The 49408-nt window shown below is 69.0% G+C and carries 50 protein-coding genes and 1 tRNA gene (1 of these 51 running past the window's edge); 27 read left to right on the top strand and 24 right to left on the bottom strand.

The features are described from left to right. Together AQJ54_RS04505 and AQJ54_RS04500 are read right to left on the bottom strand one after the other, a co-directional pair. Window positions 1-1095, bottom strand: a 1095-nt coding sequence (locus tag AQJ54_RS04505) for a hypothetical protein (RefSeq protein WP_248845298.1), incomplete at its 3' end; no start/stop codon positions are given. A 183-nt stretch (window positions 1096-1278) separates the two neighbouring features. Beyond that, window positions 1279-1719 (bottom strand): response regulator, encoded by a 441-nt coding sequence (locus tag AQJ54_RS04500; protein WP_062027106.1) that lies wholly within the window; start codon window positions 1717-1719, stop codon window positions 1279-1281. 184 nt (window positions 1720-1903) lie between these two features. Here AQJ54_RS04500 and AQJ54_RS04495 point away from each other — a divergent pair. Beyond that, a tRNA-Arg gene (locus tag AQJ54_RS04495) sits at window positions 1904-1975 on the top strand. 262 nt (window positions 1976-2237) lie between these two features. On the opposite strand, the gene AQJ54_RS04490 is transcribed toward AQJ54_RS04495, so the two are convergent. The 8 genes from AQJ54_RS04490 to AQJ54_RS04455 all read right to left on the bottom strand — a co-directional run bounded on the left by AQJ54_RS04490 (window position 2238) and on the right by AQJ54_RS04455 (window position 7759). Continuing rightward, on the bottom strand, window positions 2238-3626 hold the full coding sequence (locus AQJ54_RS04490) for a tyrosine-type recombinase/integrase (protein WP_062234077.1): 1389 nt from the start codon (window positions 3624-3626) through the stop codon (window positions 2238-2240). Beyond that, entirely contained in the window at window positions 3623-3835 is a 213-nt protein-coding gene (locus tag AQJ54_RS04485) for a helix-turn-helix transcriptional regulator (protein WP_062234074.1), read from the bottom strand. Before AQJ54_RS04485 ends, AQJ54_RS04490 begins: the two co-directional genes overlap by 4 nt. After that, window positions 3825-5198, bottom strand: a complete 1374-nt coding sequence (locus AQJ54_RS04480) for a replication initiator (protein WP_062234071.1) — start codon at window positions 5196-5198, stop codon at window positions 3825-3827. Before AQJ54_RS04480 ends, AQJ54_RS04485 begins: the two co-directional genes overlap by 11 nt. After that, window positions 5195-5455 carry a hypothetical protein gene (locus AQJ54_RS04475; protein ID WP_062234068.1) on the bottom strand — a complete coding sequence of 87 codons (261 nt, stop codon included), beginning with the start codon at window positions 5453-5455 and terminating at the stop codon, window positions 5195-5197. Before AQJ54_RS04475 ends, AQJ54_RS04480 begins: the two co-directional genes overlap by 4 nt. Window positions 5456-5559: 104 nt before the next feature. Continuing rightward, on the bottom strand, window positions 5560-5850 hold the full coding sequence (locus tag AQJ54_RS04470; RefSeq protein ID WP_062234065.1) for a hypothetical protein: 291 nt from the start codon (window positions 5848-5850) through the stop codon (window positions 5560-5562). 32 nt (window positions 5851-5882) lie between these two features. Then, on the bottom strand, window positions 5883-6077 hold the full coding sequence (locus tag AQJ54_RS04465) for a hypothetical protein (RefSeq protein ID WP_062234062.1): 195 nt from the start codon (window positions 6075-6077) through the stop codon (window positions 5883-5885). Between the two features lie 12 nt (window positions 6078-6089). Beyond that, on the bottom strand, window positions 6090-7412 hold the full coding sequence (locus AQJ54_RS04460; RefSeq protein ID WP_062234916.1) for an FtsK/SpoIIIE domain-containing protein: 1323 nt from the start codon (window positions 7410-7412) through the stop codon (window positions 6090-6092). Further along, complete coding sequence (locus AQJ54_RS04455; RefSeq protein WP_062234060.1) at window positions 7412-7759, bottom strand: SCO3933 family regulatory protein; 348 nt, start codon at window positions 7757-7759, stop codon at window positions 7412-7414. The genes AQJ54_RS04460 and AQJ54_RS04455 overlap by 1 nt, the downstream gene beginning before the upstream one ends. A 203-nt stretch (window positions 7760-7962) precedes the next feature. Between AQJ54_RS04455 and AQJ54_RS04450 the strand changes: the two genes are divergently transcribed. From AQJ54_RS04450 to AQJ54_RS04430, 5 genes are all read left to right on the top strand, one after another. Further along, a complete protein-coding gene (locus AQJ54_RS04450; protein ID WP_062234057.1) occupies window positions 7963-8703 on the top strand; it encodes a GntR family transcriptional regulator in 741 nt (246 codons plus the stop codon). Between the two features lie 655 nt (window positions 8704-9358). Further along, window positions 9359-11803: a type I restriction-modification system subunit M gene (locus AQJ54_RS04445; protein WP_062234053.1), complete on the top strand. Its 2445-nt coding sequence runs from the start codon at window positions 9359-9361 to the stop codon at window positions 11801-11803. Next, window positions 11800-13032 (top strand): restriction endonuclease subunit S, encoded by a 1233-nt coding sequence (locus AQJ54_RS46330; protein ID WP_079069734.1) that lies wholly within the window; start codon window positions 11800-11802, stop codon window positions 13030-13032. Before AQJ54_RS04445 ends, AQJ54_RS46330 begins: the two co-directional genes overlap by 4 nt. Then, window positions 13029-16148: a type I restriction endonuclease subunit R gene (locus AQJ54_RS04435; protein WP_062234049.1), complete on the top strand. Its 3120-nt coding sequence runs from the start codon at window positions 13029-13031 to the stop codon at window positions 16146-16148. Before AQJ54_RS46330 ends, AQJ54_RS04435 begins: the two co-directional genes overlap by 4 nt. After that, window positions 16135-16857, top strand: a complete 723-nt coding sequence (locus AQJ54_RS04430; protein WP_062234046.1) for a M48 family metallopeptidase — start codon at window positions 16135-16137, stop codon at window positions 16855-16857. Before AQJ54_RS04435 ends, AQJ54_RS04430 begins: the two co-directional genes overlap by 14 nt. 461 nt (window positions 16858-17318) lie before the next feature. On the opposite strand, the gene AQJ54_RS04425 is transcribed toward AQJ54_RS04430, so the two are convergent. The 3 genes from AQJ54_RS04425 to AQJ54_RS04415 are packed head-to-tail and all read right to left on the bottom strand — an operon-like array spanning window position 17319 to window position 18514. Continuing rightward, window positions 17319-17639 carry a hypothetical protein gene (locus AQJ54_RS04425; RefSeq protein ID WP_062234044.1) on the bottom strand — a complete coding sequence of 107 codons (321 nt, stop codon included), beginning with the start codon at window positions 17637-17639 and terminating at the stop codon, window positions 17319-17321. A 4-nt stretch (window positions 17640-17643) separates the two neighbouring features. Then, window positions 17644-17964, bottom strand: a complete 321-nt coding sequence (locus AQJ54_RS04420) for a hypothetical protein (protein WP_062234041.1) — start codon at window positions 17962-17964, stop codon at window positions 17644-17646. Continuing rightward, entirely contained in the window at window positions 17954-18514 is a 561-nt protein-coding gene (locus AQJ54_RS04415) for a bifunctional DNA primase/polymerase (RefSeq protein ID WP_248845297.1), read from the bottom strand. The genes AQJ54_RS04420 and AQJ54_RS04415 overlap by 11 nt, the downstream gene beginning before the upstream one ends. Before the next feature lie 279 nt (window positions 18515-18793). On the opposite strand from AQJ54_RS04415, the gene AQJ54_RS04410 reads away from it, so the two are divergent. Further along, complete coding sequence (locus AQJ54_RS04410; protein ID WP_062234039.1) at window positions 18794-20167, top strand: transcriptional regulator; 1374 nt, start codon at window positions 18794-18796, stop codon at window positions 20165-20167. Window positions 20168-20183: 16 nt separating this feature from the next. Here AQJ54_RS04410 and AQJ54_RS04405 read toward each other — a convergent pair whose 3' ends face one another. Both AQJ54_RS04405 and AQJ54_RS04400 read right to left on the bottom strand, forming a co-directional pair. Further along, window positions 20184-21110 (bottom strand): phosphotransferase family protein, encoded by a 927-nt coding sequence (locus AQJ54_RS04405; protein WP_062234036.1) that lies wholly within the window; start codon window positions 21108-21110, stop codon window positions 20184-20186. A 307-nt stretch (window positions 21111-21417) separates the two neighbouring features. Then, window positions 21418-22134, bottom strand: coding sequence for an SDR family oxidoreductase (locus tag AQJ54_RS04400; RefSeq protein WP_062234033.1), 717 nt, complete (start codon window positions 22132-22134; stop codon window positions 21418-21420). Between the two features lie 71 nt (window positions 22135-22205). On the opposite strand from AQJ54_RS04400, the gene AQJ54_RS04395 reads away from it, so the two are divergent. Then, window positions 22206-23021, top strand: a complete 816-nt coding sequence (locus AQJ54_RS04395) for a helix-turn-helix transcriptional regulator (protein WP_062234031.1) — start codon at window positions 22206-22208, stop codon at window positions 23019-23021. A 234-nt stretch (window positions 23022-23255) separates the two neighbouring features. On the opposite strand, the gene AQJ54_RS04390 is transcribed toward AQJ54_RS04395, so the two are convergent. The 4 genes from AQJ54_RS04390 to AQJ54_RS04375 form a co-directional block, all read right to left on the bottom strand. Further along, window positions 23256-26849: a S8 family peptidase gene (locus tag AQJ54_RS04390; RefSeq protein WP_062234028.1), complete on the bottom strand. Its 3594-nt coding sequence runs from the start codon at window positions 26847-26849 to the stop codon at window positions 23256-23258. Then, on the bottom strand, window positions 26850-27977 hold the full coding sequence (locus AQJ54_RS04385) for a CU044_5270 family protein (protein ID WP_062234026.1): 1128 nt from the start codon (window positions 27975-27977) through the stop codon (window positions 26850-26852). Next, window positions 27974-28609, bottom strand: coding sequence for an RNA polymerase sigma factor (locus AQJ54_RS04380; RefSeq protein WP_062234024.1), 636 nt, complete (start codon window positions 28607-28609; stop codon window positions 27974-27976). The genes AQJ54_RS04385 and AQJ54_RS04380 overlap by 4 nt, the downstream gene beginning before the upstream one ends. Window positions 28610-28770: 161 nt before the next feature. Then, window positions 28771-29247 (bottom strand): hypothetical protein, encoded by a 477-nt coding sequence (locus AQJ54_RS04375; protein WP_062234021.1) that lies wholly within the window; start codon window positions 29245-29247, stop codon window positions 28771-28773. Between the two features lie 269 nt (window positions 29248-29516). Here AQJ54_RS04375 and AQJ54_RS04370 point away from each other — a divergent pair, with 269 nt between their 5' ends. The 7 genes from AQJ54_RS04370 (at window position 29517) to AQJ54_RS04340 (ending at window position 34464) form a co-directional block, all read left to right on the top strand. Next, window positions 29517-30323 (top strand): leucine-rich repeat domain-containing protein, encoded by an 807-nt coding sequence (locus tag AQJ54_RS04370; protein ID WP_248845296.1) that lies wholly within the window; start codon window positions 29517-29519, stop codon window positions 30321-30323. A 51-nt stretch (window positions 30324-30374) separates the two neighbouring features. After that, window positions 30375-31037, top strand: a complete 663-nt coding sequence (locus AQJ54_RS04365) for a hypothetical protein (protein ID WP_062234018.1) — start codon at window positions 30375-30377, stop codon at window positions 31035-31037. A 67-nt stretch (window positions 31038-31104) separates the two neighbouring features. Further along, on the top strand, window positions 31105-32202 hold the full coding sequence (locus tag AQJ54_RS04360; protein ID WP_062234017.1) for an acyltransferase family protein: 1098 nt from the start codon (window positions 31105-31107) through the stop codon (window positions 32200-32202). Then, the gene (locus AQJ54_RS04355; RefSeq protein WP_159055501.1) at window positions 32195-32743 is read left to right on the top strand and encodes a hypothetical protein; all 549 of its coding nucleotides are present in this window, start codon (window positions 32195-32197) and stop codon (window positions 32741-32743) included. The genes AQJ54_RS04360 and AQJ54_RS04355 overlap by 8 nt, the downstream gene beginning before the upstream one ends. Before the next feature lie 186 nt (window positions 32744-32929). After that, complete coding sequence (locus AQJ54_RS04350; protein ID WP_062234013.1) at window positions 32930-33439, top strand: SigE family RNA polymerase sigma factor; 510 nt, start codon at window positions 32930-32932, stop codon at window positions 33437-33439. Between the two features lie 8 nt (window positions 33440-33447). Then, the gene (locus AQJ54_RS04345) at window positions 33448-33894 is read left to right on the top strand and encodes a hypothetical protein (protein WP_062027122.1); all 447 of its coding nucleotides are present in this window, start codon (window positions 33448-33450) and stop codon (window positions 33892-33894) included. Window positions 33895-33963: 69 nt separating this feature from the next. Beyond that, window positions 33964-34464 carry a peptidylprolyl isomerase gene (locus AQJ54_RS04340; protein ID WP_062234011.1) on the top strand — a complete coding sequence of 167 codons (501 nt, stop codon included), beginning with the start codon at window positions 33964-33966 and terminating at the stop codon, window positions 34462-34464. Window positions 34465-34578: 114 nt separating this feature from the next. Here AQJ54_RS04340 and ku read toward each other — a convergent pair whose 3' ends face one another. Further along, window positions 34579-35634, bottom strand: a complete 1056-nt coding sequence (gene ku, locus AQJ54_RS04335) for a non-homologous end joining protein Ku (RefSeq protein WP_062027230.1) — start codon at window positions 35632-35634, stop codon at window positions 34579-34581. Between the two features lie 62 nt (window positions 35635-35696). Here ku and ligD point away from each other — a divergent pair, with 62 nt between their 5' ends. Beyond that, complete coding sequence (gene ligD / locus AQJ54_RS04330; RefSeq protein WP_062234009.1) at window positions 35697-36578, top strand: non-homologous end-joining DNA ligase; 882 nt, start codon at window positions 35697-35699, stop codon at window positions 36576-36578. A 326-nt stretch (window positions 36579-36904) separates the two neighbouring features. On the opposite strand, the gene AQJ54_RS04325 is transcribed toward ligD, so the two are convergent. Further along, entirely contained in the window at window positions 36905-37708 is an 804-nt protein-coding gene (locus AQJ54_RS04325) for a nuclease-related domain-containing protein (protein ID WP_062234008.1), read from the bottom strand. Between the two features lie 140 nt (window positions 37709-37848). Between AQJ54_RS04325 and AQJ54_RS04320 the strand changes: the two genes are divergently transcribed. The 7 genes from AQJ54_RS04320 to AQJ54_RS04290 all read left to right on the top strand — a co-directional run bounded on the left by AQJ54_RS04320 (window position 37849) and on the right by AQJ54_RS04290 (window position 44495). Next, complete coding sequence (locus AQJ54_RS04320) at window positions 37849-38355, top strand: protein-tyrosine phosphatase family protein (protein WP_062234005.1); 507 nt, start codon at window positions 37849-37851, stop codon at window positions 38353-38355. Window positions 38356-38446: 91 nt separating this feature from the next. Then, window positions 38447-39202, top strand: a complete 756-nt coding sequence (locus tag AQJ54_RS04315) for a hypothetical protein (protein ID WP_062234003.1) — start codon at window positions 38447-38449, stop codon at window positions 39200-39202. Next, entirely contained in the window at window positions 39199-40428 is a 1230-nt protein-coding gene (locus tag AQJ54_RS04310) for a sensor histidine kinase (protein ID WP_062234001.1), read from the top strand. The genes AQJ54_RS04315 and AQJ54_RS04310 overlap by 4 nt, the downstream gene beginning before the upstream one ends. Window positions 40429-40533: 105 nt before the next feature. Then, entirely contained in the window at window positions 40534-40932 is a 399-nt protein-coding gene (locus AQJ54_RS04305) for an SH3 domain-containing protein (protein ID WP_062233998.1), read from the top strand. A 52-nt stretch (window positions 40933-40984) separates the two neighbouring features. Beyond that, window positions 40985-42349, top strand: coding sequence for an FtsW/RodA/SpoVE family cell cycle protein (locus tag AQJ54_RS04300; RefSeq protein ID WP_062027138.1), 1365 nt, complete (start codon window positions 40985-40987; stop codon window positions 42347-42349). A 17-nt stretch (window positions 42350-42366) separates the two neighbouring features. Further along, entirely contained in the window at window positions 42367-43830 is a 1464-nt protein-coding gene (locus AQJ54_RS04295; RefSeq protein WP_062234907.1) for a peptidoglycan D,D-transpeptidase FtsI family protein, read from the top strand. 158 nt (window positions 43831-43988) lie between these two features. After that, complete coding sequence (locus AQJ54_RS04290; protein WP_062233995.1) at window positions 43989-44495, top strand: DUF3291 domain-containing protein; 507 nt, start codon at window positions 43989-43991, stop codon at window positions 44493-44495. 11 nt (window positions 44496-44506) lie between these two features. Here the strand turns inward: AQJ54_RS04290 and AQJ54_RS04285 are convergent, their stop codons facing one another. Together AQJ54_RS04285 and AQJ54_RS04280 are read right to left on the bottom strand one after the other, a co-directional pair. Continuing rightward, window positions 44507-45268, bottom strand: a complete 762-nt coding sequence (locus AQJ54_RS04285; RefSeq protein WP_248845295.1) for a hypothetical protein — start codon at window positions 45266-45268, stop codon at window positions 44507-44509. Between the two features lie 9 nt (window positions 45269-45277). Beyond that, window positions 45278-46390 (bottom strand): ferritin-like domain-containing protein, encoded by a 1113-nt coding sequence (locus AQJ54_RS04280; protein ID WP_062233988.1) that lies wholly within the window; start codon window positions 46388-46390, stop codon window positions 45278-45280. Window positions 46391-46480: 90 nt separating this feature from the next. Here AQJ54_RS04280 and AQJ54_RS04275 point away from each other — a divergent pair, with 90 nt between their 5' ends. Continuing rightward, window positions 46481-47419 carry an AurF N-oxygenase family protein gene (locus tag AQJ54_RS04275; protein ID WP_062233985.1) on the top strand — a complete coding sequence of 313 codons (939 nt, stop codon included), beginning with the start codon at window positions 46481-46483 and terminating at the stop codon, window positions 47417-47419. Window positions 47420-47465: 46 nt separating this feature from the next. Here AQJ54_RS04275 and AQJ54_RS04270 read toward each other — a convergent pair whose 3' ends face one another. Then, window positions 47466-47993: a GNAT family N-acetyltransferase gene (locus tag AQJ54_RS04270; protein WP_062233983.1), complete on the bottom strand. Its 528-nt coding sequence runs from the start codon at window positions 47991-47993 to the stop codon at window positions 47466-47468. Window positions 47994-48286: 293 nt separating this feature from the next. Here AQJ54_RS04270 and AQJ54_RS04265 point away from each other — a divergent pair, with 293 nt between their 5' ends. The 3 genes from AQJ54_RS04265 to AQJ54_RS04255 form a co-directional block, all read left to right on the top strand. Next, window positions 48287-48934, top strand: a complete 648-nt coding sequence (locus AQJ54_RS04265) for a TetR/AcrR family transcriptional regulator (RefSeq protein WP_062027150.1) — start codon at window positions 48287-48289, stop codon at window positions 48932-48934. Continuing rightward, window positions 48927-49247 carry a hypothetical protein gene (locus AQJ54_RS04260; protein ID WP_211278487.1) on the top strand — a complete coding sequence of 107 codons (321 nt, stop codon included), beginning with the start codon at window positions 48927-48929 and terminating at the stop codon, window positions 49245-49247. Before AQJ54_RS04265 ends, AQJ54_RS04260 begins: the two co-directional genes overlap by 8 nt. 103 nt (window positions 49248-49350) lie before the next feature. Beyond that, window positions 49351-49408 carry the 5' end (the start) of a C40 family peptidase gene (locus AQJ54_RS04255; protein WP_062233978.1) on the top strand. It continues 1049 nt past the right edge of the window, so only the first 58 of its 1107 coding nucleotides appear in the window; it begins with the start codon at window positions 49351-49353; the stop codon falls past the right edge of the window.

Genomic DNA, 49408 nt, shown 5'->3' with positions numbered 1-49408 from the left:
GGGGGTGGTGAGGAGGGGGGTCGGAGGGTGGGCGGTGGGGGGTTGGGTGCGGGTGTCCCGTGCCGGGATGCCGGGGGCCGGTGTTTCCAGAGGGCCGGGCTCGGCGTGGAAGCCCAGGTCGGCGGCGTTGCGACTGAGGGCCCGGGTGCGGGCGTGGGCGTAACGGACGCGGAAGAGGGGGTTGCTCTCGCGCTGGACCAGGTGGTCGGCGGTGACGCGGGGGCGGTCGTGGGCGGCCGGGTGGAGCAGGGCCCAGCGGGCGGCGTCACGGCCGAGGGGGGTGGGGTCGGGGGTGGCGGGGACGGGGCGCAGGGTGATGTGGAGGGGGGTGGGGGTGTCGGGGGTGCCGTGGGCGTTGGGGGCGCCGGGGCGGGTGGGGGCTCCTTGGGGGCCGTGGGCGTCGACGGGGGCTGGGGCTTCGGGGGTGCCGTGGGCGTCGAGGCGGGCGGGGGCTCCTTGGATGCGGTGGGCGTCGGGGCCGGCGGGAGCTCCTTGGAGGCCGTGGGCGCCGACGGGGGCCGGGACTTCGGGGGTGCCGTGGGCGTCGCGGCGGACAGGAGCTTCGAGGGGGCCGTGGGCATCGACGTGGGCGCCGAGGGCCTGTGCCCAATCGGGCTCGGGACGGCTCGCGCAGCTGGTGCGGACGAGGGCGCCCTGGGAGCGCAGGACGCGGGCGAGGGCGTCCATGACGACGACGGCGCGGACCTCGTGGGGCGCGTGCAGCTGAACGAGCTGCCCGGTGGGCCGTTCGACGTGCCCGTACCGCTCCCCGGCCTCGAGGATCTCCCGGACGAGGGCGGCCTGGCTCCCCTCCCCCTGAAGGCTGATGTTGAGGAACCCGGGCCCGGTGACGACGACATCGCCGATGCCGTCGCTGTGGAGGAGACGCGTGCGCAGAATCTCGGCGACCCGAAGCGGCGGCTGCCCGGCGGGACCGGCGAGCTGAAGGGCGAGGCTGGTGGCGTAGTCACCACAGCCACCGGGCCCGGGAGGCGTCACCTTCACCGCGGCCGGCACGCCCACGTCCAGTTCCCCGTCATCGACAGCACGACGCACCGCGCGCAGCACGGTACGGGAGAGCTCGACGGGGGTCACGGGACCAGCGTATGGGAGGAGGGGGGTGGGTAGGCGAGCGGGATTGGGCGGGGTTCCGGCATGTGGACGGCGGGGGGCGCGGGTGGGTGCCGGGGGCGAGGGACCACGGGTGGGTGCCGGGGGCCGGGGGCCGGGGATACGGAAGAACCCCGGGGCGCGGCGCGTGTGCCCTCGCGCAGCTCCTCAGCCGCCGTGCTGACGGACGCGCTCGGCGTCGCCACCCCCGAGGACGGGCCCGACAAGGGAACCGCCGTCCCCCTGCTCGGTGCGCGCTCGCTCCGCGCCTTCCATCAACTGCCTTACCAGCCGGACGAGTTCGGCGGGCTCGAAGGGCTTGGCGAGGAAGGCGTCGACGCCGACGTCGAGACCGCTGTCGACCTCGTGCTGGGTACAGGCGCTGACGATGGCGAGGGGAAGGTGGGCGGTGCGGGGGTCGGAGCGCAGCTGCGCGGCGGTCCGCAGACCGTCCAGTCGAGGCATGACCACATCGAGGGTCACGACATCGGGCTGCACCTGGTGAACGACATCCAGACACTCGACGCCGTCGGCCGCGGTCACGACCTCGAGACCCTCCAGCTCGAGATTGACCCTGATCAACTGCCGGATGACCTTGTTGTCGTCCACAACAAGCACCCGACCCGACGCGCCTGGCACAACTCGAGAGTAGGTGCGGACCGGCCACCGCGTCCGGCTTTTCCCCACTTCCACCCGCGGGAGCCCGCGCTCCCAGGAAACCCGTTCCTGATCACCCCGACGAAGCTGGTAGTGTTCTACCCGTCGCCGCGAGCCACCACCTCACACCCGACACGCCCCCGTAGCTCAGGGGATAGAGCAACGGCCTCCGGAGCCGTGTGCGCAGGTTCGAATCCTGCCGGGGGCACCCTGTATAAGGTGCCCAAAGACCCCGTCACCAGCGGAAACGCTGAGGCCGGGGTCTTCGCGTATGTGCAGGGGGATGCCGCCGAAAGCAGCCGTTTGCCAGTGATCACGTTGTAATGGCGTGTTGATCTTAAAGGGCTTCGCGGCAGGTCAGAAGGCGTTCCGTGGACCTCTGAGCGTAGCCCTGTGGACCACCTGTGGACGGACCGGAGCCCCGGACCGGAGGCGGCCGGGGGCTCCCGTTCATAGGTCATGTGGTCGTGTCAGTCCATGAGATCGTCCCCCTCCCCCAGGCCCTGCATGATCCGGTCGTTCATCTCCTTCTCCTGGCCGTCAATGCACTTGGCGTAGATCTTCAGAAGGACGTCCACCGAGTGGCCGGCGCGAGCGGCGACCTCCGGTGCCGGAACACCGGAGTTGAGCCACTGGGAGACGCCCGCATGGCGGAGGTCGTAGGGCCGGAAGGCCAGGACCGAGGAGACCTGATCGGGGACCAGGGCCAATTCCCGGGCCTGTTTCCACGCCCGCGAGTACGACGAGGCGGCGATCACGTTGCCCCGCTCGCTGAAGAACAGCCGCCCGTCCTTCGCCGTACCGAACTCCTTCAAGTGCTCGCGGAGCAGCCGCACCAATGGAGGCGGTACCGGCACGATGCGCACCTCACCATGGGCCCGCTGCTTCAGTCCGCGCCGATCGTGAGCCTCGCCGGAGTCGGTCCACGCCTTACCTGCCGTGGGACGAGTCTCCGCCAATTCGATACGGCCCCAACCCGACGCCGGAAGGGTGCAGTCGGAACGCCGAAGCCCCAGCGCCTCCCCCGGTCGCATGGCCGCGTAGTACAGGCACGCGAAGAACGCCCGCAGGCGCCGGCCGCTCGCTCGGTCGTAGCCGCCCACGTACGTGAGCGCGGTCAGGAGCTCCCGAGCCTGCCGAGGATTGACCACCACTCGGCGGTCGACCTCCTGCACAGCCCGCTTCCCCCGCTTGCGCCGAACTCGGCTCAGCGGGTTGGAGGGCAGGTGTTCGAGCTCAACCGCGAACTCAAGTGCGTTGAAGACCACGGCTCGCCGTCGCCGGTACGTCTGGGTCGCCGCGGGCTTCCCGTCCAGCCTCCGCCCCAGCGCATCGATCAGCTCATGCACACGGGCGATCTCTTGCAGCTCTCCCATCGGAAGCGACGCCTTCTCGATCCAGCGCACCGCCGCGTCAATCTCCTCCGGCCGCTCCCGCTCCCTACGGGGGACGGGCAGGACGTACGACCGCAGCGCCCGACGGAGAACCTCGGGAGCGGGCCGCCCACGTCCCGGCTTCACAAGGACGGGGACGACCGTCGCCAACGCGTCCGTCATGCTGTCCCGCTGCTTGGCCGACGCCTCCGCCCAACGGGCATCCACGTACTTCACCGCCAGGTCGAGGAACGACAAGGCAGCTTTGCCGCCACGCAGCGAGTCGGGCAGACCGGTGACGGTGTCGAACGGCTCACCCTTGTCGAGCGCCCGCACCAGCTTGGCGCGGAAGCGGTCGGCCAGCGCCTTGGTCTTGTACGACTCGCTGAACGGCTGACCATCGACAACCCAGCGCACGAGGTAGGTCAGTTTCTTGGTGGTCTTGTTGACCGAGATCTTCCAGACGGAGACCTTGTACGACTTCACGACGCCGCCCTCTCTGCCCGGTCCTCCAACCAGTCGTTCAGCACGTCCCGCCGAACCCGGAGCTCCCCGTTCGGCAGGCGGATGCAGGCGGGGGCGATGCGCAGTTCCCGCCAGCGGTAGAAGGTGCGTCGGGAGATCCCGCCCAGTTCGTCGAGTACCTGCCGCACCGTGAGCAGCTCAACGGCCCGACCACGGTTCTCACGCGTCATGACGACCACCGCCCTCCCGAACGGAGGCAGCCAGGAGAGCCGCCTCCGGCGAGTAGCCGCGCCCCGCATAGCGCCATTGGCCGACCGTGACGGTCGGGACGTCAGCCAGGCCGAGAGAGGCCCGCTGTTCCTCCGCGCGATGCTCGGCACGGGCCTCCCGAAGGGCAGTCAGCGTGGTCGAGTAACGGCGCGACTTGGTGGAGAAGTGGCCGCCGTACCCGAGCATGTGAGCCCACCGGCGCAGCCCGAGCGGCTCGAACTCAGGCAGGCCGCCGAGCCACCAGCACGTGCCGATCATGCGTAGCACGTGCGCGCGCAAGGGCAGCATAACCATGTCCCGCGCGTGGTAGATCCGGCCGTCCACCGCGCCGGCGGACTCCGCGCCCTTGGTGGCGTACTTGGCGATGTAGCCAGCCACAGACGCCGCGGAGGCCGGCCGCTCCTCCGCATGGCGTCCATGCGAGGTGACCGGTCGTACATCGATCTGCGTGCCGAAGCGGAGCACCCGCGGACCGATGACGTCCGCGCCCGGAGCATTCAACTGCACACGACCGACTACCGTCCGTACGGCGTCCATGAGGAGCGCCACAGTGGCCCAGCCCGGCGGAGACGAGTCGGGCCCGTCCGGCCCGTCGAGGCGGATCACGCCATGGAAGTGGACCAGGCCGCGCCGCTGGTACTCGGCGACCTTTGCGTACGAGACTCGGGCGACTTCCCCGAACTCCTCACGTGACAGCCCGACTTGCCGCGCCACCTCCCGCCGCAGCTCCAGCCCGAACCGGTGCCAGAGCCGACCGGCGAACGCGTGCCAGAGGACCGCGCCCGCGTAGTCGTAGCATCGCGGGCAGAGCGGTTCGCCGAGGCGGGGGTCGTCCGCTGAGTGGCGGGCACGGCATCCGGTCGGCCGACCGTGCGGGCAGCACTCCCCCGGCCGACGGGGACGACAGGCCCGTACGCGCCCATCGTGCTCGCGGCGCGTGTGGACCGGGCCGAAGCCGGGAGCGGTGAGCGTGGCGAACACGCGCGGGTACCCGCTCACCGCCTCCGGGACGTTCTTGCCGCCGACGAGGCCAGCTCGTACGAGTTGATACGTGTCCGCCCGATACAGCGCCGAGCAGGCCCGGCAGACTGTCGCCCGCCGGTTACCGCATGCAGTAAGCAGGCGACCGCCGTAGACGTCCGACCCGTACGAGAGCAGGGCCGCGCCCGTAGTCGTGTCGAAGACGGTCGCCGTGCCGACGAGGTGAATCGGGTTGGTGCAGCCACCGAGGCGGACGATATTCCGGCGCCAGGCAGCGAACTCCCGTTCCGAGGCCCTGGCGACCAGAGCGGCTGCGCCGCCCGGTACGAGGGTCGTGGTCATCGGCGACCACCCCCGCCGCCGAACGCGTGCGCCATCACGGCCGAGATGCCCTCCGGCCTGGTCTTGGCGCTGAAGCGGAGCGTCGGGTCCGTGAGCCAGAGCGCCGCAGCGTGCGCGGGACACAGGTGCTGCTCGGTGTCGTCGAGCCCGACGAGGACGACCTGTTCCCGTCCGGCACAGGTCGAGACCTCCGCGTCGCGCTGCCTGAGGTCGCAGTCGGTCAGCGGGGATTTGCGCGAATGATGCGCGGTGGACAAAGTGTGAGTGCTCCTTTCACTGCTCATGTGGCGGATGGAGTGGGTTCCTGACGGGGTCGGGTTTGGCGACTTCGCGCCCCGTCGGGAGCCCGTCGTACGGGCGATCACTGCCGCTCCTCGGGCGGAATCGCGACGACGACGTACGCGATCGGTCCGAATTCGCGGCGCGCGTCGAAGTAGCCACGGCCGAGGTCCTCCGTCAGCACGCCGAGCGGAGCGGCGACGGACTCCACTCCCTCTCGGCGGCCGGCGGAGTCGGATGCGTCGACTAGGACGGCGACGGATGCACGGCGCGGTACGACGACCGCAGGGTTGGCGGTCAGGAAGTCGACCAGCTCCCGCAGACCGGCCAGGAACGCGGCGCGGTCACCGGAGCGGATGACGTAGTCGGACACGGGATGTCCCCTTCTCGGGTCAGCGGGTCGGTTCAGAAGCGGAGTTGGCCGAGGAAGCCGTTCACGCCGTCGAGGAAGGCCTGAGCGAACGGCGCGGCCACGGTCTTGGAGAGCAGGAAGCCGAAGGCTCCGCAGAGCAGCGCGTCGACCCACCGCAGGTAGCGGATGCGCAGGAGGAACCAGATCAGCAGGCCGAGCAGCAGAACGGCGGACATGGACACCAGCACGGCAGGCCCCTTTCACGGCGCTTCGACGTGCAGTTCGGACAGGACGGGAGTCAGGTGCGCGTACTCGGCGGCGACGGCTTCCGCCTCCGCCTCCGTGATCAGGTGCGACCGAGCGCGTTCCCATCCGTCGCCGGAGGCGAGGACGGCCGTACCGGCCTGTTCCGGGGTGATGGCCTGTGCAGCCTTGAGCGCGTCGGGGTTGAGGTCGCCGAGCGCCATTTCGGCTGTCCCGGGGTCGGCCACGCGATGGCAGACCCGGCCGCCGAGCTGTGCCCGGAGAGCGGTGACGCCGGGCCCCAGGTCGGAGCCGACGCGTTGGCCGGCGACGAGGAGGAACACGCCGAGTGCCGCCCCGAGTTGGGCCAGCCGGATGAGTGCCGTACCGGCCGCGTGTGCTTCGTCCTTCTCGCTCCGGCTCGCGACGAGGAACAGTTCCGCGATCTCGTCGACGATTACGACGACGGGGACCGGGCGTTCCTTCTCCGGCAGACCCCAGACGTTACGGACGCGCGCCGCCCGGCACACGCTCATCCGGTCGAGGGTCAGGTCCACGAGTGCGGCCAGCAGCCGGACCGCCTGTTCACGGTTGGTGGCGAGGGCGGACAACCGCGGTTCGTAGAGGGACAGTTCCATACCGCCCTTGCAGTCGATACCGACCAGGGCAACGGGCTGCGGAGCCAGGCCCGCCACGAGCGCGTTGATCAGCGTCGACTTGCCGGAACGCGTGGCTCCCACGATCAGCCAGTGCGGCACGCGCCGCAGGTCGACCACCCAGGCGGCACCGGTCTCCAGCACACCCACAGCCACCCGAAGCAGATGACCAGACCCCCGCTGCCTAGGAGCCCGAGGAGCAGCCAGTGGGTCGGACGCCGACGCGACGATCCGTACGACTCCGGGCTTCCAGGAGGTCACCCGCACCGCGTGAACCTGCCAGTCCTCGGCCATAGCAGGCGCAGCCTTGACGAAGTCCTCCGGCACCTGGCCCGGCAACAGCCGTACCAGCAGCACGAAGCCGCCGGAGGTCGGGCGTATGAGACCGCGACGCGGTACGCGCGGCTGCGGTGGAGGCGCACCGTTGCCGACAAGCCCGGCCACGACCGTCAGAGCCGGCCGCCGACTCACGGCGAGCCCACAGCCCGCCATCAAGGGCCGCCAGGTCTGCATGACCCGGAAGGCCACGACCGGGAAGCCGAGTAACAGCCACCAGGCGACGGGGTAGCGGCGGCGCAGGGCCGGGCCCGCGAGAAGCAGGCCCGACACCAGCACTGCGGCCGCCACCAGAACCCAACTCGGTCCGGTCGCACCGGCCGAAGTGGTGGAGGAGGCCAGATTCATCACTGAGTAGCCCCCTTGCCCGCCGGAGCGGGAGCGTTCAGGGGCCGGATCTCCGCTGCGCGGAACGCGATCCCGTGCCGCCCCTCGTTCTCCCACGGCGTCGCGACCAAGTCGCGCACGGCTACCGGCATGCCGAGCTGCACACCGGCCGGCTCACCGGCCACGCTCACGTTCACGACGTCGGCCGACGACCCTGCCATCAGGCAGAGGCCGACTTGGTACATGGTCTTACCGGTCTCGCGGTCCACGCGGAGCTGACCGGTCTCACGGTTGGCGACCCGCGGAGCCGGGGGAACGGCGCAGATGATCCCCGTGTATTTCGCGGTGTCGATCGGAAGGCTTGCCACTTTTCGTCTCTCCTCATCACTGGGCACCCGGAGGCCGACCCTCCGGGTTGCTAGACCACCCGTAGTACGGGTGACGCAAACCAGAGTGACAACCCGTAGTACGGGTTGTCAACCGTCTAGCGATGGGGGAAGCTGTTCACGCTCGTAGACGAGTCGTCTACGCCAACGCACAGCCGCAGAAGCAACGGCCACGGAGGGCCCACATGCCACCGAAGGACACGCAGCCGAAGTACCGGCAGATCGCCGACTACCTGCGCGATGGCATCTTGGACGGCACCTTCCCGGCCGGCCAACCGCTTCCGTCCGAGGAAGCGTTGGCGAAGCAGTTCGGCGTGACGCGTCCCACAGTCCGTCAGGGCCTCGCTGAGCTACGGGCGTCAGGTCTCGTCGAGGCCATCATGGGCCGCGGCACCTTCGCCCGTTCCCCCCACAGCCGCCCAGGTCTCACACGCCCGCGCGGCGTACGCCGAGCCTCCGACGGCCGCTACATCGAGGCCGACGGTATCCGCTGGGCCGACGCCGAGCCCCCGGTCGCCACCCGCACGGATGCTCCGATGGCCCTGGCGGACCTACTGCGTATCCCTCCGGGCGAGCCGATGTTCACGTACGACGCTCTACAGACGGCAGACAACGGCCGTCTCCGCCAACTCCACCGCACGTACGTGCCGTTCTCGGTGCTCATCGACTCCAAGTACGAGGAGGAGGCCCCACCGCCGGCGCCAGAGCTCTACGCCGCGCTTGCCGACCTGGGGCACGAACTCCACTTCACGGAGTATGTCCGCACCCGCATGCCCCTACCGGACCAGGCCCAAGCCCTCCGCCTGGCAGACGGGGTCCCCCTCCTGCACGTCCTGCGCGTGACACTCACGCAGACCGACAAGCCCTTGGCCCTGGAGGAGTTCCACCTTCCGGGCGACGAGTTGGAGCTGTCGTTCAGGCTGTAGCCGACCCTCGGTTGGCTCAGAATTTCTTCACGTAATCAAGGCGGCTCGCTTCGCTCGCCGAGCTGCGCCGCCCGCCGCTCCTGCCTCCGTCACGCTCCTGCCCGCCCAGCCACCGACGCCGCTACGAGGTGATACAGCGCAGCTGTGAGCTCCTGGTTCCGGTCCTTCCTTGGGGCTCTGCCCCAAACCCCGGCCCTCTCTCCGGGGAAGTGGGGGCGGCCCGATCGTGTGCGCTCTTCACCGGGGTGGGCTCGGTAGGTGGGTCGCGGGGTGTTCCCCGCCGGCCAGCCATCCGGTGGGCGTACCCGGAACCTTCGAGGGGGGCCAAGGCCAATGGGTCACGCCGTGAGCCTTGGCCCCCCTCGAAGAACCCGGGTGCGAGCAGAGCTTGCCCGACCGACGGGGAACACCCCACTCCTGTATGCGGCTTGCGGCCAGTGCCCAGGGGTGAGCTCGGCAAGTAGGAGGTCGGCCGAATGTTAGAAAAATCAACCCAAAACACGAAAAGAGCACTCATCGTACGATCGGTGGGGATAGCTCCGTCCGACACGCCGATGCATGAATCGGGGCTAACTCGCACGACCACTTGGCCGTGGGCATCACTTCACACCGATAGAGTCGGATGGCTGGCTGATGGCACAACGGATGGTGTGGCGTGGCACTCAAGAAGTCCGACCTGTACAGCTCCCTCTGGAGCAGCGCTGACGAGCTTCGTGGCTCGATGGACGCGAGCCAGTACAAGGACTACGTCTTGACGCTGCTCTTCGTGAAGTATGTCTCGGACAAGGCCAAGGCCGACCCGTACGCGCTCATCGAGGTCCCTGAGGACGGGTCCTTCGACTATCTGATCACGCTCAAGGGCAAATCCGACGTCGGCGAGAAGGTCAACGTCGCGATCCGAAAGCTCGCCGAGGCCAACGACCTCCAGGGCGTCATCAACAACGCCGACTTCGATGACCCAACCAAGCTTGGCTCGGGCAAGGACCTTCAGGACACGGTCTCCAACCTCATCGGCATTTTCCAGGACATGGACTTCTCCGGCTCGAAGGCCGAGGGAGACGATCTTCTCGGTGACGCGTACGAGTACCTAATGCGTCACTTTGCGACACAGTCCGGCAAGAGCAAGGGGCAGTTCTACACGCCGGCCGAGGTCTCGCGCGTCATGGCGCAGCTCCTGCAAATCCCTGCCGACACCCCGAAAGCGACGACGGTCTACGACCCGACCTGTGGATCGGGCTCCTTGCTGATCAAGGTTGCCGACGCCGCTCCGAACGGCCTGACCATCTATGGCCAGGAGAACGACAACGCCACCTGGGCGCTCGCCCGGATGAACATGATCCTGCACGGCAATGAGACCCACGAGATCGTCCAGGGCAACACCCTCTCTGACCCCAAGTTCCGACCAGGCGACAAGCTCGAGACCTTCGACTACCTGGTCGCTAACCCGCCGTTCTCGGTGAAGACATGGAAGAACGGGTTCGAGAAGGACTATGGCCGCTTCGACGGGTATGCCTGGCCGCCGGACAAGAACGGTGACTACGCCTTCTTGCTACACATGGTCAAGTCGCTCAAGTCGACCGGCAAGGGCGTGGTCGTCCTTCCGCACGGCGTCCTCTTCCGTGGCAACACCGAGGCCACCATCAGGGCCGAGTTGATCAAGCGGGGGCTAATCATGGCAGTCATCGGCCTGCCGGCGAACCTCTTCTACGGCACCAGCATCCCGGCCTGTCTCCTCGTCCTCGACAAGAAGGATGCCCAGTCGCGAACCGGGATCTTCATGATCGATGCCTCGAAGGGCTTCGAGAAGGACGGGGCGAAGAACCGCCTCCGCCCGCGTGACATGCACAAGATCGTCGACGCCTTCGTCAACCAGAAGCAGATCGACCGCTACTCGCGCATGGTGCCGCTGAGCGAGATCTCCGACCCCAAGAACGACTACAACCTCAACATCCCGCGCTACATCGACAGCTCCGAGCCCGAGGACATCCAGGACCTGCACGCCCACCTACAGGGAGGCATCCCAAACCGGGACCTCGACGCCCTGCAGCCGTACTGGGACGCGTTCCCGAGCCTGCGGGTCGAGCTCTTCAAGCCGCTCCGCGACGGCTACTCGGAACTGACCGTTGACAAAGCGGACATCCACGGCAAGGTCACCAGCTCGACCGAGTACCAGGCCTTTGCGCAGGGGACTGCCGACACGGTGACCAGCTGGTGGGCCGACCAGCGCGAGACGCTAGCGGGCATCACCAGCGCGACCCGCCCCAACGACTTGATCCATGACGTCTCGGAGGCCCTCCTCGACGCCTTCCGTCCGCGCCCACTGATTGACGAGTACGGCGTGTACGAGCAGCTGATGAGCTACTGGAACGCTTCCATGCACGACGACGTCGCGCTCATCGTCAGCTCGGGCTGGGAGGACGCAGCGAAGCCTCGACTGGCCCGTAGCTGGAAGGACAAGAACAACAAGACTAAGTACGAGGACGCTCACATCGTCACCGGAACCCGTGCGAACGCCAAGCGCTGGGTCATGGACCTCATCCCGCCCGAGTACGTAATCGCGCGATTCTTCCCGAACGAAAAGACCGAGCTCGATGCGCTCATCGCCGAGCAGGAGGTCGCGTCACAAGCGGTCGAGGAGTACACCGAAGAGCACGCCGTCGAGGGCGGCCTACTCTGGGAAGCTATCGAGGACAACAAGATCACCAAGGCCCTGGCGACGGCTCGACTTCGAGCGGCGAAGGATGAGGGCGCTGAGCCCGATGAACTCCAGGCACTTCAGCACGTGATCAAGCTCTACGAGGCGGAGGCTGCTGCCAAAAAGGCGGTCAAGGAGGCAACTGCCAAGCTCGACCAGCTCGCCCTTGCGCAGTACCCGAAGCTCACGACTGGCGACATCCAGTCGCTGGTCGTGGATCAAAAGTGGGGTGGAACGCTCCGTACCCGGATTGATACCGAGGTTACGGACCTCGGCCAAGCGCTCGTCGAGCGGGTACGCGTATTGTCAAAGCGATACGAGTCAGCCCTGAATGAGCTCGACGCCTCTCTCGCTAGTCTGGCAAGCCGTGTTGCAATGCATCTCCAGAGGATGGGGCTGAAGTGAGCGCCGATATTCGAGTTCCACAGGGATGGGCGGTGATCACACTTGGAAAACTCGCTGACCTGGAACGTGGCAAGTTCAGTGCTCGACCCAGGAACGATCCGAGGTACTTCGGTGGGCCCTTTCCGTTCATCCAGACCGGCGACGTTCGAAATGGCCATGGCGTAATTCGGTCATATTCACAGACACTCAATGAGCATGGGCTGCGGGTGAGTAAACTCTTTCCCGCTCGCACGCTGTTCATGACGATCGCCGCAAACGTCGGAGATATGGGAACCGCTGATTTCGCGTGCGCTTGCCCTGACAGTCTCGTCGCGCTCCGCCCGCATTTCGGCGTGAATCAGGACTGGTTGCAGTATGCACTTGCCGCGAAGAAGAAGCAGCTCGAATCCATTGCCACCCAGAATGCACAGGCCAACCTCAACCTAGAGAAATTGGTCCCGTTTCCGCTGGTAGTTCCGGGACACATCGAGCAGTCAGCGATCGCTGGAGCGCTGAAGGACGCGGACGAATACATTTGGGCCCTTGAGGCGCTGATCGCGAAGAAGCGCGACATCAAGCAGGGCTTGATGCAGGAGATTTTCACCGGTCGCACCCGCCTCCCGGGCTTCAGCGATCCGTGGAAGGAACTGCTTGTGTCAGACCTCTTGGAGTTCAAGAACGGCCTGAACAAAGCGAGCCAGTTCTTCGGCCATGGAACCCCCATCGTCAACTTCATGGACGTGATGCGATCGCCTGTTATTACTGCCGCGCGGGTTACGGGGCTCGTCAGTTTGAGCCGGGAGGAGATCGGCCGGTTCGCGGCGCGGCGCGGCGACATGTTTTTCACTCGGACGTCAGAAAGCGTCGAGGAGATCGGCACGGCGGGGGTTCTCGTAGACGACATCCCCAACGCAGTGTTCAGCGGGTTCGTACTTCGAGGCCGCCCCATTGCACCGGTTAACACCACCTTCCTTGCCTATCAATTCCAGCTTCCCTCCGTGCGTAAGCAGGTGATCGCCACGGCGTCGTACACGACGCGAGCACTCACCAACGGCGGGTCCTTGGGGCGGGTCAGGGTGCTCGTTCCGAGTACAGATGAGCAAGCAGCGGTCGTCGCAGTCCTGGCGGATGTAGATGCCGAACTTGCTGCGCTTGAGCGTCGTCTCGATTCCGCTCAAGCTGTCAAGATCGGCATGATGCAGGAGTTGCTCACTGGCCGAACCCGCCTGCCTTTGGAGGCCGCCTCATGAGCGCCGTTGGGCAGAACGAACGAGTGACTCAGAACCGCGTCGTTGCACTGTTTCGGGACCGCCTGAAGTATGAATACGGCGGCAATCTTGAGGACCAGGACAACACCAACATTGACGAGGCACTGCTTCGTCAAATCCTATTGGCGCGCCGAGGTACTGACGGAGAGCCGATCTATGACGAGGAGATTGTCGGGCGGGCCATTCAGCAGCTGCTGACCGCTAGCTCACTCGGTGCCGGCCAGTCGCTGTACGACAGCAATCGTAAAGTCTACGACCTGTTGCGCTACGGCGTGAAGGTCAAGCGCGATGTCGGCCAGAACTTCGAGACCGTCTGGCTCATCGACTGGCGTAAGCCGGACGCGAATCACTTCCTCGTCGCTGAAGAAGTCACGATCAGGGGTCAGCACACCAAGCGTCCCGACATCGTGCTCTACATCAACGGCATCGCCCTCGGCGTGATCGAGCTGAAGCGCTCATACGTCAGTGCTGGCGAGGGCATCCGCCAGAACATCGGCAACCAGAAGCAACACTTCGTGCGGCCGTTCTTCACGACGGTACAGCTGTTGTTCGCCGGTAACGATGTGGAGGGCCTGCGCTACGGCGTCATCGAGACGCCGGAGAAGTATTGGCTGGAGTGGAAAGAGGCGGGGGAGGAGCCGAACCCGCTCGACCGCTCACTCATTCAGATGTGCTCCAAGGAACGATTCCTAGAACTCGTTCATGACTTCATCGTCTTCGACTCTGGCGTGAAGAAGATCGCTCGTCACAACCAGTTCTTCGGCATCAAGGCAGCGCAGGAGCGTATCCGCTCCCGCGAGGGTGGCATCATCTGGCACACCCAAGGCTCGGGCAAGAGCCTGACCATGGTCTGGCTTGCGAAGTGGATTCAAGAGAATCAGACCGACCCCCGCGTACTCATCATCACTGACCGCACGGAGCTCGACGAGCAGATCGAGAAGGTGTTTGGCGGCGTCAACGAGAAGATCACCCGCTCGCGCTCCGGTGCGGAGATGATCACTCTCCTCAATCAGAGCCTCCCATGGCTCATGTGCTCGCTGGTTCATAAGTTCCGTGGTTCGGACGACGACTCAACGCGTGACTCTGATGCTGACGACTTCATTAAGGAACTGAGCGCGACAATCCCCGCCGATTTCAGAGCCAAAGGAAACCTATTCGTTTTCGTTGATGAGGCGCACCGAACCCAGAGCGGCAAGATGCACCACGCCATGAAGCAGCTCCTCCCGGGGGCAATGTTCATTGGGTTCACGGGTACGCCGCTACTCAAGGCCGATAAGACAACAAGCATTGAGACCTTCGGTTCGTTTATCCATACCTACAGGTTCGATGAGGCCGTCCGCGACGGCGTCGTGCTAGACCTTCGCTACGAAGCCCGCAACGTCGACCAGGAGCTCAAGGGGGCTGCCCAGGTCGATAAGTGGTTTGACCTCAAAACCAAGGGCCTCACAGATCTTTCCAAAGCGCGCCTCAAGAAAAAGTGGGGCACGATGCAAAAGGTTGTCTCGGCCAAGTCCCGTGCCGAGATGCTCGTGCAGGACATCCTCATGGACTTCGAGCGCGAGCCGCGCCTGATCTCCGGCCGCGGCAACGCCATGCTGATCGGCGACAGCGTGTACCAGGCTTGCAAGTTCTACGAGCTCTTCGTGCAGGCAGGCTTCACGGGCAAGGTCGCCATCGTCTCCAGCTACGTACCCAGCGCCACCGCGATCTCCAAGGAAGACGCCGGTGAGGGTGACAACGAGGCGCTCCGCAAGTACGGCATCTATAGGCAGATGCTGGCCGACTACTTCGACGAGCCGGCCGACAATGCAGTGCTGCGGATTGATGAATTTGAGAAGGACGTCAAGCGTCGCTTCGTCGAAGAGCCCGGCCAGATGCGGCTGCTCATCGTCGTCGATAAACTGCTCACCGGCTTCGACGCCCCGAGCGCCTCCTATCTCTACATCGACAAGAAGATGCGCGACCATGGCCTGTTCCAGGCCATCTGCCGTGTCAACCGGCTGGATGGCGACGATAAGACCTACGGCTACGTCATCGACTACCGCGACCTCTTCAATTCCCTTGACAAGGCCATTACCGACTACACCTCCGAAGCGCTCGACGGGTACGCCGAGGAAGACATCGAGGGCCTGCTCGAAGACCGCATCCACCAGGAACGCGAGGACCTCGACGAAGCCTTGGAGAAGGTCCGAGCGCTCTGTGAGCCTGTTGCCCCGCCCAAGGGCACGCTCGAGTACCAGCACTACTTCGTCTCGGCCGTTCCTGGTGACGCCGACAAGATCAAGGCCAACGAGCCCAAGCGCGTGGAGCTCTACAAGTCCGTGGCAGCTCTCGTCCGAACCTACGGGGCACTCGCCAATGACATGGAACGCGCTGGCTACAGTGCCGCTGAAGCCAAGGCAATCAAGGACGGTGTCGCCCACTACGTCGCCGTGAAGAACGAGGTTGAGGTCGGCGCCGGCGAGAACATCGACATTAAGCAGTTCGAGGCGGGCATGCGCTCGCTCCTGGACACCTATATCCAGGCAGACCCGGTCGAGCATGTGGCCACTTTCGACAAGGGTCTCGTCCAGCTGATCGTCGAGCGTGGAGCCGCGGCCATCGACACTCTTCCTGGGCGAATCAAGGGCACCCCCGAGGCAGTCGCTGAGACAATCATCAACAACGTGCGCAAGACAATCGTCGACGAGCGGGCCATGAACCCGAAGTATTACGATCGTATGTCGCAGCTGCTCGATGCCATCATAGAGCAGCGACGCGAAGAGGCGATCGATTACGCCGACTACCTCGCCAAACTCCTTGAGCATGCGGAGAAGGTCGGGAAAGGCGAGTCGGAGCCCGGCGTCACGTATCCGGACTGGGCGAGTACGCCCGCTCGTCGTGCGCTCGTCGATTTCGCATGGCCGTCCGAAATCGAGATCAATCTTGAGAACGTCCACGGCATCATCCAGAGCGTTAAGGAACACGGCTGGGCAAGCAGCCCCATAAAGGAACGGGCGTTGGCTCGGGCGCTTCACCGGGTGCTTCCCGACACCATTGACGGCCAGATGATCAGGCAACTCATCGCTCAGCTCAAGGAACATGATGAGTACCGCTAGCGCCTCCCTGACAATCGCAGGCCTTGGCGTCGACGTCGTCTACAAGAACATCAAGCACCTGCACATCTCGGTCTACCCACCAGTCGGCCGCGTGCGAGTGGCAGCGCCCGACCGCACAGACGAGGACACCATCCGGCTCGCAGTCGTGCAGCGGCTCCCCTGGATCAAACGCCAGCGCGAGCAACTCCAGAATGCTGCGCGACAGACCAAGCGCGAGATGCTTTCCGGAGAGACCCACTACGTCTGGGGGCAGCGCTACCGCCTAGATGCCTCGCGTACGAGCGGCAACTACAGCGTTGCCCCTAGGGGCAATACGCTCTGGGTAGTCACGCCGAAAGGATCCGATCCAGACACGCGCAAAGCAGCCTTGGATCGTTGGTACCGCCGTCAGCTCAAGGCAGCGGTGCCCGATCTGCTCGCGAAATGGGAACCAGTCATCGGTGTCGAAGCCGAAAGATTCGTCGTACGTCGCATGAAGACGAAGTGGGGCTCGTGCGTCACCGATGCGCGCACCATCTGGCTCAACCTCGAGCTCGCCAAGAAGAACCCCCGGTGCCTGGAGTACGTTGTCGTGCACGAGCTGATTCACCTGCTGGAACGCGGGCACGGTGAGCGTTTTGTCTCCCTGATGGACCAGTTCCTGCCCGACTGGCGGGCCCGACGTGACGAACTGAACGAGGCACCCCTGGCGGATGAGGACTGGGCGTAAGTCGAGAGGTTCGAACAGGGAGACGCCCGTGACGACGAGCGCCAGGCGTACCTGGTCGCTTAAATCATTCAGCTGCACCTTCGGGTGCTGACGCAGCCGGCGCCGGAATGCGCTCCGATACCGTGAGCGTGGCTTCAGAGGTGGCTTGTCTTATCAGAACCCGGACGTTCGCTGGGCAATGTCGCCCCCGAATGAACATGTTGGGCCGGGCCGTCCCTGGGGCCGTGCGAGGCCGCCCGAGGCCGACCAATGGCGACCGACAGTGACAGACGAGCCGCCCCCGCCGCTAAAGAAGCCCCAGGTCAGCGCCACCCGCCCATTCGCAATTCCGCCCAGGGGTAGCCGTACCACAGGATGGGGTGATTCTTAACCGAGGGTGTCGGCCTGCCGTTCGTCCGGGCTGCGGCGCTGGGGCGCCGGTCCCGGCCGAGCGGCAGGGCAACCAACTGCCGACGGGCGGTTCAAGCCGCAGGCGTTTCCCGAGGAGGGAGCAGAGGCATGCCTGCCATCGCCTCTCCTGACTCCGCGTTCAGACCAGCCGCAATCAGACTCGCCAGCAGCTCAGCCGCCTCAGGACGAACGGCCCCGAGCTGCACCAGCCCGTCACCGAAAACGTTGACGTCGGCAACCAGGCCGGGGAAGTCGGAGTCCAGCGCGAGCAGCACGAGCTGATCAGCCAATGCGCCAGCGCTTTGCCGTGCCCGGTTCCAGCCGCGTACGTAGGGCACGCTCGGCGACAGGTTCTCCGCTCGCTTGGCCACTACTCCGCGCCGGTCGGTCATGATGTCAGGCCCTTCCCTGATGTTCTTCGGCGACGGTCGGTTCATCACCGTCGTCGTTACGGTCTCGGCCGAAGCCGCTCGCGAGTGCCAGGCGCAGGAGTTCTGCAACGCGCTCGGCCGTGGCGGGAGACACTCGCCCCAGTTCGACGAGGCCGTGCCCGAAGGCGTTCAAGTCCGCGCGCAGGTAGGGGAAGTCTTTCTCCAGGCCGGCGCGAACGAGGACGTCTCGCAGTGCGGTGGTCGCGTTTCGGGCCGCGTACCAACCGTCACTGTCGAGAGGCGACCACGCAGCAGCGTCACGCCCGTCGGTCGGCTCAGTCGGCATCCGTGCTCGTCTCCTCGGGAAGCGCGGCGACCGCCGCGTACGGCGTCGGGTACTGCTCGTCGAAGCGGTCGATCCTTGCCAGGAGTTCCGCGGAGGCGACGAGCGCGGTGGCGAGAGCGACGGGGCGTAGCGGGTTGGCTTCCGGTCGGCGGGTTGGTGCGCGGAGCCACTGATAGCGGTCATCGGACAGCGGGATGGGGCCCGGTACGACGACGGCACAGTCGTGGCTCAGGTACCGGTACGGCGGTGGCGACGACGTTTCGCGTTCGAGGTAGTGCGTGAAAGTCTCGCGGCTCCGCGAGCAGAGGAAGAACCCGACTCGCTGTGCCTTGCGGTCGACGACCGTCGGTCCGAACGGCATCGCGCTCCGAAGAAGGCGGTCATACATCTCCATCCCGAGGCGCTGTTCCACGCTCAGCACGTCGAAGTAGCGGCCGGTCGGTAGCAGGCAGGGCATCCGGGGATCGTCCGCCCAAATCTGCTGGCACTCAGCGGGGTTGTCCGCTGCTGCCGACAGCCACTCGATGCCCCTTCTGGTCATCCTCTGCACGTCAACTCACCTCGGTCGAGACTCGGTTGCGGCCGCAATGCCGCCCTGGGTCCAGGCTCGGCGTCACCACCCTGGCCAGGGCAGATGACGAGAGGTGACGGGGCATGACGGGTCAGGCGTGGACGCGTCATCCCCCGTCACCGATCAACAACCCTCGATCTACGGTTACTTGCAGCGCGCGGCAAAGAACTGCGCGTACATTCGATCGTGAAGCCAAAGAGTCGTGCGCCCCAGAAGTCGCACCCGTGATCAGGTGGGGAGGGAACGGTCACGTCTTCGCTGGAGCCGATCAGCGTTCGCTTACGGCAAGCCCGTACGGGCCGGGGCTGGAGTCAGCCGAGGTTGGTACGCGAGCTGCGTCAGGTTGCGCTCCGCCGCGGCCACCAACTCCCGTCAGACGCCAGCGTGAAGCGTCGTATCGCCAGTTGGGAGAACGGCCACAGCGCGCCGGACGACTTCTACGGTCCGCTGCTGTGCGAGGCGTACGACCTCAGCGCCGCCGAGCTGGGGCTGAACCACGAGGGCGAGCGGGACACCGGGCTCTTGGACGCCAGCTATCCGACGAGCCCCGAAGGCGCGATCGATACCGTCGGTCAGCTGTGGCGCGCTGATCTCAACCGGTATGAGCCCCTGCTACAGGCCGAACCCTCAGAGCCCGCGTGGAACGAAGCCTCGCTCCGGTGGCTGGTCGCACCCGAGCCGGCCATTCCTCGGCAACGTCGAGACGGAATGCGCGTCGGTTTCGGAGACGTCGCCGCCGTCAAGACCACGGCGGACATGTTCGCCGAGTTAGACGACCGGTTCGGGGGCGACCACGCTCGACACGCAGCCGTGCAGTACCTCAGCACAGAAGTGACGCCGCTCCTACGCGGGCAGTACACCGAGCAGGTTGGGCGAGCCCTGTTCTCCACCGTGGCAGAGGCGACCCTACTGGCCGGTTGGATGTCGTACGACGCTTGCCGTCACGGCTTGGCACAGCGGTACTTCCTCCAGGCCCTCCGACTGGCCCAGGACGCCAACGACCGCCGGCTCGCCGGAAGCATCCTGTCCGCCATGAGCCACCAGGCGACGTTCCTCGGTCGCTACACGCAGGCCGCGACGCTCGCCCGCGCGGCGCTCATGGGCATCTCCCCCGTGGCCACGCCCACACTCCGCGCCCAGTTCCACGCCATGGAGGCCCGCGCGCTGGCCCGCACCGGCGATGTAAGGGCCTGCGAAGCCGCTCTGACCGCAGCCACGAAGGCGCTGGAGAGCCGGAACAGCGACGACGAGCCTGAATGGATCATCTACTTCGACGAGGCTGAACTTGCCGCCGAGGCCGCCCACTGCTTCCGCGACGTCAACAGCGCTCGAAAGGCCGTCGCCCACGCCGAGAACGCCATGAGCGGCAGCCACGTACGGAGCGACTTCTTCGCGACCATGGTGCTGGCGGACGCCCACCTACGCGCCGGCGACGTCGAGGAGGCCTGCCGTGTCGCCCTCGATGCGCTCGACCTGGGTGAGCAGCTCAAGTCGGCTCGCTGTATCAGCTACCTTGCCGAGTTCCGACAGAACCTTGCAGGCGTCGGTAGCAACAGGGACGTACAGAGCTTCACCGATCAGGTCAGAGACCACCGACTGTGGCTTGCCGCTGGCGGTCAGGCCGATTCCTGACGCGCCAACGTCTCGGTCAAAACGGGCCCCATTGGTCTCGGCCCTCACCAGTGCGAAGGGACCCCACTCGCCGAGCGAACTCGGCAGCGGCCCGGTCGCTGCTCGTGACCTGATGCCCAAGCCAGGCCACCATCATCAGTTCACGCAAGTCCGCCAGGGTCTCGTACCCGGGCCAGTTCATCACGTCGAAGCCGTATCGGTGCACGAACTCCGCGTACTCCGCCTTGCGGTGCCACGCATACCGCTCATAGAACATCGCCGTCTGGACTAGGTCCCACTCGCGTGGTGCCAGAGCGAAGCCGTCCAGGTCGATGAGCACCGCGTGCCCGTCCCGATGGCGCAGGATGTTCCCGATGCTGGCATCCCCGTGGATCATGCCGAAGGGAAGGACGAAGTCCAGCCGGTCGTAGTCCTTGCCGAGGCTCGATGCTCGCTCCTCCAGAAACGTCCGGTCCTCCGCTGCAATGCCGTCCAGCCCTTCGAGGGACGCCGCCACCTTGGCAAGAGGGTCGAAGTACGGCAGACGCAGAGACTCGGGTTCTTCAAGCCAGTGCAACCGACGGAGAAGATCGGCGAGTTCCCCGACCGTGGCGTACTCCTCGTTCTCCTGGACGCTCTCCCAGAAGGTCACCACGAAGTCGCGGACGACGAGCGGTTGGGCCACCGACGCCGGCACACGCATGGCCGGGAAGTCCTGCGTCTCAAGCCACCGGGCCACATTCACGGCCCGCTCCATCTCGGCGAGCACCGCCCGATCACGCGCGATGCGGACGATGACCGGTAAGGACGCCAGGCGGTAGACCGCGTTCGAACCGAGCCGCAGCAACTGTGCGCCGTGGGAGTCGAGTCCGGCCGTCGCGCATGCTTCCTGGAGAACAGGCTCCAGGCCCTCTGCTGTGAACTCCGCGCCGCCGTCCGGTCCCTCGTTGCTGCCCGAGATCATGCTTCGACCATACGGGCCGCATCGACCGCCCGACAGGCCACCCACGTAATAGGGGCGTAATGGTCTTCGTCGGCAGCGGCCGCGGCCACCACTCCCCCGCAGGTCAACACCCCAACAGGGCAACGGTCTCTGATGGGCTCCGGAGCCGTGTGCGCAGGTTCGAATCCTGCCGGGGGCACCCTTCATACGGTGCCCAAAGACCCCGTCACCAGCGGAAACGCTGAGGCCGGGGTCTTCGCGTATGTACGGCCGCCCGAGGAGGATCGCCGCTGTGGGTACGCGTTGAGGGCGGGCGGGTCAGCGTCGGTCACCAAGGGACCGGTGTTCCGTCCCAGGAGAAGAAGCCGGCTGTGGGGGCGTCGTCGGGGAGTAGGGCCAGGCGGGTGGCTGCCTGGGCGGCCTCGGCTGGGTCGTTGCCTGCCGCGGTGGCGAGGGGGTTGAGGTCGGTGGCTCGGATGCCGGGGGCTAGCGCGTTGACCTTGAAGCCGTGCTCGGCCAGCGTCTGGGCGTAGAGGACCGTCAGGGCGTTGAGGGCGGCCTTGGAGGAGCGGTAGGCGGCTGCTCCACCGCTTCCCGGGGTGAACTGGGGGTTGGGGTTCGTGCTCCAGGTCAGCGATGCGGTGCCGCTGGAGATGTTGACGATGCGTGGATGCGGGGACCGGCGCAGGGCGGGCAGGAAGGCGTTGGTCACCGCCACCACCCCGAAGACGTTGGTCTCGAATGTGCGCCGGAACTCCTCGACGCTCGTGTCGGCCGGCGGGGCGAGTGTGGGTGAGATCCCGGCGTTGTTGACCAGGATGTCGAGGCGGTCCAGTTGAGTTGCTGCCTGTGCGATGACGTCAGGGTCTGTCACGTCGAGGACCAGCAGGCGGGCGCCTTCGCCGATCTCCTCGACGGCTCGCTGTCCTAGCCCGCGGTCCCGTGAGCCCACGTACACGGTCAGGCCCTCCGCGGCCAGGAGCCGGGCGATGTGCTTGCCGATGCCCTTGTTGGCACCGGTGACCAGAGCTGTGCGATCGTTCATGGCACCTACGGTTCCCTGGCTGGGGGCGCCCTGCCAGGGACAACCTGTACCAGGCAGTGGGAGGCAGCGGCATGGCACGGCACGAGCTGGCCCGCTTTCTGCGGGAGCGGCGGGCGGGGCTGCGTCCCCATGAGATCGGCCTGGCCGCCACGGGTACCGATCGTCGGACACCGGGGCTGCGCCGCGAAGAGGTGGCGGAGCTCGCCCACATGTCGGTCGACTACTACACGCGGCTGGAGCAGGCCCGAGGCCCGCGGCCGTCCATCCGGATCCTGGACGCGTTGTCCCAGGCACTAAGGCTCACGCCCGCCGAGCGCAGCCACCTGTTCCGCCTGGCGGGATCGAGCGTTCCGCCCGGCATCAGCGCCGTGCGGCGGGTTCGCCCGCATGTGGCCCGGATGCTGGAGCGGTTGCCGGAGACCGGTGCCGTCGTCACCGACGCGGCGTACGGCGTCGTCGCCTGGAACCCCCTGGCCCAGGCCCTGCTCGGCGGCGATCTCGGAGGCGGGAGGGCGAACCTGGCCCGGCGACGCTTCCTTGGGCAGGGGCGGACGTACGAGAGTTCCAGCGCCGAGGAGTTCGGGCACATTGTCGTGGCGCGGCTGCGACGGGCCGCCGACCGCTACCCGCACGACCCGCAGTTGACCGCTCTGCTGGCCGAACTGCGCGCCGGCAGCGAGGAGTTCCGGCAGATATGGCAGACGCGTCCGGTCCACGCCCCCGGGCACCGCACCAAGATCCTCGATCACCCGGAGACCGGCCCGCTGCGGTTGAACTGTGACGTCCTGCTCGTGCCCGAGGACGACCAGGAAGTCGTCCTGATCACGGCCGATCCCGGATCACCTGCCGCTCGGACCCTGCACAGGCTGGCCGGGCCGGTGACTTGAAATTTCGGACTGGCAGAGGCCAGGGTGCCGCCGACCTACGGCGTTTGGCGGCCGCCTGGTGCTCTGCGAGCGGGAGAACTACGGCCGACGGACGTGCCGGGCCTTGTGGCGCGGACCGGCACGCGGATGCTGACGGGGTGCAGGCGGAAGGGCCAGCTCAGGAGGGGGTTTTCTCCATGGCTGGCCCTTGGCCGCTTCAGGCACGTGACTGCGTCGTGGAGTGTCTGGAATCCGTCAGGTCAGGAGGTATGCCTTCAGGATCGTCACCGTGTAGGTGTTGCCCGTGGTGTCGGTCAGGGTGGATTTGAGGGAGACCGAGCTGGCGTTGTGCGGGTGGGTCAGGGTGAGGGTTCTTTTGCCGTGGGTCGTGGTCACCGGGGCGGGGGACCAGGTCTTGCCGGCGTCGTAAGAGACCTTCACCGTCAGGGATTTCAGGGCTGTGGCCGCCGGGCCCTGGAGGGAGAGGGGGATCGTGGTGCGGCGGCCTGCGGGGGCCGTGCCGGTCGAGGTCAGCTTCGGGTGGAAGCGGACCGTGGAGAGGGGGAGGGAACCGGCGTCGGAGGGGCTGGACTTGAAGGTCCAGGCCGCTGTCAGGCGGCTCGTGGTCGTGGCCACGCCTGGCGGGCGGGTCAGGGTCGTGCGGATCGTGTAGCGGGACTGGGCGGACGGGAGCTTCTCCACGGTCTGGCAGAGGTCGCCGTCGTTGTCGAGCAGGGTGCTGCCGTCCGCGGTCACCTTGGTGTGGCGTTTCGCTGTGGAGGAGGCGGGGTGTCCGGCCCCGTCGGCGAGGTCCGGGACGCACAGGTCCAGCGTGTCGCCGTCGCGCCGTGCTCCGTACGGGCCGCCGGTGATCGGGCTGAAGACACCGACGTTGTACGTCGCCGCGTAGGTCCGGACCGCCTGGTACGACCTCGCGCTCTCCGTGCCGTAGAAGATGTCGTCGTCTCCGGAGACGTTGCGCTGGCCCAGGTTGGCCGTCCACTTGAAGCCCTTGGGCGTGGTGACGTAGATCTTCGCGGTCGTCGGCAGCGGGAAGGGGTCGCTCACCGTGCCCAGCGACAGCGTGGGGCCGCTCCACAGGACGTTGACGATGCCCTTGCGGTGTGCGGCGGACGAGCCGAAGTTCCGCTTCAGCAGGGCCAGTTCGTTCATGCGTGTGGTGTGCCGGTAGCCGGTGGGGAAGCGGTCGGGCAGGTTGTGGAGCAGGTGGTAGGTGGTGCTGCCCTTCTGCCACAGGCCGCCGAGCTGCGTGCTGAGCCTCCCGGCCGCGGCGTTCGGTCCCAGGGACGCGGTGCGCAGGTTCTTGAACGTCCCCCAGAACAGGGTGCTGTTGTGCGCATCGCCCCCGCGGTCCCCGGTGGCCCCGGTGTTCCCGGTGCCCACGGCCAGGTTGAGCTGGCCGTCGGACATCTTCGCGCCCTGCGGCGCGGTGATCCCGACCGGCTTCGCCTTGCGCGCGTCGAAGACGACCGTGGTGTCCCTGGTGAGGGAGAGCCGGGGCCGGACCAGCGCGGAGGTGCCCTCGGCGTCCTCCAGCACGGTGTCCACGACGTAGTCGCCGCGCGGGACCCGTACCCGGTACACGCCTTTGGAGATCTGCTCGGCGTCCCTGAGGTTCGTGGTCCAGTACGTGCCCGAGTAGGCGAGGATCTCGGTCAGCGGCGCGCTCACGGGCTTGCCGGCGCGGTCGAGGAACTTCAGGGTGAGGTCGTGTGCTTCGGCCTCGCGTACGACGCCGAAGGCGGTCCGTACGGCCGTGGGGTCGGCGGTCGCGGGGCGGGCAGTCGTGGGGTCGGCGGGCGTGGGGCGGGCAGTCGTGAGGTCGGCGGGCGTGGGGTCGGCGCCGTTCCTCTCGGTGGCGACGAGCGTGCCCGAGTAGGTGCCGTCCGCCGCCTCGACGCGGGTGTCCGTGGTGAGGTCGACGCCGGCGGTGCCGCCCGCCGGGACGGTGAGCTGTGTGGTGCTCAGCGTGAACATGCCTTCGGGGGCCGTGCTGCCTCCGGGGCCGGTCGCGCCGGCCGTCAGGTCCAGGGTGACGGGGTGGTCGCCGTCGTTGCGGTAGGTGATGTGCCGGGTGAGCGGGCGGTCGTCGGTGTGGGGCCAGAGCTGCTTGCCGAAGGACACGGAGGTCTGTTCGCTCGCCACCGTCCCCTTCAGGGCCCGGGACACGTCGACGCGGCCCGTCCCCTGCTGGTAAACCGTCGCGCCGGTGGTCGGGGTGGTGGACGCGGTGAGCGCCTGCTTGATGCGTGCGCCGGTCCAGTCGGGGTGCTGCTGGGCGAGGATCGCGGCCGCCCCCGCGGCATGCGGAGTCGCCATCGACGTACCGGACATGGAGACATAGCCGTCGGCAGCCGGGTCGCCCATGTGGCCGTGCGCCGCCCTCGCCGAGACGATGTCCACGCCCGGCGCCGTGAGGTCCGGTTTCAGTGCGTTGTCGGCGGTGGGGCCGGTGCTGGAGAAGTCGGCGAGCCGGTCCTCGCCGTCGACGGCGCCCACGGTGAGCGCCGACTCCGCGGCCCCCGGGGAGTCGACGGTGCCGGCGTCGGGGCCCTCGTTGCCGGCCGCGGCGACGGTGAGCATGCCGGTGCTCTTCGAGAGGGCGTTCACCGCCGCCTCGACCGGGTCCTCCCCCGGGGTGTCGGCCTGGCCCAGGCTGAGGTTGGCCACCTTGGCGCCCTGCCCGGCGGCCCACTCCAGGCCGGCGATGACGCCCGAGTCGCTGCCCTCGCCGTTGTCGTCCAGCACCTTCGCGTTGAGGATCTCGGCACCGGGCGCGACGCCCTTGTACCGGCCGCCGGACCGTTCGCCGGAGCCCGCCAGCGTCGCGGCCACATGGGTGCCGTGGCCGGCCATGTCGTCGGTGCTGTCGGTGCCGGTGAAGTTCTTCGACGCCTTCACTGCCGAGGCGAGGTCCGGGTGGGTGGTGTCGATGCCGGTGTCCAGGACGGCTACCTTGACGCCCTTGCCGTCGTATCCGGCGGCCCAGGCGGCGGGGGCGCCGATCTGTGCGACGCCGCTGCCTGCCTCCTCGGTCGTGGCCGCCTCCCCCGCCTTCGCGGCCTCCCTGGTCTTCGCGGCCTGCCCGGCCTTCGCGGCCTCCCCGGTCTTGGCGGCCTCCCCGGCCTTCGCGACCTCCCCGATCTTCGCGGCCTCCCCGGTCTTCGCGCCGTCTTCGTCCGCCGGTGCCTTGAACCGGCCGTCCAGCCAGACCCGCGCGATTCCCTGCTCCTCGGTGAGGGCCTTCCACATGTCGTCGGCGCCGGCCTTCGGCACGGTGATGGCGGCGCCCGCCACACTGGGCAGCTCCCGGCGCACGGTGGCGTCGGCGTCCGCGACCAGTGACTTCTGGGTGCTCCGTCGCTGTGCGGACTTGCCCTCGTACGACACGATCAGCGGGAGCGTGCCGCGCCGGGTGTCGTCGTAGCCGGCGCGTATCAGGCCGCTGACGTCGAACAGCCGTATGTCCAGGACGCCTTGGCCGATCAGGGCGGCGGCGTCGGCGGGAACGGCGTACTGATCGCCCCCGACGCCGCGTACGGACACCGGGATGTGTTCACGGCCCGGTGCCTGCCGTACGCCCGTCACCCGGCCCCGGGCGTCCAGCCGGACCCGGTCGCCGGTGAGGAGGGTGACGTATCGGCCGCCGGCCGCGGAGGCGGAGCCGGTGGTCCGCGCGCCGAGGCCGGAACCGCCCGGCGCCGCGACCGTGGCGGTGTCCTCCGTCCGTACGCCGAGGCCGGAGCCCGTGGCCGCGACCGAGACGCCCGCCATCAGCCCCGCCACCAGCAGGGCGGCCAGCGAGGCGCTCGTGGTTCTGTCGCGCATTCAGCTCACCTGCCCGGGGAACTGCTTGTTGGCGTCGACGACCGCGCGCTCGGTGATCGCGCTGGTGTGCGTGACGGTACCGACCTTGAGGAGGTCGCCCGCCTTGGCCTTGACCACCACGACGCGCTCGCCGAGGAAGCGCAGGGTCTTCTTGTCGAAGATCCACTCGGTGCGCTCGCCGTCGCTCTCGCGCGCGATCGCGACCCCGTGCCGGCCCGTCGCGTCGACCGCGTCATCCACCGCGACGACGCCGGGGATCTTGGCCGCGGCCTTGTAGAGGGCAGCGCCGACCTCGGCGGGCGGGTAGCTCTCGAACAGCAGATCGCCGATCGCGACGAAGGCGGCCTGGTCGCGCGGGACTTCGGGGTCCCGGACGGCGTCCGACTCCTGGTAGATCTTCCGCAGCAGCGCCGCGGGGTCGGTCGGCAGCCCGGCCAGGGCGTTGTAGGCACCGCTGAACGGGACGTTGCTCTTCAGGGTGATGCCCTTGTCGCTGGTCTCGCCGGCCTCGATCAGCCAACCGTCCCTGCCGTCGAGGGAGTTCCAGACCTGGCGGGAGTGCAGCTCGTTGCTGACCGCCTCGCTCTTGCCGCCGACGGTCTTGATGTAGGTGTCGGCCACCTTCGAGGCGATGTAGATGTACTGACCCTTGTGCGGGGTGGGCGCGGAGGTGTCGGCGGCGGCCAGGGAGATGCGGTCGAGGAGCTGGGGGGCGCCCTTGGCGTCGGCGGTGCCGATCCGGGTGGTGAGTGCGGGGCCGGTGGCCAGGGCGGTCGTGTCGTCCTGAGTTCCGCCGTCGGTGAGGGCGAGGCCGCCCGCGACCGCGCCGGCCAGCGCGAGGGCCGCGGCGGGGAGGAGGATCGTACGGCGCAGGAACGGGTTGGAGCGCTTCACGGGCGCGACCGGAGAGGTGGCGGACGTACGGGAGGACGTACGGGAGGACGTGCGGGAGGAGGTACGGGAGGAGGTACGGGAGGGGGTGCGGAGGTCTTCGTGGATCCGGGCCATCATCTGCTCCTTGTGGAACTGGTGGCGGCCCGCCGGCAGATCCCGCTCGGCGGAGGGCAGCAGACTCTGCGTCTCCGTCCACTCGGCCGGGTGGGGCCGGTGGGAGGGGCTGGCGTTCATCGGTTTCCTTCCTGTGCGGACCGGACCGCGTATCCGCGATCTCCTGTTATCTGCCGGTTCGTGCGGGTGGGTTCCCGTTTTTCTTCGAGCAGCTGTGCGTCGGTGAGTTTGCGCAGCTTGGCGCGGGCGCGGGAGAGGCGGGAGCGGACGGTGCCGACCGGGATGCCGAGGGCTCGGGCTGCCTCGGCGTACTCCATCCCCTCCCACAGGCACAGCGTCAGGACCTCGCGTTCGGGGCGCTTGAGCAGGCTGAGGGCGGCGAGGGTGGCGTTGATGCGGCGCCGGTCGTCCAGGCGTCCGGCGGTCTCCTCGGCGTGGTCCTCGACCCGTTCCTCGGCGGCGTGCGCGGCGGCCGCGGCGTTGCGGTAGCGGCGGTTGCTGCGGTGGTGGGAGCGGGCGACGTTGGTGGCGATGCCCAGCAGCCACGGCCGGAGCGAGGCGCCTTCGGCCTCGACGGAGGTCCGGCGCCGCCACGCCTCCATGAAGGTCGTCGCCATCACGTCCTCGGCCAGCGACCAGTCGGCGGTCAGCCGGAAGGCGTGGTTGTACACCGAGCGGGCGCACGCGTCGAAGAGTTCCGCGAAGGCGTCCGGATCCCCGGCCCGTATCCGGGTTCGCATATCTGTGGTCACGTCTTGAACTGACGTACGGGGAGGGCGAGTTCCGGTGAGACACGTCACAGCCGTCGCACAGGTCCCTCCGGGGCGGTGCCCTTACGAGGACTCGGTGGGCATGGCAGCCGCGGCAGTCCGTGACGGCTGTCCCGTGACCGATCCTCGAGGTCGGCCGTCCGCTACCCCATGACCGCGCGGGCCGCGTCCAGGAACGCCAGCCGGTTGGCCTCCAGGTAGTCGCGCACGCTCTCGCCGTCGGGCAAGCCTTCCCACACCGTCCGGTTGAGGTCGAGGAAGTACGCGCGTGCCGCGTCGTGCACGGGCAGGGGGAACTGGATGCGGATGAGCCGTTCCGCGACCCACAGCCTGTTCATGACGTCCCGGGTCGTGAGGAACCAGGCGTCGGTGTCATCCCAGTCGGACGGCCGGCTGAAGGCGGAGCGTTCGGCCTCCGCCCCGACCTCGATGAACCGCTCCAGCAGCGCCAGCCGTTCGCCGCGCCGGGCCTCCGACAAGGCGATCTGCTGCCGTTGTTGTTCGGCGCGTTCCGCCGAGAGTTGGGTCCTGTGCTGGACGAGGTAGGACAACGAGCCGCCGAGGACAACGCCGCCCAGGGATATGAGGGACACCCAGACCTGACCTGACATGGCGGTCATCGTGCCACGCCTCGATTTTCGCGAGGGTCTCGTTGCGGCTCGCTTGAGCGTGGTGTGAGCGGCGACGGCACGTGCCCGCGGAAGCCGAGGTCGAAGTGCCGGCCCTGGACTAACTCGCCATGTTCACCGGTGACTTCGCCTTGGACACCGATCGGGCGTGGCAAATGGTTCTCGACTTCACGCAGACACCCGGACACCTGGTCCGGACCCGTTCGGCGGGTGCCCGAACACGGCTGCGCCGCCGGACGCCGTCTCCCTATCGTTGCTCCATGGCAGACGAACAGTCACCCCCGCGGCTCTTCCCGAACCGGTTTCCCGAGGCGGTGGACTCTCGGCCTGGGGTGCCGCAGGACGACTGCGACTGTTTCAGCCAGGTGCATGGGAGTCCGCCCGGTGCTACGACGTCCTTCCACGCCGATGGGCAGGACACCACCGCCCCGGGCTGGCTCAAGCTGCTCGAGATGATCGACGCGGCGGTGGCCGACGGGCGGGAGGAGTTTCGTCCGCTGCCGGAGTTGAGCCCCGAGGAGCGGCGGCAGATCGTGACGCTCCCGGCGTCGATCGGGCGGCTGACGGCGGTGCGGAGCCTGGTCCTGTACGGAAGCAACCTGGTGCGGATACCTCCGGAGATCGGCGGCATGACGAACCTGGAGGAGTTCGACCCCTACACCTCCAGACGGCTCCACTGGTTCCCGTACGAAATCACGCGGTGCGCTCGGCTGGTGCGCAGCACGGTGAGTACGCGCTCGATCTACGGCAACTACAAGTACCGGCCGCCGTTCCCGCGGCTCCTCCCGCCCGGCGACACGGTCCCGGACATCGAAAGGGACCTCGGAAATCTGGATCCCGCCCGCTGGGGCACCACGGCCGCCCGCACGTGCAGTGTCTGCGACGGGCCGGTCCCGGTGACGGGCCCGCACCAGGCATGGCTCTCCCGGACGGTGGCGACCGACGTGCTGCCGCTCCTGGTCAACGCCTGCTCCCCGGCCTGCCTGGACGCCCTGCCCGCCGGGGCGAAGGGCCACCTCCCCACACCTCATCGCGGAGGCGCGATCGAACAGCCCCCGCCGAGCTGACCAGTCCACCGTCGGCCCCCCGTTGTCAGTGGTGTGCGCTTCGATGGAGGGGTGACTGTTCATGATGTTGCCCGGAAGCTGCCCGAGATCGCCGTCCTCCGTGAGCACTGCCGTGCGTTGGCCATGCTGGAGGCCGCGCTGAGTCCCGAGTGGGGAGATCGGTACCACTCCTTCGACGCGCACTGGTCCGAGGGCGAGGCGCTGACCTCCATGCGGAACGGATCCGGGGACGAGTACTCCGTCGTCTTCTCCGCCGCCGGAGTCTTCGTCCGGGGGTTCGACCATGAGTCGCCCATGAGCCCCTACGCGGAAGACGGGCCCTGGCCCGGTGTGCTCGACGAGGTCCCCGAGGTCTTCAAAGCGTGCGTCGAGGAGCCCGCGTTCTGCGACGACGGCATGCCGCGCGTCACCGCGTGCATCTGGCGTGAGGTGGGGGACGACGGCTGGCGGACGGGGGCCATCGACTTCCCCGATGGGCAGACGGACGACCCGGACGGTGCCGACTATCTCTTCCAGCTGCTGGTGGACCGGTCCCCCGAGGCGTTTCAGGAGTGGGCCGAGGACTACTACGAGGTTCCGGTCGACCTGGACGCGGTTCGGCATGTGATGTCCTTGCGGCCGCTGACCGAGGACGTGGTCCGCGCGTTGAACCCGGACATCGGCCTGGCAGACCTCGCGGACGACATTGCGCAGAGCGGGTATCCGATGAGGTAAGGGGCTGAGGCGCGGGGGAACGGATTTTCTACGTTTGGGATCCGTCGTGGGCGGTGAGGCGGCCAGGATGCGTGAGCGAACGGGCACAGCCGAGTCAACGGGCACAGCGGAGTCCCGGCACAGACCTGCGGTGAAGCGTTCCGAGGACGGGCGGGACGCCTTCTTCGACAACGTCAAGTATCTGGCGATCGTGCTGGTCGCCGTGGGGCACGCGTGGGAGCCGTTGCGGGACGGGAGCCGGGCGGTCTCCGCGCTGTACTTGCTGGTGTACGCCTTCCACATGCCGGCATTCATCGTCGTGTCCGGGTACTTCTCGCGGAACTTCGACGCCAGTCCCGGGCGGTTGCGGCGGCTGGTGGGTGGGCTTGTCGTGCCGTACGTCGTGTTCGAGACGGCCTACACCTTGTTCACCCGGTGGACCGATCAGGATCCGGAGCGGCCCGTCAGCCTGTTGGACCCGCTGTATCTGACGTGGTTCCTCGTGGCCCTGTTCGTGTGGCGGCTGACCACTCCGCTGTGGCAGCGGGTGCGGCAGCCGGTGGCGGTCGCGCTCGCCGTGGCCATGCTCGCCACCCTCACGCCCTCCATCGGTGACGACCTCGACCTCCAGCGGGTTCTTCAGTTCCTCCCCTACTTCGTGCTGGGGCTCTGCCTCCGGCCCGAGCACTTCCAGCTGGTCCGGCGACGGGCCGTACGGATCGCCGCCGGGCCCGTCTTCGTCGTCGCGCTCGCCCTGGCGTACTGGGCCGTGCAGCGGATGAGCGGGGCCTGGTTCTACCACCGGGACAGCGCCCAGGAGTTGGGCGGGCCCGCCTGGTCGGGGCCGGTGATGACGCTGGTCACCTTCGGCTGTTCGCTGGTCCTGGTGGCGTGCTTCCTCGCGCTGGTGCCGGGGCGGCGGACCTGGTTCACCGTGCTGGGCGCCGGCACGCTCTACGGCTATCTCCTGCACGGCTTCCTCGTCCAGGGCGCCCGCTTCTGGGGCTGGTACGGGCCCGCCTGGGTGCACCGGCCGCTCGGTATGGTCCTGGTCGCCCTCGTCGCCGGCGCCGTCGTGACGGTGCTGTGCGCTCCGCCCGTCCGGCGGGCCCTCCGGTACGTCGTGGAGCCGGAGCTGCGGTGGGCCTTCCGGCGGGAGGCGACGGTGCAGCCGGCGCGTGGTTGAGGGGAGTCGGCCGGTCGGCGAGGAAGGTGTCCCGTCCTGTCGCCGACCGGCCCTGGGCGCTCGCCCCTCCGCGGGCTACTTCGACGGCCTCTTGGTGACGGCGGGGACCGGGCTCGGGACCGTCGAGGGCCGCTGGCTCGGCACCACCGTCGGCACGGGGCTCGGCGCGGTCCCCGGAACGGACGGCACCGGACTCGGCGCGGTCCCGGGGACGGACGGCACCGGACTCGGCGCGGTCCCGGGGACGGACGGCACCGGACTCGGCACGGTCGCCGGGACCGACGGCACCGGACTCGGCCGGGACGGCCTCTTGGTCGCCACGGGTGACGGCACGGGCGACGGCACCGTGGAGGGTGCCACCGACGGCACGGGCGACGGCACCGCCGAAGGTGCCTTGGACGGCGCCGCGGACGGCACAGCCGTCGGCTTCGTCTTGGGTGAGCCCGTCGCCGCGCCCGCGACGGCTGCCCAGCCCGCCACGGCCACGGCACCTCCCGCGACGACGGATATCAAGAGACGGCGCGTGGGTCGGACCGCATGACGGTTCATCAGGAGAACTCCTCGGTGATCAGGTCGGGTCGGTTGCGTGAGAGGAGTACGGGGCACCGCCCGGGACGGGTTGCACGCCTCGGCCCGGAAACATTTCCTGCCTGACCGTGCAACCCCGCCGAGCCCTTCGCCGTACCTCTGAAGGACAGGTGCGATCGGTACGGCGGAGGGGCGGCGGGTGCGGGAAGCAGTCCGGGAGCGGGAGTTCCGGGAGTTCGCCGAGGCCAGGCAGGGGCAGCTCAGGCGCAGCGCGTATCTGCTGTGCGGGGACTGGCACCAGGCCCAGGACCTGACCCAGACGACCCTGATGAAGCTCTACGCCTCCTGGGGCCGGGTCCGCCGTGACGGCAATGTCGAGGCGTACGCCCGTACGATCCTGACCCGCGCCTTCATCGACCAGTACCGCAAGCGGAGTTGGCGGGAGGAGCCGGTGGACGAGGTGCCCGAGCCCGCCTCCGTCGAGCCGGTGACTCCGGAGCTGCGGCTGGTGATGCAGGCCGCGCTGATGGAACTGCCGCCCCGCTACCGGGCGGTGCTGGTACTGCGGTTCTGGGAGGACTGGAGCGTGGAGCAGACCGCCGAGGCGCTGCGGGTGACCCCGGGCACGGTCAAGAGCCAGAGCGCGCGCGGGCTGGTCCGGCTGCGCGGGCTGGTCGAGGGCCTGGCCGGCGAGACGAGCGGGAGGTGAGGGGGGAGATGTCCGACGGGTACGGCGAGCACGGACAGCGCGGCCGGTACGAGGAGGAGGGCGGTTCCGTGCGCGGCGCCTTCGAGGTCATCCTCGACGGTTCGCGGGAGCCGGTCTTTCCCAGCGTGACCGACGCGGCGGTCGTCGGCGGCCGACGGATCCGACGTCGTCGTACGGCGGTCTCGGGCGCCGCGGGAGTCCTGGTGGCGGCCGTTCTCGCGGCGGGGGTCGTGGCCGCGTTGCCCGGCGGTGCGGGGCCCGACCGCTCCTCGGTGCCGATGGCCCCGTCGAGCGGTCGCCCGAGCGGTTCTCCGAGCACGTCCCCGAGCGATTCCGCGAGCGGTTCCCCCACCGGCACCGCCGGTCCGGTGGCGCCGCGGCCGTCGACCGTCCCCTCCAAGCAGACGGCCGTTCCGACGCCGTCGGCCCTCGCCCCGAGCGGGAGCGTTCCCTGACGTCGGCGGCACCGCAGGGCCGTGTGACAAGATGCTTCGGTCATGCCCCACCAGAAAGGGACGATTCCCATGTCCAGGGTCGAGCTGACCACCAACTTCGGCCGTATCGTCCTCGAGCTGGCCGACGCCGAGGCGCCCAAGACGGTCGAGAACTTCCTGACGTACGTCGGCAACGGGCACTACGACGGCACGATCTTCCACCGGGTGATCAACGGCTTCATGGTCCAGGGCGGTGGCTTCACCGCCGACATGGTGCAGAAGCCCACGCTCGCGCCGGTCCCGAACGAGGCCGACAACGGTCTGAAGAACACCGCGTACACCGTGGCGATGGCGCGCACCAGCGACCCGCACTCGGCGACCGCCCAGTTCTTCATCAACGTCTCGGACAACGAGTTCCTCAACTTCACGGCCAAGAGCCCGAACGGCTGGGGTTACACCGTGTTCGGCAAGGTCGTCGAGGGCCAGGACGTCGTCGACCAGATCAAGGGCGTACGGACCGGCAGCAGCCGCGGTCACGGTGACGTGCCGACGGAGCCGGTGGTCATCGAGTCCGCGAAGGTCGTCGACTGACCGAGTTCTTTCGAGGCTGACCTGCGCGGCGCCGGGGCACCGGCACCGCGCAGGTCACGACCGCGCGTACCACGACCGCGCGTACCACGACCGCGCGGGTCACCACCGCGCAGGTCACGCGGACCGTTTCCGGGCGGTCGTCTTCTTCGCCGCCGTCTTCTTGGCGCTCGTCGCCTTCTTCGCGGACGCAGATGCCGACGCCGACGCCGTCTTCTTCGTCCCCTGTGACGACCTGGCCGTCGATTTCGCCGCCGTCTTCGCCGTCGACTTCTTGGCCGCGGCCGTCTTCTTCGCCGGGGCGGCCTTCGTCGTCGACTTCTTGCCGCCGGTCTGCTTCGGCGCCGCCCGTGCCGACTTCCGCTGCGGCAGCTGTCTGACCTCGCCCGGCTCCTCGCCCCGCGACTCCTTCGCCTCCCGCACGCTCTTCTCCAGTGCGGCCATGAGGTCGAGCACCTTGCCGCTGCGGGCCGGTTCCGGGCTCTCCGGCGGGGCCTCCCCCGCGGCCTTCGCGGCGACGACCTCCTCCAGGGCCTCGCGGTACTCGTCGTGCAGGTCGTCCAGGTCGATCTCGCCGAGGGTGTCCATCAGGGCGTCGGCCAGGTCGAGTTCCTTGTCGCTGACGGTGACCTTGGTGTCGGGGGCGAGCCCCTCGGGTGCGCGGACCTCGTCCGGCCACAGCAGTCCGTGCAGGGCGATGGCGTCCTCCACCACCCGCAGCATCCCCAGCCGTTCCCGGCCGCGCAGCGCGAACTTGGCGATGGCGACCTTGTTGCTGCGCTTGAGCGCCTCCCTCAGGAGGGTGTACGGCTTCGCCGCGGGGGCGCCGCCCGCCTGGAGGTAGTACGCGGCGTCCATCTGGAGCGGGTCGATCCGGTCGGCCGGCACGAAGGCGACGATCTCGATGGTCTTCGCCGTCGGGAGCGGCAGGTGGGCCAGGTCCTCGTCGGTGATCGGGATGATCGTGCCGTCGGCGTCCTCGTAGCCCTTGCCGATCTCCGACTGGGTGATCTCGCGGTCCTCCAGCTCGCAGACCTTGCGGTAGCGGACCCGGCCGCCGTCCTCGGTGTGGATCTGGCGGAAGGAGATCGAGTGGCTCTCGGTGGCGTTGACCAGCTTGATCGGGATGCTGACCAGGCCGAACGAGATGGCGCCGTTCCATATGGATCTCACCAGCAGCACCCTTCCTGGGGCATCGGGGCGTTTTATGCCGTTTTGCGTTAGATTCTCATCGTATGACGCCGATCACCGAGGTGGAGGGGCGACGGCTCGCGCTCAGCAATCTGGAGAAGGTGCTGTATCCGGCCACCGGCTTCACCAAGGGCGAGCTGCTCCACTACTACGCCACCACCGCCGACGTCCTCCTCCCCCATCTGCGGGGCCGCGCGGTCTCCTTCCTGCGCTATCCGGACGGGCCCGAGGGACAGGTGTTCTTCACCAAGAACGTCCCTCCGGGTACGCCCGACTGGGTCACCACGGCCGAGGTGCCGCGGTCCGAGGGGCCGGCCCGGATGGTGCTGGTCCAGGATCTGGCGAGCCTGATGTGGGCGGCGAACCTGGTCACGGAGTTCCACACCCACCAGTGGCTGGCCGACTCGCCGGAGGAGGCCGACCGGCTGGTCCTCGACCTCGATCCGGGGGCACCGGCGACGATCGTGGAGTGCTGTGAGGTCGCGCTGTGGCTTCGGGAGCGGTTGGCTTCCGACGGGATCGAGGCGTATCCGAAGACCGCGGGGTCCAAGGGGCTGCATCTGCTGGCGGCGGTGCGGGGGGCGTCGTCCGATCAGGTGTCGGAGTACGCGAAGCGGCTGGCCGTGGAGGCGGAGGGGGCTCTGCCGGGGCTGGCTCTGCATCGGATGACGCGGAGTCTGCGGCCGGGGAAGGTTTTTGTGGACTGGAGCCAGAACGCTGCGCGGAAGACGACGGCTGCTCCGTACACGTTGCGGGCTCGGGAGCGGCCGTGGGTGTCGGCGCCGGTGACCTGGGGGGAGGTCGAGGGGTGTGGGGGGCCTGGGATGCTGGCGTTCGAGGCGGAGGACGTGGTGGCTCGGTTGCAGGAGTACGGCGACCTGTTGGCTCCGTTGGTGGGGGGTGGGTCGGGTTCTCGGCTGCCGTGAGTGTGCCTACGGGGGTGCCGGGGGCGGTTCGTAGGCGGGTGCGGGTGCGTTGTGGCTGGTCGCGCAGTTCCCCGCGCCCCCGCTGCGCTGGGCTTGGGCCGGGCGCCTATGGGGGTGCCGGGTTCGGTTGTTCGGCGGGTGCGGGTGCGTTGTGGCTTGTCGCGCCGTTCCCCGCGCCCCTAGGGGGTTGCAGGGGGCGCCTGCTTCATGGTCAGCCGCAAACCCCGAGCCCCAGACCCACGCCTAGCCGCCCCAGGTCACGTTGAGCCGGCCCCCTGCGCACCCCCAAAAACCGCACCCGCCCCCCGGAGTCACCCGACCGCCCCTCAGACCCTCTCCCACGTCCGCCGGTCCCTGGCCAGCGCGTGCAGCGCCTCCACGTCTGCCGGTTTCAGGACTCCGCCCTCCCGGGACAGGTCCGGCAGGTCCGTGTCCGTGGTGATGTGGAGGTTTCGGAGTGGGAGGGGGAGGGTGATGACCGAGGGGGACACCAGGGCCAGGACCGGGTAGACCTCGGCCGTCAGGGCGTAGGAGGCGCGGGCGGCGTCGGCTCGGACTCGGTGGAGCAGGGGGTGCGGGTCCCGGCGGCCCAGGGTGACCATCGGGTCGGCGATCGTGACCCGCTGCTTGCGGGCGTACAGCGCGTGGACGGCGTAGAGACCGCCGGGGCCGATCACCAGGTGGTGGACGCGGTCGCCGCCCGGCAGCGGGACGGAGTGCAGGGTGTGCCAGCCCGCCCCGTCGAGGCGGTCCAGCGCCTCGCCCACCGTCTGTTCGGCCTCCAGGGCGCGTCGGCGGGCATCGCGGCGGAACCGGTGCGCAGGCCCCGGCTCGCGGTCCAGGGCGATCTGGAGTGCCTCGCCGGGACGGTTCGGGGCCAGGTCGTCGTCCGGGTGGAGGGTCAGCCGGGCCAGTTCCGCCGGCGTCGGCACCGGGGGCGGGCCCACAGCCACCGGGCCGGTGAGGAAGGGCCCGAGGGCGTCCAGGACATCCTCTCTGCGGTCCTCGCTCAGCAGGTTGATCCGGGCGGCCTCACGGTCGTACCAGGCGATGTTCCTGCCGTCCGTGAGGCAGACGTAGAGCCGCTCCTGACCATGGCGCCAGGTCGGTACGACGCGCAGTCCGCTCATGCACCATCACCCCACGGACCATGGGAACAGGCGGGGTGCTGCGCAGGCAAGAAGCCGGTTACCTTTGGGGTGAGTCACAGTGAGTCGCAGTAAGTCGCCGTGAGGTGCAGGGCTTGGCGCAGGGGCTTGGGGAGGCGCTGTTGCGGACCCGCAGGAAGCAACCCGACGTACCGGCTCCGGAGCGGGCGTGGAACGAGATCGTGCCCGGGCTGTGGATGGGCGGTCACGAGTTCCAGGGCCTGTCCGGACAACGGGAGTTCGCCGTCGTACGGGACGAGTTCGATGTCGTGCAGACCCTGCTCAGGCTGCCGGGGCACGGTCCCGATCCCGGTGTGGAGCACCACGTGTGGCCGATCCCGGACGGCCCGCTGGACGGCACCCAGCTCGCGGGCGTGATGCGGCTGGCGCAGGCCGCGAACGACGCACTGGACGAGGGCCGCAAGGTCCTCGTCCGCTGTTACCACGGCTACAACCGCTCGGGACTGGTCGTCGCGCACGCCCTGGTCCGCCGGGGGCGGACGGTCGACGAGGCGATCCGGCTGATCCGCGGCCGGCGCTCGCCGTGGGCGCTGCACAACGACCTGTTCGTCGAGTACCTCCAGGCCGGGCTGTCGACGGCCCGGCTGCTGGAGGAGCTGACCGAGTAGGGCCGCCCGGACCAGCGGAACGCAAAAAGGACTTCCACACGAATAAGGTGGTCAGGCCTACGCATCCCCCCGCCCCGACCCCAGGAGCACAGTGCCACCCGCCCGCCGCAGGTCCCGTACGGCCCGGACGGCCCGTACCGCAGCCGTCGCAGCCCTGCTGCTCGCGGGCGCGGCGGGCTGTGGTGACGCGGGCGACCTGGTGGGGGCGGGCTCCACGCCGACCGCGATCAGTCCGGACCGGCTGTGGCCGCAGCTGACGCCCGCCTCCAGCCCCGCCTTCGAGGTCGGGGAGGTCGAGTCGGAGGTGGTGGCGGGCATCTCCGTGCCCCACGACGACATCCGGCGGGTGGACCCGGTCGCCGTCGTACGCGCCGAGATCAAGGAGGACCGGGCCGACTACGAACGTGGGGGGTACGTCGAGACGCTCCGCCGGATGGCGGACTGCGGCAAGCAGGGGGCGGCCGGACGGGAGTGCCCCGTCCTGGAGCCGTACTACCGCGATCTCACCGGCGACGGGCGGGCCGACCTCACGCTGGGCTTCCGGCAGCTGCCCGGGAACGTCACCGCCGTGCGCGTCTACACCGTCGAGAAGCACCGGCTCGTGCGGGTCATGCACTGGGAGGACGCCGTCAGCGGGGTCGAGCTGGCCGGGCACTCCGTGATCATCCGTTCCCCGTCCGAGGTGGCCGGGTACGAGTACCGGCTCCAGTGGACCTGGGACCCGCAGCAGAAGTCGATGCTTCTGACGCACGACGAGATGCTGCGCTCCGGGCCGGACGGACCCTCGCCCCGCCCCTCGTCGAGCGGGCAACGGCGTTCACCCGTCCCCTCCGCGAGCGCGCGATGAGACTCCCCCGCTGGTCCGGCACGCTGGCCGTGAAGGCGGCCGTGTTCATCACCGTGATGTGCTGTGCCCTCGCCGCGCTGCTCGGTGTGCTGGTGCATGTCTCGGTGACCAACCAGACCGTCGGCGAGGCCCGTGGCCTGGCGCTGAGCCGGCTGCGGGACGCGACGGCGGCGTACGAGGCCGGGGACACCCTGAAGTGGGACGCCTGGGTGGATCCGCCGGACCTGCCCGGGTCGTTGCGGGCGCTGGCGGTGGCCGGGGACCGCGGCACGATGGTCGGCGTGCACGGCGGGCGTCCCACGATGTGGGCGGCCGGTCCGGTGGACGGGCGCCGGGCGCTGGCCGTGGAGGTCGACTACTCGCAGGGCGCGCGCACGATCGCGGGGCTCGACCGGGCGATCCTGTGGTCGTCGGGGCTCGCGATCACGGCGACGCTGCTGGTGGGGGCGTTCGCGGTGACGCGGGTGACGAGACGGCTGGACACGACCGCCCGGGTGGCCCGGCGGATCAGCGCGGGCGACCTCGACGCGCGGGTCGACGACCCCCTCACGAAGGACGCGTCGCGACCGCAGGACGAGGTGGCCGCGGTGGCCGCGGCGCTGGACACCATGGCGGCGTCCCTCCAGGGGAAGCTGCTGAGCGAGCAGCGGTTCACCGCGGACGTGGCGCACGAGCTGCGGACACCGCTGACCGGGCTGCACGCGGCCGCCGAGTTGCTGCCGCCGGGGCGGCCCACGGAGCTGGTGCGGGACCGGGTGGGCGCGTTGCGGACGCTGACGGAGGATCTGCTGGAGATCTCCCGGCTGGACACCGGCCGGGAGACGGTCGAGCTGGACACCGAGCCGCTCGGGGCACTGGCCGAGCGGGTGGTGCGGGCGTCGGGGACGGAGACCGAGGTCGTCGTACGGCGGGATGTGGCCGTGGAGACGGACCGGCGGCGGTTGGAGCGGGTGCTGGGGAATCTGGTGGCCAATGCGCATCGGCACGGGCGGGGGCCGGTGTCCCTGACGGTCGACGGGCCCGTGGTGACCGTGCGGGATCACGGGGACGGGTTTCCGGCATACCTGGTCGAGCACGGGCCGCAGCGGTTCCGTACGGAGGGCGGGGCGCGGGGGCACGGGCTGGGGTTGACCATCGCGGTGGGGCAGGCGGAGGTGTTGGGGGCGCGGCTCTCGTTTGCCAATGCGGTGGAGGGTGGGGCGGTGGCGACGTTGGTGCTGGGGTAGCCGTCGGTCCGAACGCATCTGGCCCAGTTGGAAAGGCGGCCCGGATGCACGCCTCCTAACGTGGCGAACAGTCAGGTTTGTCGCTCCTCCCACGGAGGTCTCCCCATGTCCCTGCGCTCGCGTTTCTCCATAGCTGTCACCGCCGGTGCCCTCGCCGTCTCCGCCCTCGCCGTGCCCGCTGCCGCCGCCGACGACTGGGACGGCGCCGCCTCGACGAGCCACCAGAGCCAGAACCCGAACCAGGGCCAGGGCCAGAGCCACACCGACCAGCGGCTGTCCAGAGGCGTCGTGACGGCCAGTTCGCTCGCCCTGCGCAGCGCGCCGAACCGCGGCGGGCAGATCATCCGGTGGGCCGAGCGGGGGGAGGTCGTCTCCATCTTCTGCAGGACCAACGGCCAGAACGTCCAGGGCGACCGCCAGTGGTACCTGCTCACCGACGGCACCTGGGCCTGGGGTTCGGCCCGGTACATCCGAGTCCTCGGGACCGCGCCACGCTGGTGCTGACACCCCGCGGAAACAGCGCAGACAACCCGTGATATTTGGGTAAGTTCCGGACATGACCAAGGCCGGAACCACCGTGGCCCCACCCGCGGACACCCCCGCTTCCGCGGTACGCCTGCCCCGGCGCCGCGGCATCGAACTGGCCCTCATCGTCCTCGCCGTCCTGCTCTGCGTGTACGGCTACTGCGCTGTCGGCCTCGCCCGGCACGGCACCGTCCCGCCCGGCGCCGCCGGCTACGGCGCCGGGCTCGGCGTGCTGGCGCTGCTCGCGCATCTCGCCGTACGCCTGCGGGCGCCGGACGCCGATCCGCTGCTGCTGCCCATCGGGGTGCTGCTCAACGGCCTGGGCCTGGTGCTGATCTACCGGCTGGACCTGGAGACGCCCGGCGACCGCGCGGCCCCCACCCAGCTGGTGTGGTCCACGGTGGGGGTGGCCCTGTTCATCGTGGTCGTGCTGGCGCTGCGCGACCACCGGGTGCTCCAGCGGTACGCCTACGTCTGTGTGGCCGCCGCGCTGGTCCTGCTGACCCTGCCGATCCTGTTCCCCTCGGTGAACGGGGCCCGCATCTGGATCCGGGTCGCCGGATTCTCCATCCAGCCGGGCGAGTTCGCGAAGGTGCTGCTCGCGGTGTTCTTCGCCGCCTACCTGGCCGCCAACCGGAACGCGCTGGCCTTCGCCGGGCGCCGGTTCTGGAAGCTCCAGCTGCCCACCGGGCGGGTCCTCGGGCCCGTGCTCGCGATCTGGCTGATCAGCGTGGGCGTGCTGGTCCTCGAACGGGACCTCGGGACCTCGCTGCTGTTCTTCGGACTGTTCGTGGTGCTCCTGTACGTGGCGACCGGGCTCACCGGCTGGATCGCGCTGGGGCTGCTGCTGGCCGCCGTCGGGGCCTTCGCCGTGGGCTGGCTGGAGCCGCATGTGCACACCAGGGTGGAGGACTGGCTGCACCCGTTCGCGTCGATCGAGGCGGGCCTGGGCCCGAACCAGCTCGCCCAGTCCCTGTTCTCGTTCGCGGCGGGCGGGGTGCTCGGCACCGGGCTCGGGCTCGGGCACTCCGTCCTGATCGGTTTCGCCGCGAAGTCCGACTTCATCCTGGCCACGGCCGGCGAGGAGCTGGGCCTGGCCGGTCTGTCCGCGATCTTCCTGCTGTACGGCCTGCTCGTGGAGCGCGGCTACCGGGCCGGGCTGTCCCTGCGCGACCCGTTCGGGCGGCTCCTTGCGACCGGGCTCGCCTCCATCGTGGCGCTCCAGGTGTTCGTCATCGCGGGCGGGGTGGGCGGACTGATCCCGCTCACCGGCATGGCGATGCCGTTCCTCGCCCAGGGCGGCTCCTCGGTCGTCACCAACTGGGCGATCGTCGCGCTGCTGATCCGGGTGAGCGACTCGGCCCGCCGCCAGTACGACGGGACGGAGGCCCCATGAGCACGCACGGTCCCGGCATGGCCCGCTACATCCGGCACGCGGCCTGTTTCTGCGCGCTGCTGCTGGTGGCGCTCCTCGTCAACGCCACCCGCGTCCAGGTCTTCGAGGCGGCCGCCCACGACGAGAACCCGGCCAACCGCCGTGAGGTCATCGCCCGTTACGGTCTGCGGCGCGGCGACATCCTGGTCGACGGACGGCCGGTCACCGGATCCCGGGACACCGGGGAGCAGCTGCGCTACGAACGGACGTACGCCAACGGGCCGTTGTTCGCTCCGGTGACCGGCTTCGCCTCGCAGGAGTACGGCACGACCCTGCTCGAGCACACCGAGGACGGGGTCCTGTCCGGCTCGGACCCGCTGCTGACGCCGTTCGCGCTGTGGAACGACTTCACCAGGCGGCGCAACCCGGGCGGGGACGTCGTCACCACGATCGACGGGGCCGCGCAGCAGGCGGCCTTCCGCGGGCTCGCCGGGCGCAAGGGCGCGGTGGCGGCCGTGGAGCCGACGACGGGGCGGATCCTGGCACTGGTGTCCTCGCCGTCGTACGACCCGGAGGTGCTGTCGGGCAACGACCCCGGGGTGGGCCGGTCCTGGGCCCGGCTCAACGCGGACCGGGAGAAGCCGATGCTCAACCGGGCGGTACGGCAGACCTATCCGCCGGGTTCGACGTTCAAGGTGGTCACGGCGGCCGCGGCCCTCGACGCGGGGGTCGTGACGGACCTGGACGCGCCGACGGACTCGCCCGCGCCGTACCGCCTGCCCGGCACCCGGACCTCGCTGACCAACGAGTCGGACGGCTGCGAGGACCTCTCGCTGCGGGAGGCGTTCCGGTGGTCGTGCAACACGGTGTTCGCCAAGCTCGGGGTGGACGTGGGGGTCGGGGACATGACGGCCACCGCGCACGCCTTCGGCTTCAACGACGACGCGCTGCGGATCCCGTTCTCGGTGGCCCGGTCCACCTTCGACCCGACCGTCGACAAGGCGCAGCTGGCGCTGTCGTCGATCGGTCAGTACAACACCCGGGCGACCCCGCTCCAGATGGCGATGGTCTCGGCGGCGGTCGCCAACGGCGGTCAGCTGCGCACGCCGTACCTGGTGGAGCGGACCACGACGAGCCGCGGCACGACGGTGGCGACGGCGGGCCCGCGGCCGGGGCGGCAGGTGATGTACCCGTCGACGGCCGCGCAGTTGAGGGAGCTCATGACGCAGGTGGTCACGGAGGGGACCGGCACCAACGCGGCGATCCCGGGGGCCACCGTCGGCGGCAAGACGGGCACCGCCCAGCACGGCATCGGCAACGCGGGGACGCCGTACGCCTGGTTCGTGTCCTGGGCGCAGGGCGACCGGGACGTGGAGCCGAAGGTCGCGGTGGCGGTGGTGGTGGAGGACGCGGCGGCCGACCGCGGGGAGATCACCGGGGGCGGGGTGGCGGCGCCGATCGCGCGGGCGGTGATGGAGGCGGTGCTCCGCTCCAAGGAGTAGAACGGGGGGGGCGAGCCGGTGTTCCGCTCCAAGGAACGGGACGGGGGTTGAGGCGGTGCTCCGCTCCAAGGAACGGGACGGGGGTTGAGGCGCTGCTCCGCTCCAAGGGGTGAGACGGGGATTGAGGCGGCGCGAGGCACCGACCTAACGTTCGGTACATGACTCAAGCCGCCCCGTACCAACTCGCCCAGGTGAACATCGGCCGACTCAAAGCCCCGCTGGACTCGGCTCAGTTGAAGGACTTCGTCGACAACCTCGACCCGGTGAACGCCGACGCGGACGCGGCCGACGGGTTCGTCTGGCGGCTGGAGGACGAGACCGGGGACGCGACGGACATCGCCGTGTTCGGTGACGAATGGCTGATCATCAACATGTCGGTGTGGCGGGACGCCGAGGCGCTGAAGGCGTACATGTACCAGGGCCGGCACCGCGAGATGCTGGCCCGCCGCAGGGAGTTCTTCGAGCGGGTCCAGGAGGCGATGGTGGCCCTGTGGTGGGTCCCGGCGGGCCACCGCCCCACGGTCGCGGAAGCGGAGTCCCGCCTGCTGCACCTGCGGGCGAACGGACCCACTCCGTACGCCTTCACGCTTCGGACACTGTTCCCGGCGGGTGCGGACGAGCCGGTCGCGGGCACGGTCCCGGAGGAACTGGGCTGCCCCGCGTAGGACTTGCGTGATCAGCGAATCGGCTTGCGCATCTCGGAGCGGACCTGGGCCGTCAGCGTCGCCAACGCGCTCAGGTCGGCCTCGGCCGGGTCCTGGCTCGCCTTGGCGGTGATGACCTCGGTCACCCAGCCGCCCGTGTTGCCGTCGGCCCAGCCACAGACCGGAAGGGTCACCTTCATGCGCTCCCCCTTCTGTACGAGGACCTCGCACGTGACGGTGATCCCGTCGGCGCCGGCCGGGTGGAAGTTCTTCGCCGGTACGACGACGCGGGAACCCTCGCCTGCCGCGCCCTCCATCAGGTCCTTGCGCACACGGCCGGGGTACTTGAAGCGCCCGTACAGACCTGAGACCACGAGCGTGCCCTTGCTGTCGTCACCCGCCGAGCTGTACTGCCCGATGACGGTCTTGAGGTCCTTGTAAACCCCCCACTCGCCGTCCGCCTCCTTCTCGATCCCCCTGGACTCCGCGGAACCGGAAGAGTCCTCGTCGAGTTCGTAGCGGCCGCCCACCAGCTTCTCGGGCACGGCGAGGGTGTACTCGGCCTTCGGGTAACCGACGCCGCTCGCCACCTCCACGGCGCCCACGGCCAGGCCCGCCACCCCGGTGCCGACGACTCCGCCCACGACACCCAGGACCAACCAGAGACGGCGCCTCTTCGGAGGTGGGGCGACGGGCGGCGCTCCCCGGCCATTCGGCTGCTGCTGGGGGTACGGATCGCCGTACGGCTGTTGCTGTGGCGGCACCGGCGTCGGGCCGTACGGCTGTTCGGGCATGCCCGTACGTTACGCCAGGTGAGTGGCCCCTTCCTCGACCGCCTCCATCACCTCCGCGACCCGCTCCCGCTCCTCCCTCTCGAAGCGTTCCGTCTCCAGGCGGTCCGCGATCTCCTCGTCCTGGGTCATGAGGAGGTCGAGGTTGGAGTCGCCCATCTCGAAGACGCCCATGTCGACGTAGGCCCGCTGGATGCGTGGGCCCCACAGGCCGATGTCCTTGACGCAGGGGACGATCCGGGAGAAGAGCAACCGGCGGAACAGGGCCAGGAATTCGGACCGCTCGGAGTACTCCTCGGCCTCGGCCGTGGGGATGCCGAAGTTCTCCAGGACCTCGACCCCGCGCAGCCGGTCGCGCATCAGATAGCAGCCCTCGATGACGAACTCCTCGCGCTCGCGCAGTTCGGCGTCGGAGAGCTGTCGGTAGTGGTCCCGCAGCGCCATGCGGCCGAAGGCCACGTGACGGGCCTCGTCCTGCATGACGTACGCGAGGATCTGCTTCGGCAGCGGCTTGTCGGTGGTGTCGCGGATCATGCCGAAGGCCGCCAGCGCGAGGCCCTCGATGAGGACCTGCATGCCGAGGTACGGCATGTCCCAGCGGGAGTCCCTGAGGGTGTCGCCCAGCAGGGACTGGAGGTTGTCGTTGATCGGGTACAGCATCCCGATCTTCTCGTGCAGGAAACGGCCGTAGATCTCCGCGTGCCGGGCCTCGTCCATGACCTGGGTCGCCGAGTAGAGCTTGGCGTCGAGGTCGGGCACGGACTCGACGATCCGCGCGGCGCACACCATCGCCCCCTGCTCGCCGTGCAGGAACTGACTGAACTGCCAGGAGGCCAGGTGCTTGCGGAGCTCGCCCTTGTCGTGGTCGGTGAACTTCGTCCAGTACTTGGTGCCGTAGAGGGAGATGGACTCGTCGGGGGTGCCGAGGGGGTCGTGCGGATCGACTTCCAGGTCCCAGTCGATGCGCTTCTGCCCGTCCCACTGCTTGTCCTTGCCCTTCTGGTAAAGAGCCAGAAGGCGTTCGCGGCCGTCGTCGTACTCCCAGCTGAAGCGGGCCCTGCCCGTCGCCGGTACCTGCCAGTGGGGGTCCCCGGGATCCGTGGTGTACAGGTCGAAAGTCGGCATGTCCCGCAGGCTGCTCCTTCGTAGACGCGGGGTCAACAAGTCGCGCGCGGGGGATTGACGGCCTTGCTGACATCCAGTCTCATAAGTGCCATGACGAGTCTGACAGAAGTCGACGCGCTCGCTGGGCTGCGTGACGCGCTCGGTCTGCTCAAGGACCGGGAGCAGGTGGCCGAGCGGCTGCTCGACTCTTCCGCGAAGCACTCCTTCGACCCGGACGAGGAACTGGACTGGGACGCGCCCTTCGAGGAGGGCAAGTGGTTCTGGCCGCCGGAACTGGTCTCGCTCTACGACACCCCGATGTGGAAGCGGATGAGCGAGGAGCAGCGCATCCTGCTGTCGCAGCACGAGGCCGCGGCGCTCGCCTCGCTCGGCATCTGGTTCGAGATCATCCTCATGCAGCTGCTGTGCCGGCACATCTACGACAAGGCGGCGACGAGCGCCCATGTGCGGTACGCGCTCACCGAGATCGAGGACGAGTGCCGGCACTCGAAGATGTTCGCGCGGCTCATCACCCGGGGCGGGACGCCCTGGTACCCGGTGAGCCGGGGCCACCAGCAGCTGGGCCGGCTGTTCAAGACGATCTCCACGACCCCGGGGTCCTTCACCGCGACGCTGCTCGGCGAGGAGGTCCTCGACTGGATGCAGCGGCTGACCTTCCCCGACGAGCGGGTCCAGCCGCTGGTCAGGGGCGTGACGCGGATCCATGTGGTGGAGGAGGCGCGCCATGTGCGGTACGCCCGCGAGGAGCTGCGGCGCCAGATGCTGACCGCCCCGCGGTGGTCGCAGGAGTTCACCCGGGTCACCTCCGGTGAGTTCGCCCGGGTGTTCTCGGTGGCCTTCGTGAACCCCGAGGTCTACACGAACCTCGGCCTCGACCGGCGGGAGGCGCTGGCCCAGGTGAAGGCGAGCGGGCACCGCAGGGAGGTCATGCAGACCGGCGCGAAGCGGCTGACCGACTTCCTGGACGACATCGGCGTGCTGCGGGGAGTCGGGCGACGGCTGTGGAAGTCGTCGGGGTTGCTGGCCTGAAGGTCTCTGAGGTTCTGAGGGTCGGGGCGGGCCCGGGTGGAGCTGCTCAGCGGTGGCCGTCGCCCGCCCGCTCCCCCGCCCGGAGTGTCAGGTCGCGTCGGTACCAGGTGCCCTGCTTGCCGCCGAGGTCGGCAGGGCCGGCCGGGCCCGCCGCGATGAACCCGGCCTTGGTCAGGACCTTGCGGGACGCGAGGTTCTGGTGGGCGACGGCCGCCCGCAGGGTGCGCAGGCCGTACGCGTCCGGCGCCCGCCGGCACAGGTCCCGTACGGTCGCGGTCGCCACTCCGCGGCCGGTCACGTGCTGGGCGACCCGGTAGCCGAGCTGCGCCGTACCGTCCTCGATGTCGAGCAGGTTGAACCTGCCGAGCACCGAGCCGTCCTCGTCGACGAGCACGTGGAAGGCGCAGACACCGGCCTCCTGCTCGGCCAGCAGGGCCGCGAACCGGTCGGTGAAGCACGCGAAGAAGGCGTCACCCCGGTCGGAGACCGAGGCCGCGAAATACGCGCGGTTGGCCAGCTCGAAGGCCAGGACCGCCGGGGCGTGACGGGCATGCAGCCGCTTCAGCTCGGGCACGGCCCGACCGTATCCGGGGGCACCGCACGGCGGTCACCGGGTTTCCCCGGCCCCACGCCGACCACAGGGGATCCCGGCCGTGCGCCGGGCATCGAGTTCCCGGCCGCACGCCAAGCACGGGGTCCCGGCCACGCACCGCGCATCGGCTCCCCGGCCGCGAGCCGAACACCGGGTTCCCGGCCCCAGGCCGACCACCGGGGTTTCCCGCCGCGCGCCGACCACCTGGACCACCGGACTTCCCGGCCGCGCGACCAGCCACGACGCCCCCGCCGACGCCGGACTACGCTGCATCCATGAGCCCTGCCGCGCCCGCCTACCGCCGTCTGAGTGTCGAGGAGCGACGCAGTCAGCTGCTGGAGGCCGCCCTCGGCCTGTTCGCGCACCGCGCCCCCGAGGACGTGTCCCTGGACGACGTGGCGGAAGCGGCCGGCGTCTCCCGTCCCCTCGTCTACCGGTACTTCCCCGGCGGCAAGCAGCAGCTCTACGAGGCCGCGCTGAGGTCCGCCGCCGACGAACTGGAGCAGTGCTTCGACGAGCCGCTCGACGGCCCGCTCCTGACCCGCCTGTCCCGTGCGCTCGACCGCTACCTCGCCTTCGTCGACGAGCACGACGCCGGTTTCAGCGCGCTGCTCCAGGGCGGCAGCGTCGTGGAGACGTCCCGGACCACCGCCATCGTGGACGGCGTACGGCGGGCCGCGGCCGAGCACATCCTCCGTCACCTCGGCGTCGGCGACCCCGGTCTCCGGCTCCGCATGACCGTACGGATGTGGATCACCGCGGTGGAGGCGGCCTCCCTGATCTGGCTCGACGAGGGCAAGCAGCCGCCCGTGGCCGAGCTGCGGGACTGGCTGGTCGAGCAGTTCGTGGCGGTGCTGTCCGTGACCGCGAACCGTGACCCGGAGACCGCCGCGCTGGTCACGGCCCTCGCGGCAGATGGCTGACACTGGTGCCGTGAAGAGCGAAGACACCCCCTTCGAGGGCGGCCCCATGGACGGCCGGGTGCTGCCCGTGCTGCTGGGACCGACGGGCCACCCGCCGAAGACGTACCGCATCCCGGTCCCCGACGCGGCCGGCGGCCCGCCCACCGTGCTGGTGTACCGCCGGGTGCCCAGGGGGCACAGCAAGCTGGGGATCCAGAAGGGGTGGAAGTACGAGTACGCCCCCGAGGGCGACGCGGACGGCGGGCTGAAGTGGCCCTGGTCCAAGCCCGGCAAGCCCCGCAAGCCCGGCAAGCCGACCGACACCGACGGGTGACGAGGTTGCGCCGAACCGCCCACACCCGGCGCGCGAAAACCTGAGCACCGGCTGATGCTCGCCGTGCGGAACAGAGGGGCTGCTCCGCACGGGAGGTGATGACGTGTCAGGAAGGCTTCTGCGTCTGGTGTGTACGGCGGCTGCGGTGGCCGGCACCGTCC

Source organism: Streptomyces griseorubiginosus (assembly GCF_001514195.1).
GTDB classification, from domain to species: Bacteria; Actinomycetota; Actinomycetes; order Streptomycetales; family Streptomycetaceae; genus Streptomyces; species Streptomyces griseorubiginosus.
Note: the sequence above shows the minus strand (reverse complement) of the source record. Positions and strands in the feature narration are given on the sequence as shown.

Excerpts from the sequence above, each read along its gene's own strand:
- AQJ54_RS04485 (WP_062234074.1), bottom strand. The coding sequence starts at position 3,835 with ATGACGCGTGAGAACCGTGGTCGGGCCGTTGAGCTGCTCACGGTGCGG.
- AQJ54_RS04480 (WP_062234071.1), bottom strand. The coding sequence starts at position 5,198 with ATGACCACGACCCTCGTACCGGGCGGCGCAGCCGCTCTGGTCGCCAGG.
- AQJ54_RS04460 (WP_062234916.1), bottom strand. The coding sequence starts at position 7,412 with ATGAATCTGGCCTCCTCCACCACTTCGGCCGGTGCGACCGGACCGAGT.
- AQJ54_RS04450 (WP_062234057.1), top strand. The coding sequence starts at position 7,963 with ATGCCACCGAAGGACACGCAGCCGAAGTACCGGCAGATCGCCGACTAC.
- AQJ54_RS04435 (WP_062234049.1), top strand. The coding sequence starts at position 13,029 with ATGAGCGCCGTTGGGCAGAACGAACGAGTGACTCAGAACCGCGTCGTT.
- AQJ54_RS04430 (WP_062234046.1), top strand. The coding sequence starts at position 16,135 with ATGAGTACCGCTAGCGCCTCCCTGACAATCGCAGGCCTTGGCGTCGAC.
- AQJ54_RS04425 (WP_062234044.1), bottom strand. The coding sequence starts at position 17,639 with ATGACCGACCGGCGCGGAGTAGTGGCCAAGCGAGCGGAGAACCTGTCG.
- AQJ54_RS04420 (WP_062234041.1), bottom strand. The coding sequence starts at position 17,964 with ATGCCGACTGAGCCGACCGACGGGCGTGACGCTGCTGCGTGGTCGCCT.
- AQJ54_RS04405 (WP_062234036.1), bottom strand. The coding sequence starts at position 21,110 with ATGATCTCGGGCAGCAACGAGGGACCGGACGGCGGCGCGGAGTTCACA.
- AQJ54_RS04400 (WP_062234033.1), bottom strand. The coding sequence starts at position 22,134 with ATGAACGATCGCACAGCTCTGGTCACCGGTGCCAACAAGGGCATCGGC.
- AQJ54_RS04395 (WP_062234031.1), top strand. The coding sequence starts at position 22,206 with ATGGCACGGCACGAGCTGGCCCGCTTTCTGCGGGAGCGGCGGGCGGGG.
- AQJ54_RS04390 (WP_062234028.1), bottom strand. The coding sequence starts at position 26,849 with ATGCGCGACAGAACCACGAGCGCCTCGCTGGCCGCCCTGCTGGTGGCG.
- AQJ54_RS04385 (WP_062234026.1), bottom strand. The coding sequence starts at position 27,977 with ATGAACGCCAGCCCCTCCCACCGGCCCCACCCGGCCGAGTGGACGGAG.
- AQJ54_RS04375 (WP_062234021.1), bottom strand. The coding sequence starts at position 29,247 with ATGACCGCCATGTCAGGTCAGGTCTGGGTGTCCCTCATATCCCTGGGC.
- AQJ54_RS04370 (WP_248845296.1), top strand. The coding sequence starts at position 29,517 with ATGGCAGACGAACAGTCACCCCCGCGGCTCTTCCCGAACCGGTTTCCC.
- AQJ54_RS04360 (WP_062234017.1), top strand. The coding sequence starts at position 31,105 with ATGCGTGAGCGAACGGGCACAGCCGAGTCAACGGGCACAGCGGAGTCC.
- AQJ54_RS04345 (WP_062027122.1), top strand. The coding sequence starts at position 33,448 with ATGTCCGACGGGTACGGCGAGCACGGACAGCGCGGCCGGTACGAGGAG.
- AQJ54_RS04340 (WP_062234011.1), top strand. The coding sequence starts at position 33,964 with ATGTCCAGGGTCGAGCTGACCACCAACTTCGGCCGTATCGTCCTCGAG.
- ligD (WP_062234009.1), top strand. The coding sequence starts at position 35,697 with ATGACGCCGATCACCGAGGTGGAGGGGCGACGGCTCGCGCTCAGCAAT.
- AQJ54_RS04325 (WP_062234008.1), bottom strand. The coding sequence starts at position 37,708 with ATGAGCGGACTGCGCGTCGTACCGACCTGGCGCCATGGTCAGGAGCGG.
- AQJ54_RS04310 (WP_062234001.1), top strand. The coding sequence starts at position 39,199 with ATGAGACTCCCCCGCTGGTCCGGCACGCTGGCCGTGAAGGCGGCCGTG.
- AQJ54_RS04305 (WP_062233998.1), top strand. The coding sequence starts at position 40,534 with ATGTCCCTGCGCTCGCGTTTCTCCATAGCTGTCACCGCCGGTGCCCTC.
- AQJ54_RS04300 (WP_062027138.1), top strand. The coding sequence starts at position 40,985 with ATGACCAAGGCCGGAACCACCGTGGCCCCACCCGCGGACACCCCCGCT.
- AQJ54_RS04295 (WP_062234907.1), top strand. The coding sequence starts at position 42,367 with ATGGCCCGCTACATCCGGCACGCGGCCTGTTTCTGCGCGCTGCTGCTG.
- AQJ54_RS04290 (WP_062233995.1), top strand. The coding sequence starts at position 43,989 with ATGACTCAAGCCGCCCCGTACCAACTCGCCCAGGTGAACATCGGCCGA.
- AQJ54_RS04285 (WP_248845295.1), bottom strand. The coding sequence starts at position 45,268 with ATGCCCGAACAGCCGTACGGCCCGACGCCGGTGCCGCCACAGCAACAG.
- AQJ54_RS04280 (WP_062233988.1), bottom strand. The coding sequence starts at position 46,390 with ATGCCGACTTTCGACCTGTACACCACGGATCCCGGGGACCCCCACTGG.
- AQJ54_RS04275 (WP_062233985.1), top strand. The coding sequence starts at position 46,481 with ATGACGAGTCTGACAGAAGTCGACGCGCTCGCTGGGCTGCGTGACGCG.
- AQJ54_RS04265 (WP_062027150.1), top strand. The coding sequence starts at position 48,287 with ATGAGCCCTGCCGCGCCCGCCTACCGCCGTCTGAGTGTCGAGGAGCGA.
- AQJ54_RS04260 (WP_211278487.1), top strand. The coding sequence starts at position 48,927 with ATGGCTGACACTGGTGCCGTGAAGAGCGAAGACACCCCCTTCGAGGGC.